This is a genomic window from Pseudomonas sp. IT-347P (assembly GCF_949768005.1).
Classification (GTDB): domain Bacteria; phylum Pseudomonadota; class Gammaproteobacteria; order Pseudomonadales; family Pseudomonadaceae; genus Aquipseudomonas.
Genome location: NZ_CATKPQ010000044.1, coordinates 230,113 through 285,809, shown reverse-complemented (window position 1 = coordinate 285,809; position 55,697 = coordinate 230,113). Strand labels below are relative to the sequence as shown.

Sequence of the window (55,697 nt, the reverse complement as noted above, 5' to 3'; positions counted from 1 at the left end):
GCAGGTTGTCGGCGGTGTGCAGGAAGATGTACGGCGTACGACCTTCTTCAATCCACTCGGCGATTTTCGCCACCCACGGCACCAGGAACGGATCGTTGGCTTCCAGCTCGGGATGGCCGATAAAACGCACTTGCGGGAATTGGGTGAACGCCGCCGGGCGGGTCGGCACTCGCGGCTTTTTCGATTGCGCGTGGATCACCGAAGACTCGGTCGACAGGCAACTGAACAGCGCACGTGGATCAAGGCAGATGCGTTCCACGCCACGGTCCAGCAGCAGACGATTGAGCAGGCGTTCGCTCTCGCCCTTGGCGAAGAACTGTTCATGGCGCACTTCCACTGCCAACGGGCAATCCAGCGCATCGATAAACGCTGCCAGTTCCGGCAGCCGCTGCGGCGTAAAGCTTTTCGACAGTTGCAGCCACAGCGGCGAGACGCGCTCACCGAGGGGCTTGAGTAATTGCAGGAAGGTCTCGGCGGCGCTCAGTTGCTCGCGCAGATCACCGCCGTGGCTGATGTCGCCGGGGAATTTGGCGGTGAAGCGGAAGTGCTCGGGCATGACCTCGGCCCAACGCTGCACCGTGGCAGGCGACGGGCTGGCGTAGAAGGTCGTGTTGCCTTCAACGGCGTTGAACACTTGCGAATAGAGACCGAGGAAATCAGCGGTTTTGGCGTCTACCGGGTAAAGATACTCACGCCAGGCGTTTTCGCTCCAGGACGGGCAACCGAGGTAGTAAGGCAGATCCATCAGATGTACAGATCGAGGCCCAGCACGTCTGCATCCCAATCGACAAAACCGGCAGTGCTCAGGTAACTGGCGAGGGCCATGGCCACGCTCTTTTTCATCGCACGTTGGTAGATCATGTCTTGCTGACGGGCAGGCAGATTGCTCAGGCGTTGCGCAGAGGCTTTGGCGGCACGGGCGGCCAGTTGCTCTTCGGTCGGGAATTCCAGCTCGCCGTCGATATCGTCGACGGAGTTATCCAGCGTCACGTTGCCTTTGCGGGGCTTGCGCTTGATAGGGTAGGACTGAGAGGAAAGGCCGTCTATACGCATAAATTCATGCTCGGTATCGATGATGGCAATTTAGCGGCACTTGACCGACTTAGCAAACTGCCGAGTGATAACTAGAACACATAAAGCGCAAAAGGTTTAAAGCGAGGGGTTAGAAACTGACGATTGGCGGATTCACGGGCGACTTGATTCCCTGTGGGAGCGAGCTTGCTCGCGAAGAGTTCAGCACATTCAACATTGATATTGACTGGCCGGACGCCTTCGCGAGCAAGCTCGCTCCCACAAAGGGTGTGGTGAATCAGCGGGCTTTCGGGGTAGCGACTTTGTCGCGCAGGTAAACCGGTTGCGCGTCATCCGCCGGAATCGACTCGCCGCGCTCCCAGGCAAACCGCGCCAGGGTCAACAGGTCTTCGGCGTGGGGCAGCATGCCGGCGTCGACGCCTGTCAGGTTGACGGCAATGCGCTCGCCATAACCCCAACCGGTACCGGCGCCGAACCAATTGCCATTGGCATCGGCCGGCAGCGCGGCGACTTCCGGTGGCGACACCGCTTCCGCACCGACCAAGCGCATCTCCCCCGCCGTCTCGCGGTAACAGCCCCAATACACCTCATCCATCCGCGCATCGATGGCCGCCGCGACCTGGCTCACACCGTGCTCACGCAACGCACGCTGCGCCAGCACGGCAAGGTTGGACACCGGCAGTACCGGACGATCCAGCGCAAACGCCAGACCCTGCACTACGCCAATGGCGATCCGCACCCCGGTAAACGCACCCGGCCCACGACCGAACGCAATCGCATCGACCGCTTGCAGCGTGGTGCCGGCGTCGGCCAGCAGTTGCTGGATCATCGGCAGCAGCTTCTGCGCATGCAGGCGCGGGATCACCTCGTAATGGCTCGTGACCTTGCCGTCATGCAGCAAGGCAACGGAGCAAGCTTCAGTCGCGGTGTCCAGGGCCAGCAAGGTGCTCATCGATGTTTCCAAAACAGGGGTGGGAAAAGGGCGTCAGTATAAACAACTACGGCCCGCAAGCGGGCCGTGGATGATGCAGCCGATCAGACTTTTCAGCTCAGAGCAGCCAGCACCTTGGTGGTGATTGCATCAACCGAACCGACGCCAGGAATGTGGCTGTACTTCGGCTTGCCGTTGGCAGCGGACAGCTTCTGGTAGAACTCCACCAGCGGCTTGGTCTGCGAATGGTAGACCGACAGGCGATGACGCACGGTTTCTTCGGTGTCGTCCTTGCGCTGTACCAGCTCTTCGCCGGTGATGTCGTCTTTGCCGGCGATTTTCGGCGGGTTGTAAACGATGTGGTAAACGCGGCCGCTGGCTTCGTGAACACGACGGCCGGCGATGCGTTGAACGATTTCTTCGTCTTCAACAGCAATTTCAACGACTGCATCCAGCTCGACGCCGGCAGTCACCAGTGCTTCAGCCTGCGGAATGGTGCGCGGGAAGCCGTCGAACAGGAAACCGTTGGCGCAGTCTGGCTGAGCGATACGATCCTGAACCAGTGCGATGATCAGGTCATCCGACACCAGGCCGCCGGCATCCATGATGCTCTTGGCTTGAACGCCCAGTGGAGTACCGGCCTTGACCGCTGCACGCAGCATGTCGCCAGTGGAAATTTGTGGAATGCCGAATTTTTCGGTGATGAACTTAGCCTGAGTACCTTTACCGGCCCCGGGAGCTCCCAGCAGAATGACGCGCATTAGATGTGCTCCTCAATTTTTTTATAAAAAGCTTTTACAAAACAAAGGATTCGCCGTTTGCGACGAATCCTGAAAATACGGGTCGTGGCCGCACAAACGGCCAAAGGCTGATCAAGATACACAGCAGGCTGCGCCCACACAAGACGCCAAAAGTCGGAGAAACCGACCCTCCCCGCGACCTTGCGACGCGGTGACCCAAGTCGCAACCCCATCATTAACTGTCGCCTGCTGGCACTTTTTGCCGTCAGGCAACGCGGCATCCGGCGTTTACTGCGGCTGCCGCTTGCCCCGTCAAAAAACCTTAGCCGGTATTTCGCAAACCGGCGGCAATCCCCGCCACAGACACCAGTAACGCCTGTTCCACCGGGCTGCCCTGTTCGCCATCCTGCTGCCGCGAACGGGCCAGCAGTTCCGCCTGCAATAGATGCAGCGGGTCGAGGTAGGTGTTGCGCAGACGGATGAATTCCAGGGTGTCAGGGCTATGTGCCAGCAGCTGCGACTGGCCAGTCAGGCCGAGCACCACCGCGCACGCCTGCGACAATAGGTCGCGTAACTGCGCACCCAATGGCAGCAGATCCGGCTCGACCAGACGCTCGTCGTAGGACAAGGCAATATCTGCATCAGCCTTGGCCAACACCATCTCCAGCATGTCGATACGGGTGCGGAAGAACGGCCACTGTTCGCGCATCTGCCCGAGCAATTCGCCTTCGCCGCGTTCCAGTGCCTTGCTCAGTGCCGACTCCCAACCGAGCCACGCCGGCAGCATCAGCCGCGTTTGCGTCCAGCCGAAAATCCACGGGATCGCCCGCAGGCTTTCAATGCCGCCGGCACGACGCTTGGCCGGACGACTGCCCAGCGGCAATCGACCCAATTCCTGCTCCGGCGTGGACTGGCGGAAGTACTCGACGAATTGCGGATTTTCCCGCACGACCTGGCGATAAGCGCTGACACCGTCCGCCGCCAATTCGTCCATCAGATGGCGCCATTCGGGCGTTGGCGGCGGTGGCGGCAATAGCGTTGCTTCAAGTACCGCTGCCAAGTACAGATTGAGGTTTTGCTCGGCGATGTCCGGCAGGCCGAATTTGAAGCGAATCATTTCTCCCTGCTCGGTGGTGCGGAAACGCCCGGCCACCGAACCCGGCGGTTGCGACAGAATCGCCGCGTGCGCCGGACCACCGCCCCGGCCCACAGTGCCGCCGCGACCGTGGAACAGCAGCAGCTCGACTTGCTGCTCGCGGCAGATTTCCACCAGGCGTTCCTGCGCACGATATTGCGCCCAGGCCGCCGCTGTGGTGCCAGCGTCCTTGGCCGAGTCGGAGTAGCCGATCATCACTTCCTGCGGGCCTTGCAGGCGTGCGCGGTAACCCGGCAGCAACAACAAACGCTCCATCACCGGCCCGGCGTTGTCGAGGTCGGCGAGGGTTTCAAACAACGGCACCACGCGCATCGGCCGCAGCACGCCGGACTCTTTGAGCAGCAGTTGCACGGCAAGCACATCGGACGCAGCACCGGCCATGGAGATCACATAGGAACCAAGCGAAGCGCCCGGCGCGGCTGCGATTTCCTTGCAGGTGTTGAGTACTTCGGCGGTGTCGGCGGACGGTTTGAAATGGGCCGGGAGCAATGGCCGGCGATTGCTCAGTTCACGAGTCAGGAAAGCGATGCGCTGCTCTTCGTCCCAATCTTCATAGCGACCGAGGCCGAGGTAGTCGGTAATTTCAGTCATCGCCGAGCTGTGGCGCGACGAGTCCTGACGCACATCCAGACGCACGAGGAACAGGCCGAAGGTCACTGCCCGACGCAGGCAATCGAGCAACGGGCCATCAGCTATCACGCCCATGCCGCATTCGTGCAGCGAGTTGAAACATAGCTCCAGCGGATCGAGCAGATCACGGTTGTTGTGCAACACCTCGGCTGGCGCCGGCGTCGGCGCGGTCAGCGCGGCGTGTGCCCAGTTGCGCGTGGCGCGCAGGCGTTCGCGCAATTGTTTGAGCACCGCACGATACGGCTCGGCGCTGTCGCCCGCCTTGGCTTTGAGGGCATCGCTGGCCTGTTGCATCGACAGCTCGGCAGCCAGATGATCGACGTCGCGCAGGTACAGATCGGCGGCCATCCAGCGCGCCAGCAGCAATACTTCGCGGGTCACAGCGGCGGTGACGTTGGGGTTGCCGTCACGGTCGCCGCCCATCCACGACGCGAAGCGAATCGGCGCCGCTTCCAGAGGCAGGTGCAGGCCGGTGGCTTCATACAAAGCCTTGTCGGCTTTGCGCATATGGTTGGGGATCGCTTGCCACAGCGAATGTTCGATCACCGCGAAACCCCACTTGGCTTCATCGACCGGCGTCGGGCGCGTGCGGCGGATTTCTTCGGTGTGCCAGGCTTCGGCGATCAGCCGTTGCAGGGTGTTTTGAATCTGTTCGCGTTCGGCTGTGGTCAGGTCGCGATGGTCCTGCGCGGCGAGTTGCCCGGCGATCGCGTCGTACTTCTGGATCAGCGTACGCCGCGCCACTTCGGTCGGGTGCGCGGTCAGGACCAGTTCGATTTCCAGTCGTGACAATTGCCGGGCCAGGGATTCGGCGCTATGGCCTTCGTTGCGCAAACGCGCGAGCAATTCCGGCAGTACGCGGGATTCGAACGGCGCCGGCTGCGACTCTTCGCGCCGATGAATCAACTGGTACTGCTCGGCGATGTTCGCCAGATTGAGAAACTGGTTGAACGCCCGCGCCACCGGGAGCAATTCGTCTTCGCTCAATTGATTGAGACTGGCACTCAGTTCGGCGTCCATCGAGCCACGCCGGTCGGCTTTGGCGCCCTTGCGGATCTGCTCGATCTTGTCGAGGAAGGCCTCGCCGTACTGGTCTCGAATGGTGTTGCCCAACAGCTCTCCGAGCAGGTGAACGTCTTCGCGCAAGCGTGCATCAATATCGGTCATCAGCAATTCCCCAGCAGTAATCCGGACGGCTTAGAAACGAGTGCATGACCTAGAGAGTGCCGCTCTGTGGCGCTTCTTACAAGCAGCCGACGAAGGGAGGTTAAACCTTGTGCGCGAAAGCTAGTCTCAACAGTAAGCCGTACAACGGCTTGCCGCCGGCCCCGGCGGACACTCACCCAGACCTGCCAAGAGCAGGTGCGAAATGAGGTCATCATGAAAATTCGTGAACTCGCCCAGCATTGGGAAGAAAACGCCAAGGGTCGCCTGACCGACACTGGCTATGCGATTCATCTGGACGTTGAAGCCGCTGCGCGTCTGGCAGCGATTACCGAGATGTATCCCAAACGTCATGTCGAAGAACTGCTCGGCGAACTGATCGGCGCAGCGCTTGAAGAGTTCGAAGCGAGCCTGCCGTATGTGAAGGGGTCGACGGTGGTAGCGACCGATGAGGAAGGTGATCCGCTGTACGAAGACGTCGGGCCGACACCGCGTTTTCTGGCCCTTTCGCGTCGGCATTTGCATGACCTCTCGGCCACGGCCGGCAAGCAGAAACACTGACACAACGTAGATCAAAAACTGTGGGCGCGGGCTTGCTCGCGAATGCGGTAGATCAGTCGACATCGAAGGTGACTGACACACCGTTTTCGCGAGCAAGCCCGCTCCCACATTGACTGTATTTCTGTCTCAAAATCGACGTGTTTTCGATAAGAGTTTGATAATAGAAACACCCGCGCGTACCACTCCATGCTGCCAAAGTTCCCGCTTTAGAGCCTTGTCCATTCGGTCAAAGTTTTTTTTGGCGATAGGCCATCTTTTCTGAACTTTTGAAAAATGCCTCCGGTCGGAACCAGTAACCACGCCTGGAACGAGCGTTTCAATTCGCGTTGACAAGCGATGCTTTTGGCTCCTCTGCCAGGATGGATTCAGTTGTATTTTCAGGAGATGCCTAATGGAGTTGAAGACCATGAAAAACCAAACCTCGTTTACCCACCTGCACGGTCTGAAACTGGCCGCTCTGGCGATTGGTACCAGCTTCGTGCTGGCCGGTTGCGCCGGCAACCCGCCGACCGAGCAGTACGCCGTGACCCAGTCGGCCGTGAACAGCGCTGTCAGCGCCGGCGGTACCGAGTTTGCTGCCGTTGAGATGAAGCAAGCGCAGGACAAGCTGAAACAAGCTGAAATCGCCATGCACGACAAGAAGTATGACGAAGCGCGCATCCTGTCCGAGCAAGCCGAGTGGGACGCTCGTGTAGCAGAACGCAAGGCTCAGGCAGCAAAAGCCGAACAGGCTGTGAAGGACTCCCAGAAAGGTGTTCAGGAACTGCGTCAGGAAAGTCAGCGCACCGTGCAATAAGCGCGCATCCGACTGCAAAGCTGAATCTCTTATCGATAGAAAGGACGACAAATTATGCGTAAGCAACTGATGATCCCCGCTCTCCTCGCCGCAAGTGTTGCACTGGCTGCCTGCTCCACCCCGCCTAACCCGAATCTGGAGCAGGCGCGCACCAACTACGCCGGCCTGCAAGCCAACCCGCAAGCGAGCAAAGTCGCGGCGCTGGAAACCAAAGACGCCAGTGATTACCTGGACAAGGCCGACAAGGCTTATCTGGACAAGGAAGACGCGGCCAAGGTTGACCAACTGGCTTACTTGACCAACCAGCGCGTGGAAGTGGCCAAGCAGACCATCGCCCTGCGCACCGCGGAAAACAACCTGAAGAACGCTGCCGCCCAACGTGCCCAGGCGCGTCTGGATGCGCGTGATCAGCAGATCAAACAGCTGCAGGACAGCCTGAACGCCAAGCAGACCGATCGCGGTACGCTGGTGACTTTCGGTGATGTGCTGTTCGCCACCAACAAGGCTGAGCTGAAATCCAGCGGTCTGGTCAACATCAACAAACTGGCGCAGTTTCTCCAGGAAAACCCGGATCGCAAAGTGATCGTCGAGGGTTATACCGACAGCACGGGTGCTGCGTCGTACAACCAGTCGCTGTCCGAGCGTCGCGCCAACTCCGTGCGCACCGCACTGGTGAAAATGGGCGTTGATCCAGCGCGCATCGTCACTCAAGGCTACGGCAAGGAATACCCGGTTGCCGAGAACGGTACCGCGTCCGGCCGTGCGATGAACCGTCGAGTGGAAGTGACCATTTCCAACGACAATCAGCCAGTGATGCCACGTTCGGCGGTCAGCTCGAACTAAGCCTCACGCAGTAACGCAAAAGCCCCGCCTGAGTGATCAGGCGGGGCTTTTTTGTGCGGCTGAAATCGCGGCCCCTCACCCCAGCCCTCTCCCGAGGGAGAGGGAGCCGATTTGTGGTGCTTTCAGAATTTGTGTTCGACACGATGCATCAGGCGGGGCTTTTTGGTGCGGGCTCAAATCGCGGCCCCTCACCCCAGCCCTCTCCCGAGGGAGAGGGAGCCGATTTGTGGTGCTTTCAGAATTTGCGTTCGACACGGTGGATCAGGTCGGCGTGTAGCGAAAGAACACCTCGGTCAGTCCCCTCTCCCTCTGGGAGAGGGTTAGGGTGAGGGCTGAACCTGCAGAATCACTGTTCCAGCTTCTGCGGGGTTTCTTCGCCCATGCAACGCACAGCCTTTTTCTGGGCGTTGATCAATACTCCGGTCAGGCCTTTCTGCTCGGTATCGAACAACACCAGCACGCCATCGATGCACTGAGCCACTTGCGGCGCCGGGTCGAGCGAGACTTTGTAGTCCTCACCCGGCACGGTCTTGAGCATGGTGAATTCGTTGAGCAGCAACGCATCCTCGGGTTTGGCAAAGTGCAGGTAGCCGTAGTACCACAGCGCCCCGACGGTGCCGAGGATGCTGCAGATACCGGTGATGATCAGCGGGATGGCGTTGCGTTCTTCAGTCATTGCGGACTCTCGTCTTCAGAATTCGGGGGTTGCGGGTAATTGGGGATTTCGCCGAGCCGGCGCAGGCCGTTGAAGTGCTCGGGATCATCGAGGTAGCGCAGCATCACTTGGCGCCACACCGGGTCGCCGAACGTCTGCACATGGCCGCCACGGGTCAGCTGCAGCACGCGCGGTGGCGGCGCCGCCTGATACAGACGGATGCCGTTGGTCATCGGCACCAGCGGATCGTCGATGCTGTGAAAGATCAGTTTCGGCACACCGTTCAACTGCGGCATCGAGTTGATTGCGCTGTCGCTGTCCGGCACCAGCCACGACAGCGGCACCTGGAACGGCCAGGTCAGCCACGAGGTGCTCAGCGCATACTGGCCGACGCTGCGGTAACTGGCGGGCACGCCGTCGAGCACGAAGGCCTTGAGCTGTTTCTGCCGCTCGGGATGCTGCACCAGCCAATGCACGGCCATCGAACCGCCGAGGCTCTGGCCGAGCAGTATCAGCGGCTTGCCTTTGACCTCGGGCGCCCGGTCCAGCCAGGCGAACGCGGCGTCGATGTCCTGATAGATCGCCGGCAGGCTCGGTTTGCCCTCGGACAAGCCATAACCGCGATAGTCCACGAGCAGCACTTGATAGCCGTTTTTCGGCAACCACCAACTGCCGCCCAAATGCATCGGCAGATTGCCGCCGTTGCCGTGCAGATGCAGCACGGTGCCTTTGACCTCGACGCCGGGTTTGGCCGGCAGCCACCAGGCGTTGAGCTTCAGGCCATCCGCCGTGACCAGCGTGACGGTGCGGTATTCGAGTCTGGCTTTTTCCGGGGTGAAGATCTGGCCCGGTTCGGGGTAGAACAACAGTGAACTGCAACCGCCAAGGGTCAACAGCAGGCAGAAGATGCCGAGGATTCTCATCCGGTGAAACCTCGCGAAAATTCAGGTTGGAATACAATTAAAACTGTAGGAGTGAGCCTGCTCGCGATAGCGGTGGGTCAGTTGATATTTGTATTGATTGACACACCGCTATCGCGAGCAGGCTCACTCCTACAGGGTTTTTTTGTGTGGTCTAGAGGATGTTGGAGTAATCCGCTTCGATCCGGTCCAGGCTCAAATGGTTGAGGAAGTTGGAGAAGCACATCCACGCCGACAGCGCATTCAAATCGCGGAACTGGTCCGGCAGGTACTTCGGCGGCACGACCAACCCTTCATCCACCAACTGACGCAAAGTGCGCATATCTTCCAGCGTGGTCTTGCCACAGAACAACAGCGGAATCTGCTCGAGCTTGCCCTTACGCACGGCCAACTGAATGTAGTTGTAAACCATGATAAAGCCCTTGAGGTAGGACAAGTCTTTGGTGAATGGCAGACCGGTCGGCGTCGAGCCACGGAAAACCCGACTGGCGTTGCCGTAACTTTCCGCCATCTCGAAGCCCTGCTCGCGGAAGAATTCAAAGATCTGCAGGAAGTCCGCGCCCTCCTCGACCATGTGAATGGCGCGAGTACGGTTGGTCAGTTTGCGCAGGCGGCTCGGGTAGGAGGCGAAGGTGATGATTTCCATCAGGATCGCCAGGCCTTCCTGGGTCACCGTCGACGACGGTGGACCTTTGGACAGGAAGGTGCAGATCGGCTGGTTCAGCCCGTTGAGCGTCGTACCCACATGGACCAGGCCTTCGTGGACTTCCAGCGCGCGCACGTCGCGATCGTTGAACATCGCGTCGGTGCGGATCTTGATGTAATCGGCGCCTGCCGCCGCGTCCGCAACGATGCCGTCGGACTCGAACACGCGAATGGTTTCCTCGGCTTCACCAAACACTTTGTTCAAACGGGTTTGCAACAGGTGCACAGCGTCCTTGGCGGTGAGGGTTTTCGGCTCGTCCTTCAGATCGCCACGGCCGTCGATGTTATTCAGGTAGTCGGACATCATCAGGCCGAGATCGGCCAAGGTCGGGTCACCGGCATGGAACGCATCGGAGGCAGCGCCGTACAGCTCTTGTGAGATCAGGCCGAAATCCTCGGTGCCGCGCGCTTCAAGCATGCGCACCACCATGCGGTATTCCTTGCACATCCGGCGCATGATCTGCCCGACCGGGTTGAACTGGCCGAGCTGGCGAGTGATGTCGCGCTCGATGTTCTGGAATTCCAGTTTGACCTTGCTCGAATCGAAGCTGAGCGGCCGGTTGAGGTAGTAATCGCGATCGACGGCGGGCATTTCCTTGCCCTTGGCCTTGAGAAAGCCCTTGCGGATATTCTCGTCCCACTTGACCGCGTCGAGTACGCGAATCGGCGTCTGCGCCAGCACAATGCGGTCGGACAATATGCGTATCGATTGCTGGTAATCGTCCACCCGAAACTCCTGTAGAAAACTGAATTATTTGGCGCGGGCCTGGCGCTGATAGCGCGCGGCTTCAACGAAAACATCGGAATTGGCCGGATCGTCGAGGTAAGCAAAGACCTTGTCGAGGTGGCTGACGACCTGCACACCGTCGCCATCGTCGGTCGTGAAGGCTTGACCGTCGAGGTGTTTTTGCTGGATCGCTTGATTGATCTGCTCGAGATCGAGGTTGTAAACCACCAGTTCGTGTTTGTCGGTGAGTTCGAAACCGGCGATGGTGAAATGGCCACCGTACTGCGCCGGGACTTTCGCCGACAGGTACCAGCGGCTGCCGTGACGCGACACCGTGAAGGGATAGGCTTCGCGTTCGTGGGGTTTGGCTTTGAAATACGTCACAGCCTGATAGCGGTCGCTACCCAACCGGGTCAGCTCAAGGTTCATTGGCTCGCCCCAGGCATTGGTACTCGACCATTTGCCCAGCAAGCCCTTGGGCGCCGGGTCACCCGCGGGCAGCGGGTCCTTGAAGGTCACCAGACAGCCACTGAGCAGCAGGAACGACAAGGCGATCAGCACGCCACGCCAGGCTTTCATTCAATACTCCCTATGAACACACGCCGCCCTCGGATACACCACTGAACCTGTGGGAGCGAGCTTGCTCGCGAAAGCGGTATTACAGCCGACGTTAATGTTGAATGTCAGTCCGTCTTCGCGAGCAAGCTCTCTCCCACAGGGTCAGGTGTTTCCTCTAGAGGATTACACCGACGCCAGCACCAGGTGCATGTAGCGCGTCAGAATGCCGAGCATGTCCTCTTCGGCCAAAGGCTCGGCGTCGTTGAGCAGGCCCTGATATTCCATCCGTCCGATAATCGCCGTCAACACCTTGGCATCCTGTTGCGGTTCACGCGAGCCCAATACCTGAAACAACTGGCAGGTGCCCTGCAGCAGGATCTGCTGATGGGAACGCACCAGAATCGCCAGACGCGGGTTGAGCAGCGCTTCCTGACGGAACGCCTGCTCGGCCATCAAATGCTCGCGACGGTTGACCAATTGACGATGCACGTAGTCAGCCATCAATCGCGCAATGTCATCGGCCAGTTGCGAGCGCGACTCGGGGCTGCCGTCGCCGCTGACTACCATCTCACGGAGCAAACCTTCGTTGTTGATCCACAGCTTGGCCATATACGCCGCGCTGCGCTCCACATACTGGGCGAAGGTATCGGTGAGCAAGTCGTCGATATCCTTGAAGTAATAAGTGGTCGCCGACAACGGCACACCGGCCTCGGCGGCCACCGCGCGATGGCGCACGGCACGTACGCCGTCACGCACGACAATGCGCATCGCCGCGTCAAGAATGTCCTGTCGACGCTGCTCACTGCCCTGTCGGCTGGCCTTGCGACCCTGGTACTGAACGCTTTCAGCGACCGCAGTGGCGATACCCGCTGCACCTTCTTGAGCTATTGCACCCATCACGACAGAACTTCCTCTGCTATTGCAAAATTAACCAATTGATACATTTGTACCAGACAGGCAATAAAAAGCCGCCTGTTTTAGGCGGCTTTTTAACTGAAACGTTTACGCTTGCGGTCGCATGTGCGGGAACAGGATCACATCGCGGATCGACGGCGAGTTGGTCAGCAACATCACCAGACGGTCGATGCCGATGCCTTCACCGGCCGTTGGCGGCATGCCGTACTCCAGCGCACGGACGAAGTCGGCGTCGTAGTGCATGGCTTCGTCGTCGCCGGCGTCCTTGTCAGCCACCTGCGCCATGAAGCGCTCGGCCTGGTCTTCCGCGTCGTTCAACTCGGAGTAGGCGTTGGCGATTTCACGGCCGCCGATGAACAGCTCGAAGCGGTCGGTGACGTTCGGGTTGTCGTCGTTGCGACGGGCCAGTGGCGACACTTCGAACGGGTATTGAGTAATGAAGTGCGGCTGTTCCAGCTTGTGCTCGACCAGTTCTTCGAAAATCATCACCTGCAGCTTGCCCAGACCTTCGAAGCCCAACACCTTGGCGCCGGCTTTCTTGGCGATGGCGCGTGCCTTGTCGATGTCGTTCAGGTCATCGGCGGTCAGCTCAGGGTTGTACTTGAGGATCGAATCGAACACCGACAGACGCACGAACGGCTCACCGAAGTGGAAAACCTTGTCGCCGTACGGCACGTCGGTGCTGCCCAGCACCAGCTGCGCCAGTTCGCGGAACAGTTCTTCGGTCAGGTCCATGTTGTCTTCGTAATCGGCGTAGGCCTGATAGAACTCCAACATGGTGAATTCAGGATTGTGACGAGTCGAAACGCCTTCGTTACGGAAGTTGCGGTTGATTTCGAAGACTTTCTCGAAACCACCGACCACCAGACGCTTCAGATACAGCTCTGGCGCGATACGCAGGAACATTTCCATGTCCAGCGCGTTGTGGTGGGTTTCGAACGGCTTGGCCGCAGCGCCGCCCGGAATGGTCTGCAGCATCGGCGTTTCGACTTCGAGGAAGTCGCGCTTCATCAGGAAGCTGCGGATGTGCGCAATCACTTGTGAACGCACGCGGAAGGTCTGGCGCACGTCTTCGTTGACGATCAGGTCGACGTAACGCTGACGGTAGCGCTGTTCGGTGTCGGTCAGGCCGTGGTGCTTGTCCGGCAGCGGACGCAGCGACTTGGTCAGCAGGCGCACGCTGGTCATTTCAACGTACAGGTCGCCCTTGCCGGAACGCGCCAGGGTGCCTTCGGCGGCAATGATGTCGCCCATGTCCCAGGTTTTAACGGCGGCCAGGGTTTTTTCCGACAGGGTTTTACGGTTGACGTAGACCTGGATGCGACCGGTCATGTCCTGGATCACCATGAACGAGCCACGGTTAAGCATGATGCGACCGGCAACCTTGACCGGGATTGCAGCCTCTGCCAGCTCTTCCTTGGTCTTGTCCGCGTACTGTTTCTGCAGTGCATCGCAGTAGTTGTCGCGGCGGAAGTCGTTCGGGAAGGCGTTGCCCTTGGCGCGCTCGGCAGCCAGCTTTTCCTTGCGCAGGGCGATCAGGGAGTTTTCTTCCTGTTGCAGGGCTTGCGGGTCGAGTTGTTGGTCGCTCATGTCTTTAGATATTCCATCAGGTTCGTTGCCCCCGGGCCTTGCGGCCCGGGGATCGCCAGCAGGGCTGGCTCCTACAGGGATCGTGCTGGATCAGCCGATCCTGTATTGCGTCTTTTACAGGCCCGATTTCAGGCTGGCTTCCAGGTATTCGTCGATATCACCGTCGAGTACCTTGTCGCAGTCGCTGCGTTCGATGTTGGTGCGCAGATCCTTGATCCGCGACGCATCGAGCACGTACGAGCGAATCTGGTGACCCCAGCCGATATCGGACTTGGTGTCTTCCAGCGCTTGCGACGCGGCGTTGCGTTTCTGCATTTCCTGCTCGTACAACTTGGCCCGCAGCATTTTCATCGCGGTGTCTTTGTTGGCGTGCTGGGAACGTTCGTTCTGGCAACTGACCACGGTGTTGGTCGGTACGTGGGTGATACGTACGGCCGAGTCGGTGGTGTTTACGTGCTGGCCACCGGCACCGGAGGAACGATAGGTGTCGATCCGCAGGTCTGCCGGGTTGATTTCGATTTCCACCTTGTCGTCGATCTCTGGCGAGACGAACACCGCGGAAAACGAAGTGTGGCGACGGTTGCCGGAGTCGAACGGACTTTTGCGCACCAGACGGTGCACGCCGATCTCGGTACGCAGCCAGCCAAAGGCGTATTCGCCCTTGATGTGCACGGTCGCCCCTTTGATACCGGCGACTTCACCGGCCGACAGTTCCATGATGGTCGCGTCGAAACCGCGTTTGTCCGCCCAGCGCAGGTACATGCGCAGCAGGATGTTGGCCCAGTCCTGGGCTTCGGTGCCGCCGGAACCGGCCTGGATGTCCAGGTAGGCGTTGTTCGGGTCCATTTCATGGCTGAACATGCGGCGGAATTCCAGCTTGGCCAGATTTTCCTCGAGACGGGCCAGCTCGGCGACGACATCGCCCACTGCGCCTTCGTCGTTTTCTTCGACGGCCATGTCCAGCAGGTCACGGCAATCGGCCAGACCGCCGTTCAGCTCGTCGAGGGTGTCGACGATCTGCGCCAGCGCAGCGCGCTCGCGGCCCAGTTCCTGGGCGTATTCAGGTTTGTTCCAGACGCTCGGATCTTCAAGCTCGCGATTGACCTCGGTCAGACGCTCATGCTTTTGATCGTAGTCAAAGATACCCCCGAATAGTTTCGGAGCGCTCGGACAGGTCCTTGATGGTGTTCAGGATCGGATTGATTTCCATGACGGGCAGCACTCGTTGGCGAACTTTTGAAAGCCGGCGAGTATAACGTAATCAGGCTGTGACGGCAGCCCGTCTGGCGGGTGTGCGGATCATTAAAGCCGTTGCCCTCACCCTAACCCTCTCCCAGAGGTAGAGGGGACCGATTGGGGGATATTTGAGAGGTACGCCGACGTGAAAGGGCTTTGCCGAATCCGGAATCGCCAAGCCTGAAGATCCATAATCGACTCGGTCGATCAGGTCGATGTACAGCGCCAGACACCTCGGTCGGCCCCCTCTCCCCCCGGGAGAGGGCTGGGGTGAGGGTCAGCCGTTACTCGATCCCGACCTGGTTACGGCCATTGTTCTTGGCCAGATACAACCCACGATCCGCCGCTGAAATCAGCAACCGGCAATCGCTACCCGCCTGCGGCACCATCGTCGCCAGACCAATACTGATGGTCAGGCTCGCCCCTTCCGCCGGGGTGTTGTGCGGAATCTTCAGCGAGGCCACGGTCTGGCGCAGTTTCTCCGCGACCAGTCGTGCACCGCCCGGCGAGGTGTTCGGCAGCACCAGCACAAACTCCTCACCACCATAACGCGCCGGCAGATCCGAAGGTCGTGCGCTGGCCTCGCGGATCGCCGTGGCGACCTTGCGCAGCGCTTCATCGCCTTCAACGTGACCAAAGCTGTCGTTGTAGGACTTGAAGTAATCGACGTCGATCATCAACAGCGACAACTGACTCTGATCCCGCAGCGAGCGGCGCCACTCCAGTTCCAGGTACTCGTCGAAGTGCCGGCGGTTGGACAGCCCGGTCAGGCCATCGGAGTTCATCAACCGTTGCAGCACCAGATTGGTGTCGAGCAATTGCTGCTGGCTGACCCGCAGCGCGCGGTACGCGGCATCGCGCTGCAGCAGGGTCATGTACGAGCGCGAGTGATAGCGGATGCGCGCCACCAGTTCGATGGTGTCCGGCAGCTTCACCAGATAATCGTTGGCGCCGGCGGAGAACGCCGCGCTCTTGATCAGCGGGTCTTCCTTGGTCGACAGGACGATGATCGGAATGTCCTTGGTCGCCGGATGATTGCGATACTCACGCACCAGGCTCAGGCCATCGAGGCCAGGCATCACCAGATCCTGGAGAATCACCGTCGGCTTGATCCGCACCGCTTGCGCAATGGCCTGATGCGGATCGGAGCAGAAGTGAAAGTCGATGTTCTCTTCATTCGACAGCCCACGGCGCACGGCTTCGCCGATCATCGCCTGATCATCCACCAACAACACCATGGCGGCGTTTTCGTCGGTTTTAATGTCGTCGATCTGTAAGTCATTCATGGGCGGTCACCTGTGTACTGCGGGGGCCAGGATTGCGGATAAACCTGTTCATTTGGGAAAAACCTCCAGCAATCGTGGCGCTATCTTTTCCAGTGCACGGATTTCGACGGCGGCATCAACCGCCGCTGCAGCCTTGGGCATGCCGTACACTGCACTGCTTTGCTGATCTTGCGCGATGGTCAGGTAACCCTGCTGACGCATGAGCTTAAGCCCTTGCGCGCCGTCGCGCCCCATCCCGGTCAATAAAACCCCGATCGCGTCACCATTCCAATAACTGGCGACACTCTCGAAAAACACATCGATCGAAGGGCGGTAGATCTCATTGACCGGCTCGGCGGTGTAAGCCAGCGTGCCGTTTTTCAACAAGCGAATATGGTGGTTGGTGCCGGCCAGCAGCACCGCACCGGCCTGCGGCGGTTCGCCTTCACGGGCCAGACGCACATCGAGGCCGCTGGCGCTGGCCAGCCATTCGGCCATGCCGGCAGCGAACACCTGATCGACATGCTGCACCAGTACGATCGCCGCCGAAAATTCCCTCGGCAAGCCTTTGAGCAGCACTTCAAGCGCCGCCGGCCCACCCGCGGATGAGCCGATCGCCACCAGCCGCTGGCGCGAAGCCGAACTGCGCTGGGCCGCCGGCGCCGGCCGGGAACGCGTGGGTTTCTCGCCGATCAGCCAGCCAATATTGAGGATCTTGCGCAGCAACGGCGCCGCCGCTTCCTGAGCATTGCCGGCGCCGAGGGCGGGGGTATCGACCACGTCCAGCGCGCCGTGGCCCATGGCTTCGAAGACGCGGTGCACGTTCTGCTGGCGGTCCACGGTCACGATGACGATCGCGCACGGGGTTTCGGCCATAATCCGGCGGGTGGCTTCGATGCCGTCCATCACCGGCATGATCAGGTCCATCAGGATCAGATCCGGGGTGTTTTCGGCGCACAGTTGCACCGCCTCGGCGCCATTGCGGGCGACCCAGACCACCTGATGCGCCGGCTCGAAGGCCAGCGCCCGGCGCAGCGCCTCGACCGCCATGGGCATGTCGTTGACAATGGCGATCCTCATGCCCGCGCTCCTCCGATCAACTCGACCACTGCGTCGAGCAGGGCGTCGTCATGAAAACTGGCTTTGGCCAAATAATAGTCGGCGCCGGCATCGAGGCCACGGCGGCGATCCTCTTCGCGATCCTTGTACGACACGACCATCACCGGCAGCGATTGCAGACGGTTGTCGCGGCGCAGCAGCGTGACCAGCTCGATGCCGTCCATGCGCGGCATGTCGATGTCGGTGATCAGCAAATCGAAGTCCTCCGAACGCAGTGCGTTCCAGCCGTCCATGCCGTCCACTGCCACCGCGACGTCGTAGCCGCGATTGAGCAGCAGCTTGCGTTGCAGCTCGCGCACGGTCAGCGAGTCGTCGACCACCAGCACCCGCTTGCGCGCAGCTTCTGCGGCCTGATGACCGTGGCGGGCGATGCGCTCAAGACGCCCGGTATTGAGCAGTTTGTCCACCGAACGCAGCATGTCTTCGACATCGACGATCAGCACCACCGAACCGTCGTCGAGCAAGGCCCCGGCGGAGATGTCCTGCACTTTGCCCAGACGCTCGTCGAGTGGCAAGACCACCATTGTGCGCTCGCCAATAAAGCGCTCCACAGCAACGCCATACACCGCATCACGCTCGCGGATCACCACGACTTTCAGGGTTTCGCCACTGTTCTGGCTACCCGGACGGTTAAGCAACTGGCTGGCCGCAACCAGCCCGACATGCTGACCTTCGTGCCAGAAATGCTGACGACCCTCGACCTGCACAATGTCTTCGGGGGCCAGATCACACATGCGTTCGATGTGTGCCAGCGGGAAGGCATACGCCTCTTCGCCCACTTCCACCACCAGACTGCGCACCACTGACAGGGTCAGCGGCACTTCCAGATGGAAGCGACTGCCCTCACCCGCCGTTTGCTCCAGCACCACGGCACCGCGCAACTGGCGAACCATGTGTTGAACGGCATCGAGGCCAACGCCCCGCCCGGACACTTCGGTGACCGTGTCGCGCAGGCTGAAACCAGGCAGGAAGAGGAAGGTCAGCAGTTCTTCTTCACTCAATTGCGCAGCGGTTTCGGCTGGGGATAACTGCCGTTCGACGATGCTGCGGCGGACCTTTTCCAGATCAACGCCATTGCCGTCATCGCTCAACTCCAGCACCAGCAGACCGGCCTGATGCGAGGCGCGCAGGCGGATCAGGCCTTCTTCCGGCTTGCCCTTGAGCAGGCGTTGTTCCGGGGTTTCGATGCCGTGATCGACCGCGTTGCGCAGCAAATGGGTCAGCGGTGCTTCGAGTTTTTCCAGAACATCGCGGTCAACCTGGGTTTTCTCGCCTTCGATCTCCAGCCGTACCTGTTTGCCAAGGCTGCGGCCCAGATCCCGGACCATGCGCACCTGACCGGTCAGCACGTCCGCGAATGGCCGCATGCGGCAAGCCAACGCGGTGTCGTAGAGCACTTGCGCACGTTGACTGGCTTGCCAGGCGAATTCGTCGAGTTCGGCGTTTTTCTCGCTCAGCAGTTGCTGGGATTCGGCGAGCAACCGGCGCGCGTCCTCCAAGGCCTCAAGCGCCTCCAGACTCAGCGCGTGTTCCTTGAGGTGGACGTTGAGGTTTTCCAGCGCGCGCAGGCCGTTGTTCTGCATGCGTTTGAGGCGTTGCATGGTCGCCAGATGCGGTTTGAGACGCTGAGTTTCCACCAGCGACTTGCTCGACAGATCGAGCAGGCTGTTCAGGCGTTCGGCGGTGACCCGCAGCACCCGCTCGCCTCCTTCGGTGGTGCGTTTGCTCTTGCGTGGCACAGGTTCCGAGGAATCGACCGGGGCTTCCACGATCGGCGCTGGCGCGGGTTCAAACACCGGCGGCGCGTCAAGTGGCAACCCGGCCATCGGCGGCGCTGTGAACGTTGTTCGCGGCGTCGACGGATCGAGTAAATCCGCCATCAATGCCACATAAGCTTCAATCTCGCTCGCTTGCGGCGCATTGGCCGGCGTAGCGATGCGCATCAGCAAATCGGTGCCCTGCAATAACGCATCGATATGTTCAGGCCGCAGCAGCAAGCGCCCTTCCTGCGCACTGACCAGACAATCTTCCATGACATGCGCGACGCTGACGCCGCTGTCGATCCCGACAATTCGCGCCGCACCTTTGAGCGAATGCGCCGCGCGCATGCACGACTCAAGTTGATCAGCCTGGGTCGGGTTGCGCTCCAGAGCCAGCAAACCGGCACTGAGCACTTGGGTCTGAGCTTCGGCTTCGAGGCTGAACAACTCAAGCAGCGACGCATCGCGCATTTGCTCGGGGGTCATGTGAGGCTCCGGGTCACGGCGGACAACAACTGTTCTTCATCCAGCCAACGCAGGCTGCGACCGCGATATTGCAGAACGCCACGGGTGTACTTGGCACTGGCTTGCGCGCCGGACTGCGACGCGGCAGCGAGAATGCGTTCATCGATGGCATGAATGCCGTCGACCTCATCCACCGGCACCACCACCGGCCCGCCATGGGCCGCGATGATCAGCATGCGCGGCATGATGCGCGCGCCGGTGGCGGGCGCGGCGTTGCCATCCAGACCCAACAGTTCGACCAGCGACAGGCACGCCACCAGCGCGCCGCGCACATTGGCCACGCCGAGCAAGGCGCGCGAGCGCTGGTGCGGTAATGAGTGAATCGCCTGCAGCGGCGCCACTTCAACGAGGCTGCGCGTCGCCAGCCCCAGCCATTCTTCGCCGAGCCGGAACATCAGCAGCGAGCGGGTTTTCACATCGCTTTCCACGGCGATCGCCACCGGGTCCCGCTCGTCCTGCTGCAACGCATAACGGTCGAGCAGGCGCGTGGCCGCGGCGGAATACACCGAGCAATTGCGGCAATGAATATGCGCTTCCAGCAGCGGACAGGACTTGTCGCCATGAATGCCGATACGGTTCCAGCAATCATCGATGGCCCGGGCGTCTTCGTGGGTGACGTTCAAGGTGTCGGACGGGATCATCGTTTACGCTCACTGTCGGCGGTGCGGCCGCTGCGGGCGGCGCGCTCCTGCAATCGTCTGGCACCCGCCGTGTCGCCCTGGGCCTGCAGCAGCGCGGCCAGGTGCATCAACGCTTCGGGGTGTTGCGGTTCAAGGTACAACGCTTTGCGGTAGAAACCCTGAGCTTCGAGGGTCAGACCAGCGACGTCGCTGAGCAGGCCGAGCCAGTAAAACACCTGAGCCACCGGTTCATGGCTGCGCAGATACTGTTCGCAGGCGGCACGGGCCTCGGCACTTTTGCCTTCGTTGGCCAGTGCGGCGATGTTGGCCAGCAGGGTCGCGGCGTCCGGGTTCGCGCTTTTGCTGGCAATCGGCAGTGGCGTCACGGCGGTGAACGGTCGATTGCGCACCACCGGAGGCGGCGTGCTGCGCAGAGTTTGGCTGACCGGTAAGGTGAGCGGTTTGGGTGTCGGCAGCGGTTCGGGGTGCGGATCGCTGTGGCGGCTGAACGCGAAAGACTGCGGGATACCGATCGAGCGCATGCCCAGACGCCCGAGCAGACTGCCCTCGGCCGGTCCGATAAACAGCACGCCATCGAAATGTGTCAGGCGCTTGAGCACTTCGAACACCCGTTTTTGCGTCGGCTGATCGAAATAAATCAGCAGGTTGCGGCAGAACACGAAATCGAACGCCGGTTCGCTGGCGAGAAGCGTCGGATCGAGCACATTGCCGACCTGCAAGCGCACCTGCTCACGCACTTCGTCATTGACCCGATGGCCTTCCTGCTCAGGCGTGAAATGCCGGTCGCGAAAATCCAGATCCTGACCGCGAAACGAATTCCTGCCATACAGTGCGCGCCGTGCCTTTTCCACCGACAGCGGGCTGACGTCCATGCCATCGACCTTGAACTGATGCGGTTTGAGCCCGGCATCAAGCAAGGCCATGGCAATCGAATAAGGCTCTTCGCCGGTGGAACACGGCAGACTCAGAATGCGCAGTGCGCGCATGTTGTTCAGCTCGGCGAGGCGATTGCGTGCCAGTTTACCCAGCGTGGCGAAGGATTCCGGATAACGGAAAAACCACGTTTCCGGGACGATCACCGCTTCGATCAGTGCTTGTTGTTCATCCCGCGAGCCTTGCAGCAGCTGCCAGTACTCATCGGCATGCACGGCTTGCGACAGCGTCGTGCGCTGACGCACGGCGCGCTCGATGATCGCTGGGCCGACCGAGGTCACATCGAGGCCAATGCGCTCCTTGAGAAAGTCGAAAAAGCGCTGATCGCTGCTCATGACTGCGCCTCAAGCTGCGCCGGATTCAGCGGTGGATCGGGGAACAGCACCCGGCGCACGGCGTCATCGAGCAAGTCATTGACCCGCACCCATTGCACCAATCCCTGGGCATCTTCACGCACCGGGCCGAGGTAAGGCGCCTCGCGGTTGTCGAGGCCGTAAGGCTGAAACTCCTGCAGATTGCAACGCAGGGTGTCGGTGGCCTGTTCGAGAATCAGTCCCAGCCATTGCGCAGGTTGCGATTCATCTGGCTGGTAATTGACCAGCACCAGACGGGTGCTGGTGCGCGCCTCGGCGGGATGGCCGAAGGTCAATGCGCTAAGGTCGATTACCGGCACCACCACACCGCGATAGGCAAACACTCCGGCGACCCACTGCGGCGCCCGCGCGATCGGCTTCAACGGCAAACGTGGCAGCACTTCCGCCACTTCAGTGGCACGCAAGGCGTAGCGCTCACTGCCGATGCGAAACAGCAGGAACAACGCCGGCTTCGCCACCTGCGCGGCGCTGCGTTTGGCGATGATTTCGCTCATCAGACTTTGAATCGCGAAACGCCACTGCGCAGCCCGACGGCCACCTGGCTCAGTTCGTCGATGGCGAAACTGGCCTGACGCAGCGACTCGACGGTCTGGCTGCTGGCGTCACCCAACTGCACCAGCGCGTGGTTGATCTGCTCGGCGCCGGTGGCCTGGGCCTGCATGCCTTCGTTGACCATCAACACCCGCGGCGCCAAGGCCTGCACCTGATGGATGATCTGCGACAGTTGCTCGCCGACCTGCTGCACTTCGGACATGCCACGACGGACTTCTTCGGAGAACTTGTCCATGCCCATGACACCCGCCGACACCGCCGACTGAATCTCGCGAACCATCTGCTCGATGTCGTAAGTGGCGACAGCGGTCTGATCCGCCAGACGCCGTACTTCAGTGGCGACCACGGCAAAACCGCGACCGTATTCACCGGCTTTCTCGGCTTCAATGGCGGCATTGAGCGACAACAGGTTGGTCTGGTCGGCAACTTTGACGATGGTTACCACCACCTGATTGATGTTGCCGGCCTTCTCATTGAGGATTGCCAGTTTGGCGTTGACCAGATCGGCCGCGCCCATGACCGAGTGCATGGTGTCTTCCATCCGTGCCAGGCCTTGCTGACCGGAGCCGGCGAGCACCGAGGCCTGATCGGCGGCGGTGGACACTTCGGTCATGGTGCGTACCAGATCGCGCGAAGTGGCCGCAATCTCACGGGACGTCGCGCCGATTTCGGTAGTGGTCGCGGCGGTTTCGGTGGCGGTGGCTTGTTGTTGCTTGGAGGTGGCAGCGATCTCGGTCACCGAGGTGGTGACCTGCACCGACGAGCGCTGTGCCTGGGACACCAGCGCGGTCAGCTCGGTCATCATATCGTTGAAGCCGGTTTCGACGGCGCCGAACTCGTCCTTGCGGTCGAGGTTCAGGCGCGAACTGAGGTCACCGGTGCGCATGGTTTCGAGGATCTGCACGATGCGGTTCATCGGCGCCATGATCGCGCGCATCAGCAACAAACCGCACAGGCCGGCGGCCAGCACCGCGACCAGCAGGGAAATGAACATGCTGACTTTGGCGGCCGCCACTGCATCGTCGATGTTGTTCATGGCCTGATCGGCAACGCGTTTGTTTTCGCCGATGATGTCGTTGAGCTTCATGCGCCCGGCGTACCAGGCTGGCGTGAGTTTTTCGTGGAACATCCTGACTGCGTCCGCTTCAAGATTGCGCTTGTGCAGGTCCAGCACGGCATCCTGAATCTGGATGTAGGCGTCGTGGTACTTCTCGAACGCGGCGAATTCGGTACGGTCCTCGTCGGTCGCCATGGTCTTGCGATAGTTCGCCATTTGCTCCTGCAAACGCGCCTCGAAAGCCTTGTAGTCCGCCGCGTCCTCGCTGGAAATACCCAGGCCTTCCTTGAGTCCGAGCAGTTCTTGCGTCTGCAGATAACTGTCGACCCAGGCGCCACGGATCATCGAGCTGTAATAAACGCCGGGAATCGCGTCATCACGCACGCTGTTTTCACTGGCCTCGATCTTCAACAGGCGTGAATACGAAACGACGACCATCAGCAACATGATGGCGATAATCACCGCAAAGCTCGCCAAAATGCGTTGGCGCAACGTCCAGTTCTTCACAGTGATTCCTCGTGCCTGATCGAAATGCGGGGAGTATAGCCGAGGGCGGTGTTTCATTTATAAGACGCTTTTTAACCCTCGGGTCTGTCCGACGTGGTTGGCGGCAAGGCTCTGGGGTGGGACTGTCCGATAATTTGGGGTGGGCGTACCAGTGGAATAATGGCAAAAAAGGGCGGTGGATCGGTCATTGCTTATGCTGTGCGGCGGAAAATGCCTTCGCGAGCAAGCTCGCACACATTGGAACGCAATACTGTGTGGGAGCGAGCTTGCTCGCGAAGGGGCCAGCCGGGTTTACGCCGATGCGATGCGCACCTGCTTTTCCAGCTCCACCTTCAACCCCGGCTCCAGCTTCAACTGCCGCGCCAGTTCATCCAGATAGCTCTTCTCCATGAAGTTCTCCTCATCCACCAGCATCACACTGGCGATGTACATCTCCGCGGCCATTTCCGGCGTACTCGCGGCGCGGGCAACGTCGGTAGGGTCGAGGGGTTTGTTGAGTTCGGCGTGCAGCCAGTGCTGCAGTTCCTGGTCGTTATCGAGTTTGGTGAATTCGCCTTCGATCAGTTGGCGCTCGCGGTCATCGATGTGACCGTCGGCCTTCGCGGCAGCGACCAGCGCCTTGAGAATGGCCTGGCTGTGTTGTTCGGCCTGCGCCGGTGGCAGACGGTCGAGGGTCTGTGGTTCGCGTTGCGGGGCGGTGCCTTTTTGCGCGTTGTAGTTGCCATAAGCCTTGTAAGCCAGCACGCCCAGCGCGGCCAACCCGCCGTAGATAGCTACTTTGCCGCCGACCTTGCGTACCTTCTTGTTCCCCAGCAGCAGCCCCATCGCGCCAGCCGCCAGTGCACCGCCACCTGCACCTGACAGCAAACCGCCAAGGCCACCGGAGCCTGTAGCGCCGCCGAGCAAACCGCCCAAGCTACCACCAGCCGTTTTGTTCTGCGCTCCGCCAGCCTTGTTCTGCAACAGATCCTGGCCAGACTTGAGCAGTTGATCGAGCAATCCACGGGTGTTCATGTTCCGCCTCCTAAACAGGGGTTATCCGGATCTATAAGGCCCTCAGCCTAGTTCGAAAGTGCCCCTGTTCGACCTGCGAGTGTGCTTCCAGATGTTGCTCAGGACGCGCAGGCCCTTTGCAAAAACGGCCTGACATCGAACACTCACTGGTCAGCGGCGAGATCGATGTCGGCGTGTCGATCCTCTCCAATCTCGAAGACCGCCACGTCTTGCAGACCGAAGAGCTGAGCCACTCGCCCACCGTTTATGGCTGTCGGCCCAGCATCCACTGCTGGAGCACGACAGCATCAATCTCGCCAGCATCGCCCATGAACCGTTGATTCAGCTCAACGTCGATGAAATGGATCGCAACGCTCGGCGTCTATGGCGCGGCGCCGGGCCGCAACCGAAGTCATCAACATGGCCTGGCCACGTAGGTCGGATGCGGCGTGGTACGTGAACTATGCCATGGTGTTGAGCACGGCCATCGTGATTGGTTTGGGGCTGGTTTATACGCGGATTGGCAAGCCTTATGACCATGGTAAGGGCCGGCTGGGGATGCGTGGAAGGTGAGTCGCCAAGAGCCTGTGATCCCGGCACTGACAGGTGCAGGGCTTTAGGAAAGCCAAGAAAACATCAAAAAGAAAGCTCTGCCTGATCGTGCTTCAGCAAGGAAATACGATCGAACAGTTTGATTTTTTCATTGGCTTTTTGCTTGGCGTGATCGGACATGAATGCAACCAATTCTTCGAGCTGAGTGACGTCTCCGACCACTTTGAATTCCTTTTCCTTGTTGACGAAAACAAGCGACTTCTTCTTTCTCGACAACAATTCAATGACGTTGCTGAGCGTGCCGGTGCTCTTTGCATCCCGGATCATCAAGCCGTAGTCGGCTGCTTCGGCCATGACGACGTTTGTCCAGCACCCAGCCCTGAAACCAAGGGCCGAGCATCTGCAGCGATGCGCAAGATTCAAACAAATAACGGAAAAAACACAGGTTAAGGGTGGTCTCGCTGGTGCCAGTGCAAAAACAGGCATTTCCTACAGATACGACTTTCAGAGATAAATCCTCTTTCCTACAGAAGGTATCGATAGAGCCGACTTGGCGTCGTAGGTTGCTAGCCGATAGGCTTTCTCTCGGCGGCGAAATCAGCGGCCCGGTGTCGAAGCCGGAACAAAATCAACATGGCGCAACCGCGCTCATTTGAGTGGCGGCTCTATTCTCGATATTGGAGTCGACAAATGCCTAACCACGTACAAATTCCTTCTGAAACCTCCGCTTTCTTCACCCCCACCATCTTCACCCGCCACAACCGTTTCCTCCACGCCTTCATGCAAGATCACGAAGCCTGGTTCTGTGTTCAGGATCTCGGTCGCCTGATGGGCTATCCGCTAAACGAACGCCTCACCCTGAAACTCGATCCCGATCAGCGTCGCCATGTCCTTCTGCGTCGGGACGGCGAAATCATCGATTGCGCGATGGTCAGCGAGTCTGGCCTGTTCGCCCTGCTCGTCCATCACTTCGTCCCGGAAAACCGTCACCTGCGCCAGTGGTTGAGCCATGAAGTCATCCCGATGTTGCGTGAAACCCATTCAAGTCCAGTGGAGAACCACCCAAGTCTGAGTTCGATGCACTGGGCAGGCGTCACCGTGCCGCTGCTGCACTGGCAGCAGCAGGCGTGGGTCAAATGGCGGGATGTACCAGAGTTGATGCACGGCCAGCGGCCGTATCCGGTTCAGGGGACTTGTTGCTAAACCCCAGTGAACAAAAAACCTGTGGCGAGGAAGCTAGCTCCCTCGCCACAGGTTTAGCGTGTCCCCTCTAGCGAGTTGAATTCAGATGAGTAGAACTGTTCTCAAATTTTCTCAGATTGAGGAAGTGATTCCCTGTGATGAAAGCTTTGCGATCTCTTTCCTGAAACTAAACGACAGTGCCGAGCTTCAGAAAGCCATTGCCGTCGGCATCGACGATGCCGACGCAGGCAATTTGATTGACCTGGCCACCGTAAAAGCCAAATGGCTTTCACGGTGCCCACCCCAGCGTTAAAACCGCGAAACACTCCGCATCGCATCCACCAGATAGCGCATCGCAATCCGGTCATTCTCCGAAAGCTCCCGATAACGCTCCACCAGCTTCACTTCGTCAGAGCTGAGCCGACGCCTTTTGCGGCCGCTGCCGAGGCAGGGAAAGATGCCCAACATATCGGTGATCCCTTGTATTTTTGCCATGGACGATGTCCTTCAATACTTCAAAGAATTGCTAAACCACCACATCGCCCTGCCCCTTACAGCAGCGCCGTGTGCCCTACCGGTCAGATGGGTCGCGCCGGTCATGCCCATAGAATAGAAATTAAATCGGCGCTGAAAAGTGGTTTTTAGAGTAATTAGTCGAAAAAAGCAGATATGCCGTGTAAATCAGAACCCCCTGTCAGACTTTTAACCGACATGTCTTGTTTCATTGACACAATGGCGCGGTGAATCAACGAATTTTGCATTGCGAGCGAACCGTTTAAGCTAGCGGGCATCTGTTAATAGTCCGTTGCGTTTGGCCGAAGGCTTGTCCGAACCGTTATTTCTGATCCAGCACGTGCCAGGAACGGCGCGGGATTGCTCACGACAGGTTGTATTTATGCATCGCAGGAATTTGCTCAAAGCGTCCATGGCCATTGCGGCTTACACCGGTCTTTCGGCCACCGGCCTGCTGGCCAGCCGTGCCTGGGCGGCCAATGGCGGCGCCGCCGATGGCGAGGCGCAGGCGTTCGACTTCGAAGCGCTGAAGCGTCAGGCCAAGCAACTGGCCGGCAACGCTTATCAGGACACCAAACAGGTGCTGCCGCCGACCCTGGCGACCATGACCCCGCAGAACTTCAACGCGATCCGCTACGACGGCGAGCATTCGCTGTGGAAGGAAAACAAGGGGCAGCTGGACGTGCAGTTCTTCCACGTCGGCATGGGTTTCCGTCAGCCGGTACGCATGTACAGCGTCGACGCCAAGACCCGCACTGCCCGGGAAGTGCATTTCCGCCCGGCGCTGTTCAACTACGAAAACACCTCGGTCGACACGCAGCAGTTGAAAGGCGATCTGGGTTTTGCCGGCTTCAAGCTGTTCAAAGCGCCGGAGCTGGATCGTCACGATGTGTTGTCGTTCCTCGGCGCCAGCTATTTCCGTGCGGTAGACGCCACTGGCCAATATGGCCTCTCGGCGCGCGGCCTGGCGATCGACACATACGCGAAAAAACGCGAAGAATTCCCTGACTTCACCAAGTTCTGGTTCGAAACGCCGGACAAGAACGCCACACGCTTTGTCGTCTACGCCCTGCTCGATTCGCCGAGTGCCACTGGCGCCTATCGCTTTGACATCGATTGCCAGGCCGAGCGCGTGGTGATGGAAGTCGACGCGCACATCAACGCGCGCACCGCCATCGAACAACTGGGCATCTCGCCGATGACCAGCATGTTCAGCTGCGGCACTCACGAACGCCGCATGTGCGACACCATTCACCCGCAAATCCACGATTCGGATCGTCTGGCCATGTGGCGCGGCAATGGTGAGTGGATCTGCCGTCCGCTGAACAACCCGGCGACCCTGCAGTTCAACGCGTTCGCCGATACCGACCCGAAAGGTTTTGGTCTGGTACAGACCGACCACGAGTTCGCTAATTATCAGGACACCGTCGACTGGTACAGCAAGCGCCCGAGCCTGTGGGTAGAACCGACCACCGCGTGGGGCGAAGGCTCTATCGATCTGCTGGAAATTCCTACCACCGGCGAGACCCTCGATAACATCGTGGCGTTCTGGACGCCGAAAAAACCGGTGGCTGCTGGCGATTCGCTGAATTATGGCTACAAGCTTTACTGGAGCGCTCTACCGCCGGTGGGCACGCCGTTGGCCCGCGTACATGCGACCCGTTCCGGGATGGGCGGCTTCGTTGAAGGTTGGGCACCGGGCGAGCATTATCCGCCGGTGTGGGCACGTCGTTTTGCCGTGGACTTCGCCGGCGGCGGTCTGGATCGCCTGCCGCAGGGCACCGGGATCGAGCCAGTGGTGACGTGTTCGAACGGCAAGGTGCAGGACTTCAGCGTGCTGGTGCTGGATGACATCAAGGGTTACCGGATCCTGTTTGACTGGTACCCGACCAATGACAGCGTGGAGCCGGTGGAGCTGCGCTTGTTCATCCGCACCAATGACCGCACGTTGAGCGAGACCTGGTTGTACCAGTATTTCCCGCCGGCGCCGGACAAGCGTAAGTACCCTTGAGGGTTCTCTAGCGTCTGATCGGGCCTCATCGCGAGCAGGCTCACTCCCACAGTTGATCTGTGTCGAACACGAATTTTTTGTGAACGACACATGCCCCTTGTAGGAGTGAGCCGGCTCGCGATAGCGTCCGATCAGGCAACGCAACGACAACCAGACAAAACAAAGCCCCGGCCATCACTGACCGGGGCTTTTTTGCTTTACCGCTACCGACTCAATCGCGCAAATCAGACTCATGAATCGGCTGATCACGATGGGTCGCGCGCTGATACTGCGCCGGCCACACCGCTTTGCGCCCACCCAGATCATCGTCGGCATGCAGCGGCCAGTACGGATCACGCAGCAGCTCGCGAGCGAGGAAGATGATGTCGGCCTGACAGGTGCGCAGAATATGCTCGGCCTGCGCCGGCTCGGTAATCATTCCGACCGTACCGGTGGCGATGCCTGACTCTTTGCGCACTCGTTCGGCGAAGCGCGTCTGATAACCCGGACCGACCGGAATTTCCGCGTTGGCCGCCGTCCCACCCGACGACACATCAATCAGGTCCGCGCCCAAGGTGTGCAGGCGTCGCGCCAGCTCCACGGTTTCATCCGGGTTCCAGCCGTCCTCTACCCAGTCCGTGGCCGACACGCGGACAAACACCGGCAATTCCTCAGGCCAGACCGCCCTCACCGCTTCAGTGACCTGTAGCACCAGACGAATGCGGTTTTCAAACGAACCACCGTATTGATCACGACGCTGATTGCTCAACGGCGAAAGAAACTGATGCAGCAGATAACCATGCGCTGCGTGCACTTCAACCACGCTGAAACCCGCCTTCAGTGCGCGTTTGGCGGCATCGACAAAGGCCTGGATGACACCAGCAATCTGCCCTTCATCCAGCTGTTTCGGTTGCGTGTGTTGCGGATCAAAAGCAATCGGCGACGGCCCGACCGGGGTCCAGCCGCCATCCTCCGGTTTGACGCTGCCATGCTTGCCGATCCACGGCCGATGGGTGCTGGCCTTGCGCCCGGCGTGGGCCAGTTGAATGCCGGCGACCGCGCCTTGAGCGGTGATGAAGCGGGTGATGCGTTGCAGCGGTTCGATCTGTTCGTCGTTCCACAGGCCCAGGTCTTCGGCGGTGATCCGCCCGTCGGCCGTGACTGCCGTGGCTTCGGTAAATACCAGACCCGCGCCACCTACCGCGCGACTGCCGAGGTGTACCAGATGCCAGTCGTTGGCCAGGCCATCGACGCTCGAGTATTGGCACATCGGTGAGACGGCGATGCGGTTGGGCAGGGTCAGTTGGCGCAGGGTGAAGGGTTCAAGCAGCAGACTCATGGGGCACCTCTCAAATCAGTGGGCAGGCTCCAGGGTTCTGTTTGAATAGTCGACGAGTGACAGGAAAAAGATGCAGCACCCGCCCCCGCGGGCAAAAAATTCGACAAGATGTCACAAGGCCAATCAAGCAGTGCTTAGAGCCTAGTCGACAACCGGGGATGAGGGAGGGTTCAGAGTGATTCAGTGTGTGAACGGACGCTTTCGCGAGCAAGCCCGCTCCCACAGGGATATGCATTCCAAATGTGGGCGAGCCTGCTCGCGAAGGACTTAACGCGGTTCGATGTGGGCAATCATCAACTGAACCGTCTCATTCCCACGAAACTCATTAACGTCGAGCTTGTAAGCCAATTCAACCCACTGAATCGTCGGATTCGGCCAGATATCGCGGTCAATGCCAAAAGCGATGCCATCCAGCTTCACCGAGCCACACTCGCTCTTCAGCACCACTTTCAGATGCCGTTCACCGACCACACGCTGCTCGACCAACTGGAACACACCATGGAACAGCGGTTCCGGGAAATGCTGTCCCCAAGGCCCGGCGTGGCGCAGAGCCCGGGCCAGTTCGAGGTGGAACTCTTCAACCGCCAGCGTGCCATCGGTCAGCATGCGCCCGGTCAGGTCGTCTTCGCGAAGTTGCCTACGCACTTCAGCGTCGAATGCTTCAGCGAAAAGCGGAAAATTCTCCTGCTGCAAGGTCAGGCCCGCCGCCATCGCGTGGCCACCGTACTTGGCGATCAGGTTCGGATGTTGCGCCGCCACCACGCTCAAGGCATCACGAATGTGGAAGCCTTGTACCGAACGCCCCGAGCCCTTGAGCAAACCGTCACCGGCATCAGCGAAGGCAATGGTCGGACGGAAATAACGCTCTTTCATCCGCGACGCGAGAATACCGATCACGCCCTGGTGCCATTCCGGATCGAACAGGCAAAGACCAAACGGCATCGACTCCACCGGCAAGTCCTTGAGCTGCGCCAGCGCCTCGCGCTGCATGCCCTGCTCGATGGATTTGCGATCCTGGTTCATGCCGTCCAGTTGCGCGGCCATTTCCCGGGCCAGGCTGGCGTCGGCGGTGAGCAGGCATTCGATGCCCAGGCTCATGTCATCCAGACGCCCGGCGGCATTCAGGCGTGGGCCGACGATAAAACCCAGATCGGTAGACGTAATGCGTGCAGCGTCTCGCTTGGCCACTTCAAGGATCGCTTTGATCCCCGGCCGCGCACGTCCGGCGCGAATTCGTTCCAGGCCCTGATGCACCAGAATCCGGTTGTTGGCGTCGAGCGGCACCACGTCAGCGACGCTGCCCAGCGCCACCAGATCAAGCAGTTCGCCGATGTTCGGCTGCGGTTTGCTCTCGTACCAGCCAAGGCTGCGCAAACGCGCGCGCAACGCCATCAACACATAGAAAATCACCCCCACACCGGCCAGCGCCTTGCTCGGGAATTCGCAACCGGGCTGGTTCGGATTGACCAGCGCATCGGCCAACGGCAGCTCATCGCCGGGCAAGTGGTGGTCGGTGATCAGTACTTTGAGGCCCGCCTTCTTGGCAGCGGCCACGCCTTCGACGCTGGAGATGCCGTTGTCGACGGTGATCAGCAACTGCGGCTCGCGAGTCAAAGCGACTTCGACGATTTCCGGGGTCAGGCCGTAGCCATATTCGAAGCGGTTCGGCACCAGATAGTCGACGTGCGCCGCGCCCAACAAGCGCAAACCGAGCATGCCGACGGTACTGGCCGTCGCCCCGTCCGCGTCGAAGTCGCCGACGATCAGAATCCGCTGGCGTTGCTCCAGCGCCGTCACCAGCAGGTCTACCGCTGCATCGATGCCCTTGAGCTGCTGGAACGGGATCAACCGCGCCAGGCTCTTGTCCAGTTCCGCCTCGGACTGCACGCCCCGCGCCGCGTACAAACGGGTCAGCAAGGGCGGTAGGTCACCGAGAAACGGCAGAGTGGCAGGCAGTTGACGAGGTTCGATACGCATGGGGTGACGGAGACTTCTCTTGTTTACGTGGGATTATTCCAGTAGAGGCGCGGGATCAGCCGCGCTCACCTTGCAGCCATTGCAACTGGACTTCGTGCTGACCACGGTCATCGGTGACGAAGATCGTGCCTTCGCTGATCATCACATCCCACTTGATAACGCGGGGCATGTCCTTGGCCAGGGTTTCCAGCACTTCTTGCGGAACCGCAGCGATGTTGACGTTTTTCAGGTTCTTGATCGCCGGGATCACTTTGGTTTCCCAAACGCGCAGGCTGCCGTAAGCCAGCAGGCTGGTGCGCTCGGTGCGGCGCGAGCACCAGGTCAGACGGTCGGCATCGGGCTGGCCGACTTCGATCCAGTGCAGGACACGGTCATCCAGGCTCTTTTCCCACAGCGCAGGTTCATCCACGTCCGACAGACCACGGCCAAACGACAGCTGCTCGTTGTACCAGAGCGCGTAGGCCAGCAGTCGTACGGTCATGCGCTCTTCGGTTTCCGAAGGGTGACGGGCGATGGTCTGCTTGACGTTCTCGTAGACACTGCGGTCGAGGTCGGTAAGGTTCAGTTCAAACTTGTAGGTAGTGGACGGCTGGGCCATGAACGGGCTTCTTGATACGAGGAAAGTCGGCAAGTCTAACCGATGCGGTAGGCAATCATCGAATTGATGGCGATCAAGCTGCGGCGTCTGACAGCCGGCTATGTTAAAACGCTGTATCCGCTCAGCCTCGTCCTACAGGATTTCGCATGCCGTTCACCAGCAAACCACTCTCGGGTCTGAAAGTCATTGAATTGGGTACGTTGATTGCCGGGCCGTTTGCCTCGCGCATTTGCGGCGAGTTCGGCGCCGAAGTGATCAAGATCGAGTCGCCGGACGGCGGTGATCCCCTGCGCAAATGGCGAAAACTCTATGAAGGCACGTCGTTGTGGTGGTTCGTCCAGGCACGCAACAAGAAATCGCTGACCCTGAACCTGAAACATCCTGACGGTTTGGCGATCCTGAAAAAACTGCTCAGTGAAGCGGACATCCTCATCGAGAACTTCCGTCCCGGCGTGCTGGAAAAACTCGGCCTGGGCTGGGAAACCCTGCACGCCTTGAACCCGAAACTGGTCATGGTGCGCCTGTCCGGTTTTGGCCAGACCGGGCCGATGAAGGATCAGCCGGGCTTCGGTGCGGTGGGCGAGTCCATGGGTGGTTTGCGTTATATCACCGGGTTCGAAGACCGACCGCCGGTGCGTACCGGGATTTCCATCGGCGATTCGATTGCCGCGCTGTGGGGCGTGATCGGCGCACTGATGGCGCTGCGTCATCGCGAAGTCAACGGCGGCACCGGACAGGTCGTCGATGTCGCGTTGTATGAGGCCATTTTCGCGATGATGGAAAGCATGGTGCCGGAGTTCGACGTGTTCGGTTTCATCCGCGAGCGCACCGGCAACATCATGCCCGGCATCACCCCCTCCTCCATCCACACCAGCGCCGATGGCAAGCACGTGCAGATCGGCGCCAACGGTGACGCGATCTTCAAACGCTTCATGCTGATCATCGGCCGCGTAGACCTGGCCAACGATCCGACACTGGCCAGCAATGACGGACGCGATAGTCGCCGCGACGAGTTGTATGGCGTGATTGATCGTTGGGTTAATGCGTTGCCGCTGCAAACCGTGCTCGATCTGCTCAATCAGGCCGAGGTGCCGGTCAGCCGGATCTTCAGCGCCGAGGACATGTTCAACGATCCGCAGTACCTCGCCCGAGAGATGTTCCTGCATGCCAAACTGCCCGGCGGCAAAGACTTCAAGATGCCGGGCATTGTGCCGAAACTGTCTGAGACACCCGGCAGTTCAGAATGGGTCGGACCGCAACTGGGTGAACACAATGCGCAGGTACTTCACGGGCTTGGCTACGACGAGAGACAGATCGCCAAGTTGCGCGAAGAGGGAGCCATTTAAGCTGCAGCGCCGGCAGAGATCGCACGGCAACCGCGCCCACCACTGGTGGACGTGGCGGTTGTTCGGGCTGTTGTTTTTGCTCACGCTGTCAACCGGAGCGCAGGCAAAACCGAAGCTGATCTGGTTGCTGCGCGACTTGCCGCCCATGACCATTTTCGAAGGCCCGAAAAAGGACCAGGGCGTGATCGACCAACTGATGCCGCAGCTGATCGCCGGCATGCCGCAATACGAACACACGCTGATGCGAGTCAATCGTGCCCGCGGTCTGCAGATGCTGCACGAAAACCCGTTTGCCTGTGACCCCGCGCTGCTGTGGAACAAGGAGCGCGCGCAATGGGTGGCGTACTCGATTCCGGCAATCCGCGCGGTGAGCAATGGCTTGGTGGTGCGCCAGCAGGATCGCGCGGTGCTTGATCCTTTTCTGATCCACGGCGAAGTCAACCTGTCGGCGTTGCTGGCCGCCAGCGAAAGAAAAGTCGGCGTGGTCGCTGAGCGCAGCTATGGCGAATTTATCGATGACATTCTGCATCAGGCGCCCAGTGGTTCACTGACGCCCCATTACGGCAATGATGCGCTGAGCAATCTGCTGTCGATGCAGCGACTGGGACGATTGCAGGTGGTGCTGGGTTACTGGCCGGAGATTCGCTACCAGGCGAAACAAGCGCAGATCGCCGAGGATGAACTGGAGTTCTACCCGATTCGCGGCACGGAAAAATATCTATCGAGTTACGTGGCCTGTTCCGACACCGCCCAGGGACGCCAGGCCATCAGCGAGATCAATCGACTGCTGCGCACGCTGCCCCACGACTACCTCAATCAGCTATATGCCGCGTGGCTGGATCCCGAGCGCCAGAGGGACTATCTGGAAAAAGCCCGCACATTCTTCGACCATCAAGCTGCGCAGTAGGCAAATCGCAGGCAAAAGAAACCCCGAGAAGTGGGGAGACGACTCGGGGTTAAACGTGGCCTACATAAAGACCCGTAGCAGCAAGCGACAAGCACCGGAGCACAATGCTTGATCCTGCTGTTACGGGGTCTGACTGACAGGGATGCAGGAAGGTTCCCACAAAAAATATTTCATCTTTACAGCGCCGCACGTTTGTCCAGCGCAGCGTTGCGCAATGCCGCGATCACACAGGGTTCCAGCCGTCCTTCCGCAATCAGGACGTCGCGGTGCAAGCCGTCAACGACATCGGTCAGTTGGCGCTTGTCGGCCAGTTGTGCCTGATTGAATTCACGTTCCACCACAATGGCGCCGTGACTGTTCTTCAAGGTCACCAGGCATTCGCCATGGGAACCGCTTGGAGACAACGAAACCTGATACGGGCTCAGAGCCTCACCGAGCAATAGACTGATACTTTCCATCTCGATCTCCACTCAATAGTCCGAAAACTGTGTGCCTGGGGCGTGTTCACAATAAATGACCACCGGCCCGAGAAGAAAGTTCTGCATACCGACGGCCCCGTTTCCGGAGTGTCACCGGTCTGTCAGAGCATGCACGGCGAAGATGACAGAAAAATAACCGTATCCGTCAAGCGCCGACAGGTGGCGAAGCGGCGCTCAGGTAACTGTCGAGCAAACCGCGCATCAGCACCGCCGAGACCGGGGTTTGCAGACGTCCCAGCAGCTTGAGGCGGTTTTCACGCAGCAAAGGCTCGAGGTCGTTCAGCAGGCTTGGCGCCACCGTCCCCAGCAGGATCAGCGCACGCGCCTCGTGCTGAACCGCCAGATGATGAATCAGCGCCAGGCCATCGCCGCCCTTGAGTTGCGGATCGCAAATCGCAATATCGACCGCACCGCGATGGCCCAGCGAAGCCAGGGCCGATGCCAGCGACGGCGCCGTCAGTACGTCATAGATGCCAATGGCATTGAGCATTTGATGCAATGCCATCAGCTGGAATGGATTGGGTTCAAGTATCAGGACTTTAAGCGAGCGCATAAGCGACCTCTGAAGCGACAATCGCGGACTCTCACCGCAGTGGTTGACACTCTAGGGCAGCCGTCCTAAGCCTCCCATCGGAAAAGTAGCCGCGTCCTATAGGACATTTCCCATCTTCATTGCAGACATCGACACCCGCTCTCTGTCCGGCGCTGGGTGATGTCGGTCCAGCCGCCCAGAAGTCCACGCAATTTGCCGTCGGCACTGTAGAACGGCACCGTCCACTGATAGATCTCACGGGATCCGTTCGTGAACTGCAGTCGCCGTTTGCTGAAGCGCGATTTGCGCGTGCGCAACTGCACCATGAATTCGTCGTGCAACATCAGCGCCGTGGCCTGCGGCAGCGCGTCAACTTCGATCAGCAACTTCCCCAGCACCTGATCCAGCCGAATCGACAAGGCCTCTTCATAACTGCGATTGCACATGATCAGCCGCCCTTGCAGGTCGCGGACGAACACCGGATCCGGCATGGAATCGATCAGCGCGTGCTGAAACGCCAGTTGATCACCCAAGTCCTTCTCGGCGGCGCGGCGCAGTTTGATCACGGCCGTCAGTCGCCTATTCCATATCAGTGACAACAGGCCAAACACGCCGAGTCCGCCCATGCCCCAGCAGCCCCATTCGAGCATCTGCTGCCAGATCGACGGCACAGGCGCCGGTGCAACACCTTCCAGCCATTTCAAGCGAATCGCCCGCAATTCCGCCGCAGGAAAGGCCTCAAGGGCCTTGTTGAGAATACTCAGCAGCACCGGCATGCCTTTGCGCACAGCGAGGTTATCGGCTTCCCACTTGCCTTCGACCAGACCGCCCACTTTGAGCAATCCCAAAGGGTAAAGCTGCGCGCCGATTTCGTTTTCGATGGTGGCATAGGCGTCACCGCTCTCGACCAGCGCCCGTGCTTCAGCGTAGGTCTTGACCGAGCGAATCTCGATCGAGGGGTAGTCACGCCTGATCATGTCCTCCAGCGCATGCCGGGCCGGCAGCACCACCACGCGTTTGCTCAATTGCTCGAAGGATTCCAGCCGCGGGGCATCGGCGCGGCCGACAAACACCCAGCCCGCCCCACCGAATGCGTGGCTGTAATCCAGAAATGCCTTGCGCTCTTCGCTCATGGCCAGGGTCGTACTGATATCCGCCGCTCCACTGGCCAGACGCTCGAGCATGTGATCGGTGGAAAACGACTCCTGATGCACGAACTGCAGCCCGGTCATCGCCGCCACACGCTTGAGCACATCGTTGTTCAAGCCGCTCCACTGCCCGTGCTCATCTTGGAACAGATACAACGGGTATTGCACCGACGTCACCGTTACTTTGGGGTTGTCGCGAATCCACTGGCGCTCATGGGCAGCCAGTTCGATGGGCTGCACACTGGACGCTGCGGCATCGTTATGCAGCGCCAGTTGTGCAGCCCCACTGCTGCGCATCAACCCCAGCAATCCGAACAAGAACACCCCAACCAGTGCCGGTTTCAAACCTCTATAAAACAGCATTGCCACTTCCTTCGTGATCGACTCACCCGTCCTACGTGGGTGAAAACCCGACCAGTGTGGCAGCAGAAACAAAAAAGCCCGTCAGGAGACGGGCTTCAAAATGTGACAGCTTTTACTGACTTACAGCGGCTTGCCGCGGTTGCCATGCTGGCTGACAAAGGCTTGCACGGCTTTCAGCTCATTTGGCAAAACAGTGCAACGCTCGTTTCGCTCAAACAAATCAGAAAGATGTGCAGGTAGCTCGAGTGCTTTTCCTACACCGGCCTTCTCTACCGCATCCGGGAATTTCACCGGATGTGCGGTGCCGAGAATCACCATCGGGATGTCGAGGCTGCGACGGCATTCGCGCGCAGCCTTGACGCCGATGGCGGTGTGCGGATCCAGCACTTCACCGGTCTGCTCGTAGACTTCGGCGATGGTTTCGCACGTCTGCGCATCGTCCACGGCCAGCGAGTCGAACAGTTTGCGGGCTTCGGTCCAGCGTTCTTGTTCGACGCTGAAACCGCCACCCTGCCTGAACGTGTCCATCAGGCCGGCGATGGCCGCGCCGTTGCGACCGTGCAGGTCGAACAGCAGGCGTTCGAAGTTCGACGACACCATGATGTCCATCGACGGCGACAGCGTGGCGTGCAGGGTTTCCTTGACGTACTGATTGCCGCTCATGAAGCGGTGCAGAATGTCGTTACGGTTGGTGGCGACGATCAACTGGTTGATCGGCAGGCCCATGTTGCGCGCCAGGTAACCGGCGAAGATGTCGCCGAAGTTACCGGTCGGCACCGAGAACGACACCGAGCGCGCGGGGCCGCCCAACTGCAGGGCCGCGTGGAAGTAGTAGACGATCTGGGCCATGATCCGCGCCCAGTTGATCGAGTTCACTGCCACCAGGCGCGTGCCTTTGAGGAAACTCTGGTCGGCAAAGCTGTTCTTGACCATTTCCTGGCAGTCATCGAAGTTGCCTTCGATGGCGATGTTGTGGATGTTCTCGCCGAAAATCGTGGTCATCTGCCGACGCTGCACTTCGGACACGCGGTTGTGCGGGTGCAGGATGAAGATGTCGACATTTTCGCAGTGCTTGCAGCCTTCGATGGCGGCCGAACCGGTATCACCGGAGGTGGCGCCAACGATCACCACGCGCTCGCCGCGCTTTTCCAGCACGTAGTCGAGCAGGCGACCGAGCAGCTGCAGAGCGAAGTCCTTGAACGCCAGGGTCGGGCCGTGGAACAACTCCAGTACCCATTCATTGCCATTCAGCTGACGCAGCGGCGCAACAGCGCTGTGGGCGAACACACCGTAGGTTTCTTCAAGGATCTTTTTGAAATCGGCATCCGGAATGCTGCCGGTAACGAACGGACGCATGACGCGGAAAGCCAGTTCGTGATACGGCAGGCCGGCCCAGGAAGCGATTTCTTCCTGAGTGAAACGTGGCAGGTTTTCTGGAACGTACAAACCGCCGTCGGTGGCGAGACCGGCCAGCAGGACGTCTTCGAAATTCAGGGCCGGTGCCTGGCCGCGGGTACTGATGTAACGCATGACTGACTCCAATGGAGAGTGTTCACAACAGCGACCCCGCTCACGGGGCCGGTGCAGGACAACGACTTAGTTCAGGTGCTCGACGCGGATCCGTACAACCGGACCGTCGACGCCAGCCAGTGCTTCAAGGGCAGTGATCGCATCGTTGATGCGCTGCTCGACCACGCGGTGGGTCAGCAGGATCATCGGCACCAGACCGTCATGCTCTTCGACTTCTTTCTGCATGATCGATTCGATATTGATGCCGCGTTCCGACAGGATGCTCGCCACCTGAGCCAATACGCCCGGATGGTCCTTGGCCTGAATGCGCAGGTAGTAAGCGCTTTCACAGGCTTCGATCGGCAGGATCGGATGGGCCGACAGCGAATCCGGCTGGAAGGCCAGATGCGGCACGCGGTTTTCCGGATCGGAAGTCATGGCGCGAACCACGTCGACCAGATCGGCGATGACCGACGAAGCGGTCGGCTCCATGCCGGCGCCAGCGCCGTAGAACAGCGTCGAACCGGCGGCGTCGCCGTTGACCATCACCGCGTTCATCACGCCGTTGACGTTGGCGATCAGGCGATCGGCCGGGATCAGCGTCGGGTGCACGCGCAACTCGATGCCGGCAGCAGTGCTGCGCGCCACGCCGAGGTGCTTGATGCGGTAGCCCAATGCTTCGGCGTAGTTGACGTCGGCGGTGGTCAGCTTGGTGATGCCTTCGGTGTAAGCCTTGTCGAATTGCAGCGGAATGCCGAACGCGATGGAGGCCAGGATCGTCAGCTTGTGCGCGGCGTCGATGCCTTCCACGTCGAAGGTCGGATCGGCTTCGGCGTAGCCCAGTGCCTGAGCTTCGGCCAGCACGTCTTCGAAGGTACGGCCCTTCTCGCGCATTTCGGTAAGGATGAAGTTGCCGGTGCCGTTGATGATCCCGGCGACCCAGTTGATGCGGTTGGCGGACAGGCCTTCGCGGATCGCCTTGATCACCGGAATGCCACCGGCCACGGCCGCTTCGAACGCCACGATCACGCCTTTCTCGCGAGCCTTGGCGAAAATTTCATTACCGTGAACGGCAATCAGAGCCTTGTTCGCGGTGACCACATGCTTGCCATTCTCGATGGCCTTGAGTACCAGCTCGCGGGCAACGGTGTAGCCGCCCATCAGCTCTATGACGATGTCGATCTCAGGGTTCGTGGCCACTTCGAAGACATCGTTGGTAATCGCAATACCGGTCGTCTGGAACTGAGGCTTTGGCGTGCGCATGGCAATTTGTGCCACTTCGATTCCACGCCCGGCACGACGAGCAATTTCCTCGGCGTTGCGCTGAAGTACGTTGAAGGTACCGCCACCGACGGTCCCTAACCCACAGATGCCTACTTTGACCGGATTCACTGTGAACTCCCCATAAAACGGCCGACGCGGAGTCGGCCGGAAAACAACCGCGTGCTCGCGGCTCTCTATTGATGGTCCGGCGATGTGACCACCGGACCATGATCGCCACGGCTGCCCGTGACGATGCGAATCACTTCGCGCCCAGCGCCAGTTTGGCGACTTGTGGCGCAGGCTGGTAGCCCGGAATCACTTGCCCGTCAGCCAAAACGATGGCCGGCGTGCCGTTCACCCCGATCGACTGCCCCAGGGCGAACTGTTTGGAAACCGGGTTATCGCACTTGGCGGCCTTGATTTCCTTGCCATCGACCATTTTGTCCATGGCGGCTTTCTTGTCTTTCGAGCACCACACGGCCTGCAATTGTTCATCACCCGGCGAGTTCAGACCCTGGCGCGGGAACGCTACATAGCGCACTTCGATGCCGCGCTTGTTCAGCTCAGGCACTTCGGCGTGCAGCTTGTGGCAGTACGGGCAGGTGGTGTCGGTAAACACGGTGATGTGCGATTTGGTTTCGCCCACGGCCGGGTACACCACGGTTTCGGCCACCGGGATGGCATTGATCAGTTTGGAGATGCCCAGACGCTCGGTCTTCTCGGTCAGGTTGACCGGTTTGCCGTCCTTGAGCTGGAACAGGTAACCCTGAACGATGTACTGGCCATCGGCGCTGGCGTACAGCACGCGGCTGCCCTTGAGCTTGACTTCATACATGCCCGGCAACGGGCTGGCATTGATGCTTTCGACCGGGACCTCGAGTTCGAGTTTTTCCAGGCTTTGACGAATGGCTTTGTCGGCCGCGTCATCGGCGACGGCAAAGGTGCTGACCAACGCAATGGCTGCGGCGGCGAAAATCTGGGTCAGACGCATGAGAACTCCTGAAGGCGGACAAATGGAACAATCAGAACGCCAGTGCCGTAACACCGGGTCATAACCGTCCATCGTGCAAACCGGCAAAGCCTAACACATAAGGCCACGGTGGCCGAATGCGCCTGTCGCCATAGATTTTGAGAGCACTGAAGAACCTGTAGGAGTGAGCCTGCTCGCGATAGCGGTCCTTCATTCAGCAGTGTGTCTTCAGGAATACCGCTATCGCGAGCAGGCTCACTCCTACAGGGATTTCGTTCAACCTCTTGGATGGTGTTTGGCGTGCAGGTCTTGCAGGCGGGCGCGGGCGACGTGGGTGTAGATCTGCGTTGTTGAGAGGTCGCTGTGCCCCAGCAACATCTGCACCACGCGCAAATCCGCGCCGTGGTTGAGCAGGTGCGTGGCAAACGCGTGACGCAAGGTGTGCGGCGACAGCGACTTGCCGATTCCGGCGACCTTGGCCTGATGCTTGATCCGGTGCCAGAAGGTCTGACGGGTCATTTGCTCGCCGCGCTGACTGGGAAACAGCACATCGCTGGGCCGGCCACCGAGCAATTCACCACGACCGTCGCGCATATAGCGCTCGACCCAGACAATCGCCTCTTCGCCCATCGGCACCAGCCGCTCCTTGCTGCCTTTGCCCATTACCCGCAGCACGCCCTGGCGAAGGTTGACCTGCTCCAGCGTCAGGCTCACCAGTTCGGTCACCCGCAGCCCGCAGGCATATAGCACTTCGAGCATGGCGCGGTCACGCTGGCCGATGGCTTCGCTCAGGTCCGGCGCCTTGAGCAGCGCCTCGACATCGGCTTCCGACAAGGATTTGGGCAATGGCCTGCCCAATTGCGGCATGTCGACGCGCAATGTCGGGTCGACGTTGATCATTTTTTCCCGCAGCAGATAGCGATAAAAGCCACGCACACCGGAGAGAAATCTCGCGGTGGAACGTGGTTTGTAGTTCTGCTCCAGACGCCAGGCCAAATGATCGAGGATCAGTTCGCGACCGGCATTGATCAATTCCAGATTCTTCTCCTGCAACCAGCCATTGAACAGCGCCAGATCACTGCGATAGGCGCCGCGGGTGTTGTCGGACAGGCCTTTCTCCAGCCACAAGGCGTCGAGGAATTGGTCAATCAGCGGATGGTCGATGGCAGGCATGGGCGCTCAAGTCACACAGCCTCAAGGACTGTGCGCAAATGTAGAGTGAACTGTAGGAATGGGCGCTAGTCTTTCATAGCCCGCTAATTCAAGGAACAGGGAGCATCAATGAACGAGCAGCAAATTCTCTTGGCATTTGGCGGGATTGGCGCGGCGGCGCTGGGTTGCCAATGGCTGGCCTGGCGCCTGAAGCTGCCGGCGATTCTGTTTCTGTTATTGACGGGGATTCTGGTCGGCCCGGTGCTGGGCTGGCTCGACCCGCAGGAGATGTTCGGGCCGCTGCTGATGCCGCTGGTATCGCTGGCCGTTGCGTTGATCTTGTTCGAAGGCAGCCTGACCCTGCACCTGTCGGAGTGGAAAGAGATCGGCAGCGTCGTTCATCGCCTGGTAACCCTTGGCGCGATCTCGACCTGGATTGTCATTGCGGTCGCCACGCACTTCCTGCTCGGTTTCGACTGGATGCTGGCCATCCTGTTCGGCAGTCTGACGCTGGTCACCGGCCCGACGGTGATCGTGCCGATGCTGCGGGTGGTGCGACCGAAAGCCTCGATCGCCAACATTCTGCGCTGGGAAGGCATCGTCATCGACCCGATCGGCGCCCTCCTCGCCGTGGTGGTTTATAGTTTCATCATTGCCAGCGCCGAAGGGCACGGTCTCAAGCAGAGCCTGTTCACCTTTGGCGGCGTGATTCTCTGTGGCGCGGTGTTCGGCATTGTCGGTGGCTGGCTGCTCGGCACGGTGATCCGTCGGCAATGGCTGCCCGAGTATCTGCATAACCTCGCCTCGCTCGCGGCGGTGCTGGGGATTTTCATTGCATCCAACGCAGTGATGCATGAATCCGGTCTGCTGGCGGTGACATTGATGGGCATGTGGCTGGCGAACATGAAGGGCGTGGATGTGCGGCACATCCTGCACTTCAAGGAAAACCTCAGCGTGCTGCTGATTTCCGGGCTGTTCATTCTGCTGGCGGCGCGCCTCGATTTGTACGCGTTGATCGGACTGGGGCCGCTGGTGCTGATTCTGCTGCTGGTGATTCAACTGATCGCTCGACCGCTGAATGTGCTGCTCAGCACGGCCGGTTCCAGCTTGAGTTGGCGTGAGCGCGCATTGCTGTGCTGGATTGCGCCGCGCGGGATCGTCGCGGCGGCGGTGTCGGCGATTTTCGCGATTCGCCTGCACGAGGCCGGGCACGAGGGCGCATTACTGCTGGTACCGCTGACGTTTGCAGTGATCATCGGCACGGTGGTCCTGCAAAGCGCGACCGCACGCCCGTTGGCGCGATTGCTCAAGGTCGCGGAGCCAGCGCCGAGCGGTTTCCTGATTGTCGGCGCGAACGGCCCGGCGCGGGAGCTGGGCAAGTCGCTGCAGCAACTGGGCAGCCGCGTGCTGCTTACCGATTCGAGTTGGGAAAACATTCGTGCGGCGCGCATGGAAGGTTTGCCGACGTATTTTGGCAACCCGGCCTCGCAGCATGCTGACGCACATCTGGATCTCGTCGGGCTGGGGCATTTGCTCGCGCTGTCGCCGTCGGGTGAACTCAATACTTTGGCAGCGATGCGCTTTCGGCACGATTTCGGCCATCAGCGGTTGTTTGGCCTGGCCAGCGGTCATGAAAGCCGTCGCAGTGACAAGCACCGCGCCAGCCTTGAACATCGCGGCAATCAGCTCGGCAGCGACGCGTTTACCTACGCGAAACTGGCCAGCCAGATAGGCCAGGGTGCCGAGCTGTACAGCACGACCCTGACGGATGGCTTTGGCTGGGAGGATTACCGCGCGCTGCATGGTAATCGCGCCACGTTGTTGTTCATGCGCGATGACAGTGGCTGGGTGCATGTGGTGACACCGGAAACTGCTTTGAAACCGGGATCCGGGTGGACGCTGCTGGCGTTGATTCAGCCGGAGGTCAGCGGCGCCTGAGCTGACGCATTCGCGAGCAAGCTCGCTCCCACAGGTTCTGTGCCGGACACAAATTGTGTGTTCACCCCGATCACTGTGGGAGCGAGCTTGCTCGCGAATGGCGCGACTCGATATCAGATCAGGCCGCAAAACCCGGCAGCACCGGTACCGGCCGCTTGTCATCGTCAATGGCGACGAAACTGAACTGCCCATGAATCGCCTTCTCGCGGCCATCACAGCTCATGCTCTCGACAAACACTTCCACCTCGACCTTGAGGCTGGTGTTGCCGACCTTGATCACCTTCCCGACCAGCTCAACGATTGAGCCAGCCGGGATCGCATGATTGAAGTCGATGCGGTCCGTGGACACGGTCACCAATGGCAAGCGGCAGAAGCGCGTGGCGGTAATGAAGGAGACTTCATCCATCCACGCCAGCGCGGTGCCGCCGAACAGGGTGTTGTGGTGATTAGTGGTCGGCGGGAAGACGGCTTTGGTTACGCGGGTCACCGACAGTTCGGTACGGCGCTGGATTTCCTGGTCGCGGGTGGTCATGGTTATGGCCTGAAACGAAAATACGGTAAATAAATTCCGGGCAACAAAAAAGCAGCCCGTAGGCTGCTTTTTTCTGCATCGGAAGCTGGACTTAAGCCAGTTTTTCCTTGATGCGAGCTGCTTTACCCGACAGGTCGCGCAGGTAGTACAGCTTGGCTTTACGTACGTCACCGCGACGTTTAACAGCCATGCTGTCGATCTGCGGGGAGTAGGTCTGGAAAGTACGTTCTACGCCAACACCGTTGGAGATTTTACGAACGGTGAACGCACTGTTCACGCCGCGGTTACGCTTGGCGATTACAACGCCTTCGAACGCTTGCAGACGGGAACGATCGCCTTCCTTCACTTTCACCTGAACGACAATAGTGTCGCCTGGGGCGAAGGTAGGGATTTCTTTGGTCATCTGCTCTGCTTCGAGTGCAAGGATGATTTTGTTGGTCATGCTGTGCTCCTAAGGTAAATCGTTCGATCTACCATCGATACGTTGTTAACTATCGTCCCGCTCGCGGATGTATTCCTCGAGCAGCTTCTTCTCTTCTCCAGAAAGCGAGCGGCTTTCCAGAAGATCGGCGCGTCGTTCAAAGGTCCTGCCAAGGGACTGCTGTAAACGCCAACGCCGGATATGCGCGTGATTGCCACTCAGCAACACGTCGGGAACACGCTGATCCGCATACACCTCAGGTCGGGTGTAGTGCGGGCAATCCAGCAGACCATCCGTAAAGGAATCTTCCTCAGCGGAATCCGCATGCCCTAAAGCTCCAGGCAGCAGTCGTGTAACCGCATCGATCAGGACCATGGCCGGCAGCTCGCCGCCAGACAGTACATAGTCGCCAATCGACCACTCTTCATCGACATGAGCCTCAATAAAGCGCTCGTCAATGCCTTCATAGCGGCCGGCAATCAGGATCAATGCATCCGATTGTGCCAGCTCGCGTACCGCCGACTGAGTCAGTTGACGGCCTTGGGGGGACAGGTAAATCACCTTCGCCGCCTCCCCGGCTGCTGCCTTGGCCTGAACCAGAGCATCTTCCAGGGGCTTGATCTTCATCACCATGCCCGGACCACCGCCAAACGGGCGATCGTCCACAGTGTGATGCCGATCCGTCGTGTAATCTCGCGGATTCCAACAGGTCAGCTGCAAGAGCCCCTGTTTGACCGCACGACTGGTGATGCCGTAGTCGCCGATGGCGGAAAACATTTCGGGAAACAAACTGATCACTTCTACGCGCAAATTAGCCACGTTTAGAAGTCCGCGTCCCAATCCACCTTCATCTCGCCCGCGGCCAGGTCGACGGCCAACACGCATTGCTCCGTATAGGGCAACAGGCGTTCGCGATCATCCAGGCTGCCAGCGCAAGGCTTGACGACCATTACATCATTGGCGCCGGTTTCCAGAAGATGATCGATTTTCCCGAGCAATTGCCCAAGGGTGTCGATGACCTTCAGACCTTCCAGCTGGTACCAGTAGTACTCGCCTTCGGTCAATTCAGCGAACAGGTTGCGCGGCACGCAGATCTCATAACCGGCCAGAAGACGAGCTTCTTCACGATCATCGAGACCCTTGAGCTTTGCGACCAGGAACTTGTCGCTCCCGCGTCCACTGACCAGCTCGACCTGTTTCACATTGCCTTCGCGCTTGAGCGTCCAGGTTTTGTACTGCAACAGGTTTTCAGTCGGATCAGTAAAGGAATAAACCTTCACTTCGCCGCGAACGCCATGAACAGAATAAATTTTGCCAATAACGATCAAATCATCGGCAACAGCAGGCGTCGCGTTCATATTGCTCAGGCCGCAGCCTTGGCAGATTCCTTCAACAACTGAGCAACGCGCTCAGAAGGTTGTGCACCAACGCTCAGCCAGTAGGCTACGCGCTCTTGGTTCACGGACAGACGGATTTCCTGACCACGGGCAACAGGGTTGAAGAAACCAACCTGTTCTTTGTGGGAGCCGTCACGCGGGTTACGCGAGTCGGTTACGGTCAGGTGGTAAAACGGGCGCTTTTTGGAGCCGCCAAGGGCAAGACGGATTGTTAGCATGTGAACATCGTTCCTGTAGTCGGTGCTGCAAATCTAAATGCACAGCGGGCATGGGTGCCCGAAAGGCCGCATATTCTAAGGAATATCCGGACTTTTGCAAATGACTTTTTCCGGCGCCTATGGCATGCCGTGCGGATTTGCATAGAGAGCCGTCGATGAAAACGGCCAATCAGCTCCCGCCGAGTGCGGGTTTGCTGTTGATCCTGCGTCCTTGCAGGGTCTGCGCCGGTGCGACGACCGGCGAAGTCTAGTCTTCTGTTTCACCCGTTTCGCTCACTTTTGGCGAGCAGAACGGGTGAGACGGGACACCTCACATCTTTGGCATGCCGCCGCCGGGCAACATTCCGCCCATGCCGCGCATCATTTTCGCCATTCCGCCTTTGGCGGTGAATTTCTTCATCATCTTCTGCATCTGCTTGTGCTGCTTGATCAAGCGGCCGATGTCCTGCACCTGGGTGCCGGAACCCATGGCGATCCGACGCTTGCGCGAACCGCTGATCAGCTCAGGGTCACGGCGCTCTGCCGGGGTCATGGAGTTGATGATGGCTTCCATCTGCTTGAATTGCTTCTCTGCGGCATTCTGGGCATTGCCCATCTGCGACAGGTTGACGCCGCCGATGCTCGGCAGTTTGTCCATGAGCCCGCCGAGTCCGCCCATGTTTTTCATCTGTTGCAGCTGATCGCGGAAGTCTTCGAGGTCGAAGCCCTTGCCCTTCTTCAGCTTTTTGGCCAGTTTGTCGGCCTTGTCCTTGTCGAGAGTCGCTTCGGCCTGTTCGATCAGGCTGAGCACGTCGCCCATGCCGAGGATGCGTGAAGCGATACGTTCAGGATGGAACGGGTCGAGCGCTTCACTCTTCTCGCCCATACCGATGAACTTGATCGGCTTGCCGGTGATGGCACGCACCGACAGGGCGGCACCGCCACGGGCGTCGCCGTCGACCTTGGTCAGGATCACACCGGTCAGCGGCAGGGCATCACCGAAGGCCTTGGCCGTGTTGGCCGCGTCCTGACCGGTCATGGCGTCGACCACGAACAGGGTTTCGACCGGGTTGATCGCGGCGTGCAATGCCTTGATCTCGCCCATCATCTCTTCGTCGATGTGCAGACGACCGGCGGTGTCGACGATGACCACGTCGATGAATTTCAGTTTTGCTTCTTTAATAGCAGCAGTGGCGATGTCGACCGGCTTCTGGCTCAGGTCGGACGGGAAGAACGTCACACCGATGTCGCTGGCCAGGGTTTCCAGCTGTTTGATCGCCGCAGGACGGTAAATGTCCGCCGACACGACCATGACCGACTTTTTCTTGCGCTCTTTAAGGAAGCGCGCCAGTTTGCCAGCTGTGGTGGTTTTACCCGCACCTTGCAGACCGGCCATCAGGATCACGGCCGGCGGCACAGCGCTCAGGTTCAGATCTTCGTTGGCCGCGCCCATCAGGCTTTCGAGTTCGGCCTGGACAATCTTCACGAACGCCTGGCCCGGCGTCAGGCTGCGCGACACCTCGGTGCCGACAGCGCGCTCCTTGACCGAATTGACGAAGTCCTTGACCACCGGCAGGGCGACGTCGGCTTCGAGCAACGCCATGCGCACTTCACGCAGGGTGTCTTTGATATTGTCCTCGGTCAGCTTCGCCTTGCCGGTGACATGGCGCAGCGTCTGCGAGAGACGGTCGGTTAAGTTTTCAAACATTGCGCGATCCTTTCAGGCCCTGTGTAGACCGGGATAATGGCGGCCCAGACCGGAATCAACATGTGCTCGGCGAGCCTGCGGCGTGGGCAGGTCGCGGATTATAGCGAAGACTGCGCCCGGCGGACACCTCGCCGTCAGCTTGCCGAGTCTTTCGTGCGATAGCGGTTCTATGCCAAACTCAGCGTCTTTCGGGCCTGCCTAACAGGATTTATGCTCCCCTTGTCACCCAGTTTACTGACCACCCTCGCCGCCGCCCTTTTTTATGCCGCTGCGACCCTGTATCAAAGTACCCGCTTGGCCACTGGCGCCAAGGCGAACAAGCGCCTGTTGGTTGGCCTTGGCGTTTTCGCCGTGGTGGCCCACGCCGCCAGCCTGCTCACGCATCTGCTGACGCCGATCGGCCTGGGCCTGGATTTCTTCAGCGCCTCCAGCCTGATTGCCGCGGCAGTGATTGCGCTGACACTGATTGCCTGCTCGCGGATCCCGGTAGAGAACCTGCTGGTGCTGCTGTTCCCGCTGGGCGCGATCACCGTGCTGCTGGCGCAGTTCGCGCCGACCGGCACCGTGCAGGTCATCGATGAAGAGCCGGGCATCCTCGCGCACATTCTGTTGTCGATCCTCGCCTACGGCATGTTCACCATCGCGGTGTTCCAGGCCTTGTTGCTGCTGGTGCAAGACCACCAACTCAAGCACAAGCACCCGTCCGGGCTGATCAAGAACTTCCCGCCGCTGCAAACCATGGAAAGCCTGCTGTTCGGCTTCCTCTGGGCCGGCTGGACCCTGCTGTCGCTGTCGCTGATCTCCGGCTGGCTGTTCGTCGAAAACCTGTTCGCCCAGCATCTGGTACACAAGACCCTGCTGGCGTGCCTGGCCTGGATCGTGTTCAGCGTGCTGCTGTGGGGGCGCAATCGCCTCGGCTGGCGCGGTCACAAGGCGATTCGCTGGACCCTCGCCGGTTTCTGCCTGCTGATGTTGGCGTACTTTGGCAGCAAACTGGTTCGTGAATACATCCTGCACATCTGACGGGCGGCATAAATGGACGGTTTGCCCCTAGGGCCGATGCTCGCGGTATTTGTCCTGCTGATTTTGTGGTCAGGGCTGTTTACCGCCGTCGAAATCGCGCAGCAACATTTGCTCGCGCAACGCACCGCCTCGCGCGCCAGCGATAAACCACTGGCGACGCTGAGCTTCCCGCTCGACAGCCTTATTCTCTGCAATACCCTGTGCCGTGCTCTCGCGGTCGTCATCGCGACGTTGCTGGCGATTTTCCTCTGCGAAGAAAACGGTCCCTGGGCCGCTTGCCTCGGCGCCGGCGCGATTCTGCTGGTGTTTGCCGATTACTTCCCGCGTTCGGTTGCCCGGCGCTACCCGGATGCAGTGTTGGCGTTCGGCAACACCTTGCTGGCCGTGCCGCTGAAGATCGTTTATCCGTTGGCCTGGCTGTTCAGCCGTATCAGCGGTCTGCTGATGACTCCGTTTGCGCGCAAGGTTCAGGTGGTGCAGCAAAGCGAAGATGACTCGCCTGCCGACCGGTATGACGATGAAGAGCATCCGGTCCGCGCGCACCCGGTTTCGGGTATTCATGCACTGGACAACATCACGGTCAACGACATTCTGGTACCGCGCAGTGACGTTGATGGCATCAACCTCGACGATTCGATCGAAGAAATCATCGAACAACTGCGCCATAACAAGCGCACACGCCTGCCGGTGTTCCATAGCGACATCAATCAGGTTGAGGCGGTGCTCAACACGCGGCAGATCCATCATCTGCTGAACAACGGTGATCTGACGCGCGAAGCGCTGCTGGCCGCCAGTTACGAGCCGTACTTCGTGCCGGAAAGCACGCCATTGCAATTGCAGTTGCTGAACTTCCACAAGCAACAGCGGCGCCTGGGGATGGTGGTCGACGAGTACGGCGAAGTACTCGGCATCGTTACCCTGGAAGACATTCTCGAAGAAATCGTCGGCGAGTTTGAAAGCGAGCATAGCCTGGATAACCCGCATATTCATCCGCAGGCGGATGGGCGAATGGTGATCGATGGCACGGCGTCGATCCGAGAGCTGAACAAGTGCCTGGGCTGGCATTTGCCGAGCGACGGGCCGAAAACCCTCAACGGTCTGGTGACCGAGGCGTTGGAGACGATTCCGGAAAGTGCGGTTTGCTTGAAGATTGGACGCTATCGTCTGGAGATTCTCGAGACCGAAGAGAACCGGGTGAGCAAGGTGTTGATCTGGCATACCTCTTCTGTGCCGGCTTTGGTACCTGCCAGATAACGATCTTTGCTCTTGTTCAATCGTTAGCCCCCTTCCTATAATCGAGACGCTTACCCAAGCGCCGCCGAGCCTCGTGCTTACCCCGCACCCGACAGGCTTCGGCTATTTCCGCTGTACTCCGGCGACTGTTCCTACCTGAAGCAGCGACCGCGCCTCATCCCACATCCCTGGGTGTTCGACCATAATAATTCGCTCCAACGGAGCTCATGACTGTCAGGGATCACCGCATGACGACCAGTACCGCTTACAGCGCCACCGCGCCTGCACAACCGACCAATTCCGCCACCCGCGTGGCCACGGCGAGTTTTATCGGCACCGCGATCGAGTTCTACGATTTCTATGTCTATGCCACCGCGGCTGCGCTGGTGATCGGGCCGGTGTTCTTTCCGCAGACGTCCGGCACCGCACAGATGCTTTCGGCTTTCCTGACTTTTGGTATCGCCTTTCTGGCCCGGCCGCTGGGCTCGGCGTTGTTCGGCCACTTTGGTGACCGCATCGGGCGTAAATCGACGCTGGTCGCCTCCTTATTGTTGATGGGTGTGTGTACGACGCTGATTGGCGTGCTGCCGGGCTACGACAGTATCGGGGCCTGGGCGCCGATTCTGCTGTGTGTGCTGCGCTTCGGTCAGGGCCTGGGACTGGGCGGCGAATGGGGTGGCGCTGCGTTGCTGGCCACGGAAAACGCGCCGAAGGGCAAACGTGCGTGGTTCGGCATGTTCCCGCAGCTCGGGCCTTCGATCGGCTTTCTCGCCGCGAACGGTTTGTTCCTGACGTTGGCCATGACACTCACTGACGAGCAGTTCCGCAGTTGGGGCTGGCGGATTCCTTTTCTGCTCAGCGCGGCGCTGGTGATGGTCGGCCTGTACGTACGCCTGAAACTCCATGAAACCCCGGTGTTCGCCAATGCCATCGCTCGTCAGGAACGGGTGAAAGTGCCGCTGGTCGAGCTGTTCAGTCAGTACTGGGCGCCGACATTGCTGGGCGCGGCGGCGATGGTGGTTTGCTATGCGCTGTTCTATATCTCGACAGTTTTTTCCTTGAGCTACGGTGTGTCGACGCTGGGCTACAGTCGCGAGACATTCCTGGGCCTGCTGTGTTTTGCCGTGCTGTTCATGGCCGCTGCGACGCCTTTGTCAGCCTGGGCCAGCGACCGTTACGGGCGCAAACCGGTGCTGCTCATTGGTGGCGTGCTGGCGATCCTTTCCGGGTTTCTGATGGAGCCGTTGCTGACTCAGGGCTCGACCTGGGGCGTGGCGCTGTTTCTGTGCATCGAGCTGTTCTTGATGGGCGTGACGTTTGCGCCGATGGGCGCACTGTTGCCTGAACTGTTTCCAACCCACGTGCGTTATACCGGCGCTTCGGCGGCGTATAACCTGGGCGGTATTGTCGGGGCCTCGGCGGCGCCGTTCTTTGCGCAGAAGCTGGTGGCGATGGGTGGTTTGAGTTATGTCGGCGGGTATGTGTCGGGCGCGGCGGTGCTGAGTTTGATTGCGGTGCTGTGTTTGAAAGAGACGCGGGATAACGATCTGAATCGGGCGGCCTGATAGAAGATCAAAAGCTTCGCGAGCAAGCCCGCTCCCACACGGTCATTGGTTGGCCACAGATATTGTGTCCAACCAAATCCCACGTGGGGGCGGGCTTGCTCGCGATGGACGCGACGCGGTTTAGAGCTCGACCACAACAGCCTGAGCAGCGCGAGTCGCCTTGGCACGTGCTGCCTCGATCGACTCATCCCGCGCCAGCGCCACGCCCATGCGACGCTGACCGTTCACTTCTGGTTTACCGAACAGACGCAACGCCGTATCCGGTTCGCTCAACGCCGCGCCGAGGTTGGCGAATGCAGTCTGGGTCGACTGCCCTTCCACCAGAATCACCGCCGAAGCCGATGGCCCGAACTGACGGATCAGCGGCACCGGCAAGCCCAGAATGGCGCGAGCGTGCAGCGCGAACTGCGACAGATCCTGGGAAATCAGCGTCACCAGACCGGTGTCATGCGGACGCGGCGACACTTCGCTGAACCACACCTGATCACCTTTGATGAACAGCTCAACGCCGAACAGGCCACGGCCACCCAGCGCTTCCGTTACCGCTTTGGCAACGCGCTCGGATTCAGCCAGGGCAATCGGGCTCATGGCTTGCGGCTGCCAGGATTCCTGATAATCGCCCTTCTCCTGACGGTGGCCGACCGGCGCGCAGAACGTGGTGCCGCCGATGTGACGCACGGTCAGCAGGGTGATTTCGTAATCGAAATCGATGAAACCTTCGATGATCACCCGGCCTTTGCCGGCGCGACCGCCCTCTTGTGCGTAATCCCAGGCTTTCTGCACGTCATCGGCGCTGCGCAGCAGGCTTTGGCCCTTGCCCGACGAACTCATCACTGGTTTGACGACGCATGGGAAACCCAGGTCCTCAACGGCTTTGCTGTAATCCTCGAAAGTGTCGGCAAAGTGGTAAGGCGAGGTTGGCAGATCCAGCTCTTCAGCGGCCAGACGACGGATGCCTTCGCGGTTCATGGTCAGTTGCGCAGCGCGTGCGGTCGGGATCACGGTGAAGCCTTCGGCTTCCAGTTCGACCAGGGTGGCGGTGGCAATGGCTTCGATTTCCGGCACGATGAAGTGCGGCTTCTCAGCTTCGATCACAGCACGCAGGGCGGCGCCGTCGAGCATGTTGATGACGTGGCTGCGATGGGCAACCTGCATCGCCGGCGCGTTGGCGTAACGATCGACGGCAATCACTTCAACGCCCAAGCGTTGCAGCTCGATTACCACTTCCTTGCCCAACTCACCACAGCCACACAGCAATACGCGGGTCGCGGTTGGCGACAATGGAGTTCCGATACGGGTCATCTCAGGTCCTCAAAGAAGCGGATCATCGAGAAAAGCACGCCAGACGCGCTTTCCATGGGGAGAAAGCGCGGCATTTTACATGAACCTGAGGCTTTGGCTTCAGCCGGCGACAGCCTGTTTACGCTCGCGCCAGGCCATGATCAGCCAGACGGCGGTGACGCCGGCGAACTTCGAGGCCAGCGCGGTGATGATCACTGGCGGCGTCAGCAGGTCGATCATGCCGAAGAAAATAAAGGTATCGAGGGGAATGCTCAGCGCCGAACTGATCCACAAGCGATCGCGCAACGGTCGCTTGGTGATGCTGAACACCAGCCAGTCGATGACCTCGGACACTGCGAACGCCGTGGCGCTGGCCAGTGCGATGGACGGATCGGAGGTGACATAAGACAGCACCAGCGCCGCCAGCATCGCCACGAGTGCGCCGTGGCCGAAGCGGGTTTGCACCATGTCGCGCAACACGAACACCAGCCCGCCCCAGGCCGACCAGATGATGTCGAGGTGCGGCGCGGTAGAGAAGGCGAAGTTGATCAGCACAACGCTGCTGATGTAGGCGATGAGGAAAATCATGGAGGCGACCTGTCAGATTGGCGCACAGGTTACTTGACCGGCAAATCAAGAGCTACCCCCTCACCCCAGCCCTCCCGAAACGTCGGACCGCCCCCAAGGGGGCGAGGGGGAAAGGGAGCAGATCTTCGTTGAATCGCCCCCCGAGTTCGACTCGATAACGCAGTTCGGTGCAGTTCGAACAATCCCTCTCCTTCAGACGAGGGAAAAGGGAGCCGATCAGGGGCCTTTCAAATCCTGAGTTCGACTCAATCGTTCAGGTCGGCGTATAGCGTAAGACACCTCGGTCAGTCCCCTCTCCCTCTGGGAGAGGGTTAGGGTGAGGGCATTTTGAGGTCGGTCACGATTTCGAAGGGATCATCCACACCAACCCACTCGCCTTGGCCCGCTCATGACACAACCCCAGCACCACCCGGCGCTCGTCATTGCTCATGCGGCCCCAACGGGTGATCTCAGCGACTGTACGCTGGCAGCCAGTACAAACATCATCCTCATCCAGCGCACAAATATTCACGCACGGCGAGGCAACGGGTCTTTCGGCTGTGTTCATTCTTCCTGCTCAACCAGATCGCGGGCATAACGCTGGGCGTTATGCACATAGTGGGCGGCGCTGGCTTCAAGCATCTTCTTCTGCGGTTCGGTCAGCTCGCGCACGACTTTGCCTGGCGAGCCCATCACCAGCGAACCGTCCGGAATTTCCTTGCCCTCGCCGATCAGTGAGTTGGCGCCGATGATGCAGTTCTTGCCGATCTTCGCGCCGTTGAGAATCACTGCGTTGATGCCAATCAGGCTGTAATCGCCGACGGTACAGCCGTGGAGCATGGCGTTGTGGCCGATGGTCACGCCGGTACCGATGGTCAGCGGAAAACCCATGTCGGTGTGCATCACCGTGCCGTCCTGCACATTGCTGTTCTTGCCGATCAGGATCAGTTCGTTGTCGCCGCGCAGCACCGCGTGGAACCAGACGTTGGCGCCCTCTTCCAGTCTGACCTTGCCCACCAGCACGGCATTGGGAGCAACCCAGCTCTGCGGATGGGTCTCGACACGGGCGTCGCCCAAGCGGTATTTCATCTTGTTTTCCTCAGGGCTCACGATGGTGGCCATTCGCGCGA

General features: G+C 59.8%; 54 protein-coding genes and 2 pseudogenes (1 of these 56 running past the window's edge). 14 read left to right on the top strand and 42 right to left on the bottom strand.

All coding sequences use genetic code 11. From position 1 onward, the window contains the following. The 5 genes from ACM6IV_RS17570 to ppc all read right to left on the bottom strand — a co-directional run. Window positions 1–745: the 5' portion of a DUF72 domain-containing protein gene (locus tag ACM6IV_RS17570; RefSeq protein ID WP_414870963.1), read on the bottom strand. Its footprint begins 116 nt before the window's first position; the window shows 745 of its 861 coding nt (coding positions 1–745); its start codon is at window positions 743–745; its stop codon lies off the left edge, out of view. Then, window positions 745–1,053: a hypothetical protein gene (locus ACM6IV_RS17565; protein ID WP_414870962.1), complete on the bottom strand. Its 309-nt coding sequence runs from the start codon at window positions 1,051–1,053 to the stop codon at window positions 745–747. The genes ACM6IV_RS17570 and ACM6IV_RS17565 overlap by 1 nt, the downstream gene beginning before the upstream one ends. A gap of 256 nt (window positions 1,054–1,309) precedes the next feature. Beyond that, complete coding sequence (tsaB, locus tag ACM6IV_RS17560) at window positions 1,310–1,984, bottom strand: tRNA (adenosine(37)-N6)-threonylcarbamoyltransferase complex dimerization subunit type 1 TsaB (RefSeq protein WP_414870961.1); 675 nt, start codon at window positions 1,982–1,984, stop codon at window positions 1,310–1,312. Between the two features lie 92 nt (window positions 1,985–2,076). Further along, entirely contained in the window at window positions 2,077–2,724 is a 648-nt protein-coding gene (gene adk / locus ACM6IV_RS17555; RefSeq protein ID WP_242204972.1) for an adenylate kinase, read from the bottom strand. Between the two features lie 301 nt (window positions 2,725–3,025). Further along, complete coding sequence (gene ppc, locus ACM6IV_RS17550) at window positions 3,026–5,656, bottom strand: phosphoenolpyruvate carboxylase (protein WP_414870960.1); 2,631 nt, start codon at window positions 5,654–5,656, stop codon at window positions 3,026–3,028. A gap of 213 nt (window positions 5,657–5,869) precedes the next feature. On the opposite strand from ppc, the gene ACM6IV_RS17545 reads away from it, so the two are divergent. The 3 genes from ACM6IV_RS17545 to ACM6IV_RS17535 all read left to right on the top strand — a co-directional run bounded on the left by ACM6IV_RS17545 (window position 5,870) and on the right by ACM6IV_RS17535 (window position 7,853). Continuing rightward, window positions 5,870–6,214, top strand: a complete 345-nt coding sequence (locus ACM6IV_RS17545; RefSeq protein WP_123452009.1) for a pilin assembly protein — start codon at window positions 5,870–5,872, stop codon at window positions 6,212–6,214. A 391-nt stretch (window positions 6,215–6,605) separates the two neighbouring features. Continuing rightward, window positions 6,606–7,010: a DUF4398 domain-containing protein gene (locus ACM6IV_RS17540; protein WP_414870959.1), complete on the top strand. Its 405-nt coding sequence runs from the start codon at window positions 6,606–6,608 to the stop codon at window positions 7,008–7,010. A 54-nt stretch (window positions 7,011–7,064) separates the two neighbouring features. Next, a complete protein-coding gene (locus ACM6IV_RS17535; protein ID WP_414870958.1) occupies window positions 7,065–7,853 on the top strand; it encodes an OmpA family protein in 789 nt (262 codons plus the stop codon). A gap of 346 nt (window positions 7,854–8,199) precedes the next feature. On the opposite strand, the gene ACM6IV_RS17530 is transcribed toward ACM6IV_RS17535, so the two are convergent. From ACM6IV_RS17530 to ACM6IV_RS17460, 15 genes are all read right to left on the bottom strand, one after another. Next, window positions 8,200–8,529 (bottom strand): hypothetical protein, encoded by a 330-nt coding sequence (locus tag ACM6IV_RS17530; RefSeq protein WP_034154859.1) that lies wholly within the window; start codon window positions 8,527–8,529, stop codon window positions 8,200–8,202. Further along, window positions 8,526–9,431 (bottom strand): alpha/beta hydrolase, encoded by a 906-nt coding sequence (locus tag ACM6IV_RS17525; RefSeq protein ID WP_414870957.1) that lies wholly within the window; start codon window positions 9,429–9,431, stop codon window positions 8,526–8,528. Before ACM6IV_RS17525 ends, ACM6IV_RS17530 begins: the two co-directional genes overlap by 4 nt. 151 nt (window positions 9,432–9,582) lie before the next feature. Continuing rightward, window positions 9,583–10,860 carry a flavohemoglobin expression-modulating QEGLA motif protein gene (locus ACM6IV_RS17520; protein WP_414870956.1) on the bottom strand — a complete coding sequence of 426 codons (1,278 nt, stop codon included), beginning with the start codon at window positions 10,858–10,860 and terminating at the stop codon, window positions 9,583–9,585. 24 nt (window positions 10,861–10,884) lie between these two features. Continuing rightward, window positions 10,885–11,439 carry a hypothetical protein gene (locus tag ACM6IV_RS17515; protein WP_414870955.1) on the bottom strand — a complete coding sequence of 185 codons (555 nt, stop codon included), beginning with the start codon at window positions 11,437–11,439 and terminating at the stop codon, window positions 10,885–10,887. A gap of 162 nt (window positions 11,440–11,601) precedes the next feature. Continuing rightward, window positions 11,602–12,315, bottom strand: coding sequence for a TetR/AcrR family transcriptional regulator (locus ACM6IV_RS17510; RefSeq protein ID WP_123451993.1), 714 nt, complete (start codon window positions 12,313–12,315; stop codon window positions 11,602–11,604). A gap of 105 nt (window positions 12,316–12,420) precedes the next feature. Then, the gene (gene lysS, locus ACM6IV_RS17505; RefSeq protein WP_414870954.1) at window positions 12,421–13,923 is read right to left on the bottom strand and encodes a lysine--tRNA ligase; all 1,503 of its coding nucleotides are present in this window, start codon (window positions 13,921–13,923) and stop codon (window positions 12,421–12,423) included. A gap of 114 nt (window positions 13,924–14,037) precedes the next feature. Continuing rightward, a protein-coding gene (prfB, locus tag ACM6IV_RS17500) for a peptide chain release factor 2 (protein ID WP_099758102.1) occupies window positions 14,038–15,133 on the bottom strand; the annotation gives its coding sequence in 2 pieces (ribosomal slippage) (window positions 14,038–15,060 and window positions 15,062–15,133; 1,095 coding nt in all). Between the two features lie 310 nt (window positions 15,134–15,443). After that, window positions 15,444–16,445: a diguanylate cyclase domain-containing protein gene (locus tag ACM6IV_RS17495; RefSeq protein WP_414870953.1), complete on the bottom strand. Its 1,002-nt coding sequence runs from the start codon at window positions 16,443–16,445 to the stop codon at window positions 15,444–15,446. A gap of 48 nt (window positions 16,446–16,493) precedes the next feature. After that, window positions 16,494–17,504 carry a chemotaxis response regulator protein-glutamate methylesterase gene (locus tag ACM6IV_RS17490; RefSeq protein ID WP_414870952.1) on the bottom strand — a complete coding sequence of 337 codons (1,011 nt, stop codon included), beginning with the start codon at window positions 17,502–17,504 and terminating at the stop codon, window positions 16,494–16,496. After that, window positions 17,501–19,789 carry a hybrid sensor histidine kinase/response regulator gene (locus ACM6IV_RS17485; RefSeq protein WP_414870951.1) on the bottom strand — a complete coding sequence of 763 codons (2,289 nt, stop codon included), beginning with the start codon at window positions 19,787–19,789 and terminating at the stop codon, window positions 17,501–17,503. The genes ACM6IV_RS17490 and ACM6IV_RS17485 overlap by 4 nt, the downstream gene beginning before the upstream one ends. Beyond that, complete coding sequence (locus ACM6IV_RS17480) at window positions 19,786–20,469, bottom strand: chemotaxis protein CheW (RefSeq protein ID WP_414870950.1); 684 nt, start codon at window positions 20,467–20,469, stop codon at window positions 19,786–19,788. The genes ACM6IV_RS17485 and ACM6IV_RS17480 overlap by 4 nt, the downstream gene beginning before the upstream one ends. Then, window positions 20,466–21,737 carry a CheR family methyltransferase gene (locus ACM6IV_RS17475; RefSeq protein ID WP_414870949.1) on the bottom strand — a complete coding sequence of 424 codons (1,272 nt, stop codon included), beginning with the start codon at window positions 21,735–21,737 and terminating at the stop codon, window positions 20,466–20,468. Before ACM6IV_RS17475 ends, ACM6IV_RS17480 begins: the two co-directional genes overlap by 4 nt. Then, window positions 21,734–22,270 carry a chemotaxis protein CheW gene (locus ACM6IV_RS17470; RefSeq protein WP_414870948.1) on the bottom strand — a complete coding sequence of 179 codons (537 nt, stop codon included), beginning with the start codon at window positions 22,268–22,270 and terminating at the stop codon, window positions 21,734–21,736. Before ACM6IV_RS17470 ends, ACM6IV_RS17475 begins: the two co-directional genes overlap by 4 nt. Continuing rightward, entirely contained in the window at window positions 22,270–23,892 is a 1,623-nt protein-coding gene (locus ACM6IV_RS17465) for a methyl-accepting chemotaxis protein (protein ID WP_414870947.1), read from the bottom strand. The genes ACM6IV_RS17470 and ACM6IV_RS17465 overlap by 1 nt, the downstream gene beginning before the upstream one ends. Window positions 23,893–24,183: 291 nt before the next feature. Then, entirely contained in the window at window positions 24,184–24,906 is a 723-nt protein-coding gene (locus ACM6IV_RS17460; RefSeq protein ID WP_414870946.1) for a tellurite resistance TerB family protein, read from the bottom strand. 122 nt (window positions 24,907–25,028) lie between these two features. Here ACM6IV_RS17460 and ACM6IV_RS17455 point away from each other — a divergent pair. Beyond that, a pseudogene (locus tag ACM6IV_RS17455) lies at window positions 25,029–25,297 on the top strand (LysR substrate-binding domain-containing protein); the annotation flags it as partial. Continuing rightward, a pseudogene (locus ACM6IV_RS17450) lies at window positions 25,297–25,505 on the top strand (hypothetical protein); the annotation flags it as partial. The pseudogenes ACM6IV_RS17455 and ACM6IV_RS17450, both read left to right, overlap by 1 nt. A 16-nt stretch (window positions 25,506–25,521) precedes the next feature. On the opposite strand, the gene ACM6IV_RS17445 reads toward ACM6IV_RS17450, so the two are convergent. Continuing rightward, on the bottom strand, window positions 25,522–25,791 hold the full coding sequence (locus ACM6IV_RS17445; protein ID WP_414870945.1) for a hypothetical protein: 270 nt from the start codon (window positions 25,789–25,791) through the stop codon (window positions 25,522–25,524). Between the two features lie 336 nt (window positions 25,792–26,127). Between ACM6IV_RS17445 and ACM6IV_RS17440 the strand changes: the two genes are divergently transcribed. Both ACM6IV_RS17440 and ACM6IV_RS17435 read left to right on the top strand, forming a co-directional pair. After that, window positions 26,128–26,640, top strand: a complete 513-nt coding sequence (locus ACM6IV_RS17440) for a Bro-N domain-containing protein (RefSeq protein WP_414870944.1) — start codon at window positions 26,128–26,130, stop codon at window positions 26,638–26,640. A gap of 85 nt (window positions 26,641–26,725) precedes the next feature. Next, window positions 26,726–26,932 carry a hypothetical protein gene (locus tag ACM6IV_RS17435; protein ID WP_414870943.1) on the top strand — a complete coding sequence of 69 codons (207 nt, stop codon included), beginning with the start codon at window positions 26,726–26,728 and terminating at the stop codon, window positions 26,930–26,932. Here ACM6IV_RS17435 and ACM6IV_RS17430 read toward each other — a convergent pair. After that, a complete protein-coding gene (locus ACM6IV_RS17430; protein ID WP_007908956.1) occupies window positions 26,929–27,114 on the bottom strand; it encodes a hypothetical protein in 186 nt (61 codons plus the stop codon). The genes ACM6IV_RS17435 and ACM6IV_RS17430 overlap by 4 nt on opposite strands. 400 nt (window positions 27,115–27,514) lie before the next feature. Between ACM6IV_RS17430 and ACM6IV_RS17425 the strand changes: the two genes are divergently transcribed. After that, the gene (locus tag ACM6IV_RS17425; protein ID WP_414870942.1) at window positions 27,515–29,143 is read left to right on the top strand and encodes a glucan biosynthesis protein D; all 1,629 of its coding nucleotides are present in this window, start codon (window positions 27,515–27,517) and stop codon (window positions 29,141–29,143) included. 211 nt (window positions 29,144–29,354) lie between these two features. Here ACM6IV_RS17425 and ACM6IV_RS17420 read toward each other — a convergent pair whose 3' ends face one another. From ACM6IV_RS17420 to ACM6IV_RS17410, 3 genes are all read right to left on the bottom strand, one after another. Continuing rightward, the gene (locus ACM6IV_RS17420) at window positions 29,355–30,461 is read right to left on the bottom strand and encodes an NADH:flavin oxidoreductase/NADH oxidase (RefSeq protein WP_414870941.1); all 1,107 of its coding nucleotides are present in this window, start codon (window positions 30,459–30,461) and stop codon (window positions 29,355–29,357) included. Between the two features lie 267 nt (window positions 30,462–30,728). Next, a complete protein-coding gene (gene recJ, locus ACM6IV_RS17415) occupies window positions 30,729–32,438 on the bottom strand; it encodes a single-stranded-DNA-specific exonuclease RecJ (RefSeq protein WP_414870940.1) in 1,710 nt (569 codons plus the stop codon). Window positions 32,439–32,493: 55 nt separating this feature from the next. Then, a complete protein-coding gene (locus ACM6IV_RS17410) occupies window positions 32,494–33,036 on the bottom strand; it encodes a YaeQ family protein (RefSeq protein WP_414870939.1) in 543 nt (180 codons plus the stop codon). A gap of 146 nt (window positions 33,037–33,182) precedes the next feature. Between ACM6IV_RS17410 and ACM6IV_RS17405 the strand changes: the two genes are divergently transcribed. Further along, window positions 33,183–34,382, top strand: a complete 1,200-nt coding sequence (locus ACM6IV_RS17405; protein ID WP_414870938.1) for a CaiB/BaiF CoA transferase family protein — start codon at window positions 33,183–33,185, stop codon at window positions 34,380–34,382. Further along, window positions 34,309–35,289, top strand: coding sequence for a TIGR02285 family protein (locus ACM6IV_RS17400; protein ID WP_414870937.1), 981 nt, complete (start codon window positions 34,309–34,311; stop codon window positions 35,287–35,289). Before ACM6IV_RS17405 ends, ACM6IV_RS17400 begins: the two co-directional genes overlap by 74 nt. Before the next feature lie 176 nt (window positions 35,290–35,465). On the opposite strand, the gene ACM6IV_RS17395 is transcribed toward ACM6IV_RS17400, so the two are convergent. The 7 genes from ACM6IV_RS17395 to xerD form a co-directional block, all read right to left on the bottom strand. Continuing rightward, window positions 35,466–35,747, bottom strand: a complete 282-nt coding sequence (locus ACM6IV_RS17395; RefSeq protein ID WP_414870936.1) for a DUF3509 domain-containing protein — start codon at window positions 35,745–35,747, stop codon at window positions 35,466–35,468. A gap of 166 nt (window positions 35,748–35,913) precedes the next feature. Continuing rightward, the gene (locus ACM6IV_RS17390; RefSeq protein WP_414870935.1) at window positions 35,914–36,321 is read right to left on the bottom strand and encodes a response regulator; all 408 of its coding nucleotides are present in this window, start codon (window positions 36,319–36,321) and stop codon (window positions 35,914–35,916) included. A 116-nt stretch (window positions 36,322–36,437) separates the two neighbouring features. Beyond that, window positions 36,438–37,811, bottom strand: coding sequence for a transporter substrate-binding domain-containing protein (locus ACM6IV_RS17385; protein WP_414870934.1), 1,374 nt, complete (start codon window positions 37,809–37,811; stop codon window positions 36,438–36,440). 120 nt (window positions 37,812–37,931) lie between these two features. After that, the gene (gene thrC, locus ACM6IV_RS17380; RefSeq protein ID WP_414870933.1) at window positions 37,932–39,341 is read right to left on the bottom strand and encodes a threonine synthase; all 1,410 of its coding nucleotides are present in this window, start codon (window positions 39,339–39,341) and stop codon (window positions 37,932–37,934) included. A gap of 66 nt (window positions 39,342–39,407) precedes the next feature. Then, window positions 39,408–40,712, bottom strand: a complete 1,305-nt coding sequence (locus ACM6IV_RS17375) for a homoserine dehydrogenase (RefSeq protein WP_414870932.1) — start codon at window positions 40,710–40,712, stop codon at window positions 39,408–39,410. 130 nt (window positions 40,713–40,842) lie between these two features. After that, window positions 40,843–41,574 carry a bifunctional protein-disulfide isomerase/oxidoreductase DsbC gene (dsbC, locus tag ACM6IV_RS17370; protein WP_122609598.1) on the bottom strand — a complete coding sequence of 244 codons (732 nt, stop codon included), beginning with the start codon at window positions 41,572–41,574 and terminating at the stop codon, window positions 40,843–40,845. Between the two features lie 255 nt (window positions 41,575–41,829). Further along, entirely contained in the window at window positions 41,830–42,726 is an 897-nt protein-coding gene (gene xerD, locus ACM6IV_RS17365; RefSeq protein WP_414870931.1) for a site-specific tyrosine recombinase XerD, read from the bottom strand. Between the two features lie 108 nt (window positions 42,727–42,834). Here xerD and ACM6IV_RS17360 point away from each other — a divergent pair, with 108 nt between their 5' ends. Beyond that, on the top strand, window positions 42,835–44,643 hold the full coding sequence (locus ACM6IV_RS17360; protein ID WP_414870930.1) for a cation:proton antiporter: 1,809 nt from the start codon (window positions 42,835–42,837) through the stop codon (window positions 44,641–44,643). A gap of 118 nt (window positions 44,644–44,761) precedes the next feature. Here ACM6IV_RS17360 and ACM6IV_RS17355 read toward each other — a convergent pair whose 3' ends face one another. The 6 genes from ACM6IV_RS17355 to ffh all read right to left on the bottom strand — a co-directional run bounded on the left by ACM6IV_RS17355 (window position 44,762) and on the right by ffh (window position 48,898). Continuing rightward, a complete protein-coding gene (locus ACM6IV_RS17355) occupies window positions 44,762–45,175 on the bottom strand; it encodes an acyl-CoA thioesterase (protein ID WP_007908981.1) in 414 nt (137 codons plus the stop codon). Between the two features lie 91 nt (window positions 45,176–45,266). Continuing rightward, the gene (rplS, locus tag ACM6IV_RS17350) at window positions 45,267–45,617 is read right to left on the bottom strand and encodes a 50S ribosomal protein L19 (RefSeq protein WP_003175895.1); all 351 of its coding nucleotides are present in this window, start codon (window positions 45,615–45,617) and stop codon (window positions 45,267–45,269) included. Between the two features lie 45 nt (window positions 45,618–45,662). Next, window positions 45,663–46,415: a tRNA (guanosine(37)-N1)-methyltransferase TrmD gene (gene trmD / locus ACM6IV_RS17345; RefSeq protein WP_008081628.1), complete on the bottom strand. Its 753-nt coding sequence runs from the start codon at window positions 46,413–46,415 to the stop codon at window positions 45,663–45,665. Between the two features lie 2 nt (window positions 46,416–46,417). Next, complete coding sequence (gene rimM / locus ACM6IV_RS17340; protein WP_085688896.1) at window positions 46,418–46,954, bottom strand: ribosome maturation factor RimM; 537 nt, start codon at window positions 46,952–46,954, stop codon at window positions 46,418–46,420. Window positions 46,955–46,959: 5 nt separating this feature from the next. Continuing rightward, a complete protein-coding gene (rpsP, locus tag ACM6IV_RS17335; protein ID WP_003185073.1) occupies window positions 46,960–47,211 on the bottom strand; it encodes a 30S ribosomal protein S16 in 252 nt (83 codons plus the stop codon). Window positions 47,212–47,521: 310 nt separating this feature from the next. Next, the gene (gene ffh, locus ACM6IV_RS17330; protein ID WP_126360492.1) at window positions 47,522–48,898 is read right to left on the bottom strand and encodes a signal recognition particle protein; all 1,377 of its coding nucleotides are present in this window, start codon (window positions 48,896–48,898) and stop codon (window positions 47,522–47,524) included. 210 nt (window positions 48,899–49,108) lie between these two features. Between ffh and ACM6IV_RS17325 the strand changes: the two genes are divergently transcribed. The 3 genes from ACM6IV_RS17325 (at window position 49,109) to ACM6IV_RS17315 (ending at window position 52,719) form a co-directional block, all read left to right on the top strand. Then, the gene (locus tag ACM6IV_RS17325; RefSeq protein WP_414870929.1) at window positions 49,109–49,921 is read left to right on the top strand and encodes an inner membrane protein YpjD; all 813 of its coding nucleotides are present in this window, start codon (window positions 49,109–49,111) and stop codon (window positions 49,919–49,921) included. Between the two features lie 12 nt (window positions 49,922–49,933). Next, on the top strand, window positions 49,934–51,175 hold the full coding sequence (locus ACM6IV_RS17320; protein ID WP_414870928.1) for a transporter associated domain-containing protein: 1,242 nt from the start codon (window positions 49,934–49,936) through the stop codon (window positions 51,173–51,175). A gap of 227 nt (window positions 51,176–51,402) precedes the next feature. After that, complete coding sequence (locus ACM6IV_RS17315) at window positions 51,403–52,719, top strand: MFS transporter (RefSeq protein WP_414870927.1); 1,317 nt, start codon at window positions 51,403–51,405, stop codon at window positions 52,717–52,719. 120 nt (window positions 52,720–52,839) lie between these two features. Here ACM6IV_RS17315 and purT read toward each other — a convergent pair whose 3' ends face one another. The 4 genes from purT to ACM6IV_RS17295 form a co-directional block, all read right to left on the bottom strand. After that, window positions 52,840–54,021 carry a formate-dependent phosphoribosylglycinamide formyltransferase gene (purT, locus tag ACM6IV_RS17310; protein WP_102900595.1) on the bottom strand — a complete coding sequence of 394 codons (1,182 nt, stop codon included), beginning with the start codon at window positions 54,019–54,021 and terminating at the stop codon, window positions 52,840–52,842. Between the two features lie 99 nt (window positions 54,022–54,120). Continuing rightward, on the bottom strand, window positions 54,121–54,588 hold the full coding sequence (locus ACM6IV_RS17305; protein WP_414870926.1) for a preQ0 transporter: 468 nt from the start codon (window positions 54,586–54,588) through the stop codon (window positions 54,121–54,123). Between the two features lie 337 nt (window positions 54,589–54,925). After that, entirely contained in the window at window positions 54,926–55,135 is a 210-nt protein-coding gene (locus tag ACM6IV_RS17300; RefSeq protein WP_414870925.1) for a DUF1289 domain-containing protein, read from the bottom strand. Then, the gene (locus tag ACM6IV_RS17295) at window positions 55,132–55,656 is read right to left on the bottom strand and encodes a gamma carbonic anhydrase family protein (RefSeq protein ID WP_414870924.1); all 525 of its coding nucleotides are present in this window, start codon (window positions 55,654–55,656) and stop codon (window positions 55,132–55,134) included. The genes ACM6IV_RS17300 and ACM6IV_RS17295 overlap by 4 nt, the downstream gene beginning before the upstream one ends. Between the last annotated feature and the right edge of the window lie 41 nt (window positions 55,657–55,697).

Bases quoted from the DNA above. Each gene is read 5' to 3' on its own strand.
- ACM6IV_RS17565 (WP_414870962.1), bottom strand. From the start codon at position 1,053: ATGCGTATAGACGGCCTTTCCTCTCAGTCCTACCCTATCAAGCGCAAG.
- tsaB (WP_414870961.1), bottom strand. From the start codon at position 1,984: ATGAGCACCTTGCTGGCCCTGGACACCGCGACTGAAGCTTGCTCCGTT.
- adk (WP_242204972.1), bottom strand. From the start codon at position 2,724: ATGCGCGTCATTCTGCTGGGAGCTCCCGGGGCCGGTAAAGGTACTCAG.
- ppc (WP_414870960.1), bottom strand. From the start codon at position 5,656: ATGACCGATATTGATGCACGCTTGCGCGAAGACGTTCACCTGCTCGGA.
- ACM6IV_RS17545 (WP_123452009.1), top strand. From the start codon at position 5,870: ATGAAAATTCGTGAACTCGCCCAGCATTGGGAAGAAAACGCCAAGGGT.
- ACM6IV_RS17540 (WP_414870959.1), top strand. From the start codon at position 6,606: ATGGAGTTGAAGACCATGAAAAACCAAACCTCGTTTACCCACCTGCAC.
- ACM6IV_RS17535 (WP_414870958.1), top strand. From the start codon at position 7,065: ATGCGTAAGCAACTGATGATCCCCGCTCTCCTCGCCGCAAGTGTTGCA.
- ACM6IV_RS17530 (WP_034154859.1), bottom strand. From the start codon at position 8,529: ATGACTGAAGAACGCAACGCCATCCCGCTGATCATCACCGGTATCTGC.
- ACM6IV_RS17525 (WP_414870957.1), bottom strand. From the start codon at position 9,431: ATGAGAATCCTCGGCATCTTCTGCCTGCTGTTGACCCTTGGCGGTTGC.
- ACM6IV_RS17515 (WP_414870955.1), bottom strand. From the start codon at position 11,439: ATGAAAGCCTGGCGTGGCGTGCTGATCGCCTTGTCGTTCCTGCTGCTC.
- ACM6IV_RS17510 (WP_123451993.1), bottom strand. From the start codon at position 12,315: ATGGGTGCAATAGCTCAAGAAGGTGCAGCGGGTATCGCCACTGCGGTC.
- lysS (WP_414870954.1), bottom strand. From the start codon at position 13,923: ATGAGCGACCAACAACTCGACCCGCAAGCCCTGCAACAGGAAGAAAAC.
- ACM6IV_RS17495 (WP_414870953.1), bottom strand. From the start codon at position 16,445: ATGAATGACTTACAGATCGACGACATTAAAACCGACGAAAACGCCGCC.
- ACM6IV_RS17490 (WP_414870952.1), bottom strand. From the start codon at position 17,504: ATGAGGATCGCCATTGTCAACGACATGCCCATGGCGGTCGAGGCGCTG.
- ACM6IV_RS17485 (WP_414870951.1), bottom strand. From the start codon at position 19,789: ATGACCCCCGAGCAAATGCGCGATGCGTCGCTGCTTGAGTTGTTCAGC.
- ACM6IV_RS17480 (WP_414870950.1), bottom strand. From the start codon at position 20,469: ATGATCCCGTCCGACACCTTGAACGTCACCCACGAAGACGCCCGGGCC.
- ACM6IV_RS17475 (WP_414870949.1), bottom strand. From the start codon at position 21,737: ATGAGCAGCGATCAGCGCTTTTTCGACTTTCTCAAGGAGCGCATTGGC.
- ACM6IV_RS17470 (WP_414870948.1), bottom strand. From the start codon at position 22,270: ATGAGCGAAATCATCGCCAAACGCAGCGCCGCGCAGGTGGCGAAGCCG.
- ACM6IV_RS17460 (WP_414870946.1), bottom strand. From the start codon at position 24,906: ATGAACACCCGTGGATTGCTCGATCAACTGCTCAAGTCTGGCCAGGAT.
- ACM6IV_RS17445 (WP_414870945.1), bottom strand. From the start codon at position 25,791: ATGGCCGAAGCAGCCGACTACGGCTTGATGATCCGGGATGCAAAGAGC.
- ACM6IV_RS17440 (WP_414870944.1), top strand. From the start codon at position 26,128: ATGCCTAACCACGTACAAATTCCTTCTGAAACCTCCGCTTTCTTCACC.
- ACM6IV_RS17435 (WP_414870943.1), top strand. From the start codon at position 26,726: ATGAGTAGAACTGTTCTCAAATTTTCTCAGATTGAGGAAGTGATTCCC.
- ACM6IV_RS17430 (WP_007908956.1), bottom strand. From the start codon at position 27,114: ATGGCAAAAATACAAGGGATCACCGATATGTTGGGCATCTTTCCCTGC.
- ACM6IV_RS17425 (WP_414870942.1), top strand. From the start codon at position 27,515: ATGCATCGCAGGAATTTGCTCAAAGCGTCCATGGCCATTGCGGCTTAC.
- ACM6IV_RS17420 (WP_414870941.1), bottom strand. From the start codon at position 30,461: ATGAGTCTGCTGCTTGAACCCTTCACCCTGCGCCAACTGACCCTGCCC.
- recJ (WP_414870940.1), bottom strand. From the start codon at position 32,438: ATGCGTATCGAACCTCGTCAACTGCCTGCCACTCTGCCGTTTCTCGGT.
- ACM6IV_RS17410 (WP_414870939.1), bottom strand. From the start codon at position 33,036: ATGGCCCAGCCGTCCACTACCTACAAGTTTGAACTGAACCTTACCGAC.
- ACM6IV_RS17405 (WP_414870938.1), top strand. From the start codon at position 33,183: ATGCCGTTCACCAGCAAACCACTCTCGGGTCTGAAAGTCATTGAATTG.
- ACM6IV_RS17400 (WP_414870937.1), top strand. From the start codon at position 34,309: ATGCGCAGGTACTTCACGGGCTTGGCTACGACGAGAGACAGATCGCCA.
- ACM6IV_RS17395 (WP_414870936.1), bottom strand. From the start codon at position 35,747: ATGGAAAGTATCAGTCTATTGCTCGGTGAGGCTCTGAGCCCGTATCAG.
- ACM6IV_RS17390 (WP_414870935.1), bottom strand. From the start codon at position 36,321: ATGCGCTCGCTTAAAGTCCTGATACTTGAACCCAATCCATTCCAGCTG.
- ACM6IV_RS17385 (WP_414870934.1), bottom strand. From the start codon at position 37,811: ATGCTGTTTTATAGAGGTTTGAAACCGGCACTGGTTGGGGTGTTCTTG.
- thrC (WP_414870933.1), bottom strand. From the start codon at position 39,341: ATGCGTTACATCAGTACCCGCGGCCAGGCACCGGCCCTGAATTTCGAA.
- dsbC (WP_122609598.1), bottom strand. From the start codon at position 41,574: ATGCGTCTGACCCAGATTTTCGCCGCCGCAGCCATTGCGTTGGTCAGC.
- xerD (WP_414870931.1), bottom strand. From the start codon at position 42,726: ATGCCTGCCATCGACCATCCGCTGATTGACCAATTCCTCGACGCCTTG.
- ACM6IV_RS17360 (WP_414870930.1), top strand. From the start codon at position 42,835: ATGAACGAGCAGCAAATTCTCTTGGCATTTGGCGGGATTGGCGCGGCG.
- ACM6IV_RS17355 (WP_007908981.1), bottom strand. From the start codon at position 45,175: ATGACCACCCGCGACCAGGAAATCCAGCGCCGTACCGAACTGTCGGTG.
- rplS (WP_003175895.1), bottom strand. From the start codon at position 45,617: ATGACCAACAAAATCATCCTTGCACTCGAAGCAGAGCAGATGACCAAA.
- rimM (WP_085688896.1), bottom strand. From the start codon at position 46,954: ATGAACGCGACGCCTGCTGTTGCCGATGATTTGATCGTTATTGGCAAA.
- rpsP (WP_003185073.1), bottom strand. From the start codon at position 47,211: ATGCTAACAATCCGTCTTGCCCTTGGCGGCTCCAAAAAGCGCCCGTTT.
- ffh (WP_126360492.1), bottom strand. From the start codon at position 48,898: ATGTTTGAAAACTTAACCGACCGTCTCTCGCAGACGCTGCGCCATGTC.
- ACM6IV_RS17325 (WP_414870929.1), top strand. From the start codon at position 49,109: ATGCTCCCCTTGTCACCCAGTTTACTGACCACCCTCGCCGCCGCCCTT.
- ACM6IV_RS17320 (WP_414870928.1), top strand. From the start codon at position 49,934: ATGGACGGTTTGCCCCTAGGGCCGATGCTCGCGGTATTTGTCCTGCTG.
- ACM6IV_RS17315 (WP_414870927.1), top strand. From the start codon at position 51,403: ATGACGACCAGTACCGCTTACAGCGCCACCGCGCCTGCACAACCGACC.
- purT (WP_102900595.1), bottom strand. From the start codon at position 54,021: ATGACCCGTATCGGAACTCCATTGTCGCCAACCGCGACCCGCGTATTG.
- ACM6IV_RS17305 (WP_414870926.1), bottom strand. From the start codon at position 54,588: ATGATTTTCCTCATCGCCTACATCAGCAGCGTTGTGCTGATCAACTTC.
- ACM6IV_RS17300 (WP_414870925.1), bottom strand. From the start codon at position 55,135: ATGAACACAGCCGAAAGACCCGTTGCCTCGCCGTGCGTGAATATTTGT.
- ACM6IV_RS17295 (WP_414870924.1), bottom strand. From the start codon at position 55,656: ATGAAATACCGCTTGGGCGACGCCCGTGTCGAGACCCATCCGCAGAGC.